The following is a 56,117-nucleotide window of genomic DNA, read 5'->3' on the forward strand; positions in this document are numbered from 1 at the left end:
GAGCTTCTCGGCCGATTCGCTTTTTGCTTTCGACGCGGCAACCCTCCGCCCCGAAGGTCGAAGCGCGCTCGACGGCTTCGTGGCACAACTGGGTGGCCTGCAGTTCGATGCGATCGCCATCGAAGGCCACACCGATCGACTCGGATCCGCCGCCTACAACCAGACGCTTTCGCTGCGTCGCGCCGAGGCGGTCAAGCACTATTTCGTGGCCCAGGGTCGCCTCGCGCCGGAGAAGTTGAGAGTCACAGGAAAGGGCGAGTCGGCACCCGTCACCCGCCCCGAGGATTGCCGAGGCAACACGCCGACCCCGGCACTGATCGCCTGCCTTCAGCCCGATCGTCGCGTCGTGGTCGAGGTCAACGGCCTGCGCTGAGGACTCACACGTCGGCGAGGACCTGAGCGAGCAGCTCGGCTACACGCCGGGCGTGCTCAACGTGGAGCGCCACATCTACGGCAGGTGTGGTTGCGCCAAGTGCAAGACCCTGGTGCAGGCATCCGTGCCGGCATAAGCGATCGGCAAGGGCATCCCGACCGCAGGCCTTCTGGCGCAAGCGGTGGTGCCCAAGTATGCCGACCACTGCCCCCCGTATCGGCATGGCGCTCTCGCGCTCCACGCTGGCCGAGTGGGTCGACGCATGCGGTGTGCAGCTGCAATGCAAGCGCGAGCTCAGCCCCTCTTGACCAGATCGCAACGATCAGATGTCGGAGACCTGCCGCAGCATTTGGAATGGCACTCCTCAGGAGTACCCGTTGCCGGCCTCGGCGGGGCGTTAGGTGATGCGCAAGATGAGGCCCACCTGAGTTTGGAGGCGAGCCAAGCCACAACGCAAAAAGAAGCCCCCACTCCGGAGCGCCAGGGGTTGGTGAGAAGCAGTGCGCGATCAGGGCTTCCACTTTGGCAATCGCTCAGCGCCGATCGAGGCGCGCCGACTCGCTCGGTGATCAGGGCGGCGATAGAACGGAAGTGGCGCTGGCGAAGCTAGTAGTTCGCAAGCATTAGGACTGCGAAAGCGAATAACGCAAAGATCTGCGGATAGGTCATCCGACCTCCTTGACCTCATGATATTCAATTGCGAAGCATTCGCACTTCTGAAGTCAATCTGTTGGCGTCCCTTTGTGACTTCCTTGGGAATTCGGGTATCTGCTTACGCCACATCGAACGAACAGCCGAAATGATGGCGTACGCAAGCGCTGAAAAATGCCGTGACAAAGGTCACGAATTTGGTTTTTTGCGAGCTAAGCGGCATCGAACACTGATCCACCCTAAGATGCCTTTTCCTACATGCGTGTACACCTAAGGATCTTGCTTAACTATGAACAAATTCAACGGAGGCCCAATGAACTTCGGAACACATAGCGAAGCGGAGTGGCACGCAGCCACCGACCGATACGCCGACGCTCTGCAACGGTGTGCCAATGGTGACTCCGGCGCGAGGGAGGCGCTCGCAGATGCTTATCAATCTCTCCGTGAACTGGGCAACCATGTTCCGGCTCCTCCGGCGAGCGAGTTTTCTCAGGCCCACGCAGAGGCAGTCGCAAGAGTTTTGCCAACGCCACCTTCGCGTCCGTGGACGCCGATCGTCTTGGCTTTAGGAGGATTCGCAACCCTCGTTTCGCTGATTACGATGCGCGTATGCCGCAGAAGAACCCTTACCTGACGTCGACCAGAAGGCTGCAGCTCTCGCTTGGCAGGCGGCGTGCGGGAAGCTAGACGGCTTTCTTCGTGCGCCGCCCGGATCTCCCAAGCTGAGCCCGGAAGAAATGGCATACCTATTGGACACAACGGAAAGCGCGCTGCTTGCACTCTCGAGGACCGCCTCCAGCGACGCCAACCTGGGCGCCCAAATAAGCCGCACAAGCGACGACAGCGTGCGTGCGGATAGAGCTCATCAGAAGTCGCCCGACTTTGACGCCATCTGTGCGGCGCTAACAGTGCGCGGCCGTTGCGCACAATGCCCAGCAGTAAGATTACCTCGCCGTCTCGCTGCTCGACCAGGTGTCGACCTTCCGAAAGTAGCTCTCGTCCTTCAGCAGCCACGTCCGCAAGTACTGCGGGTCGATCTGAGATCGCTGGCAGCCGTCGCCAGCCACAAGCGAAGAAGCGCGCCCCCGCCAAACGCCGCCTCAGCACTGATGCTCCTCGCCAAGGTGTCTAAGACAGAGCATTCAGGTCTGAGACAACCAGGTCCGCCGGGTAAGCTATGTCGCTGCTGCAAGCCTAGTTCGGTGGCTGCATTCGGCCACAAGCGGACACTGAGATTTAAATTATCCATGGAAACTTCATTAGTTCAGGCCAGTAAGCTTGTCATCGTCTCAGCCACCGGGCTATCAAAAGATGCGTTACACCTTTATGCTGGTCTTTCAGTATTTTTGATCGTGGCGGCAATCACGCGCAAGCAAATAGCGTCATGGCTTCCCTGGTCCATGGTTTTCGCTGTGGCTGTTACAGCAGAATTCCTCGACATGAGGGATGATGTTTTGAGTTTGGGTTATTGGCGTTGGGCAGCGAGCTTGCACGATCTCGTTAACACCATTTTTTGGCCCACAGTTTTTTTCCTTTTGGCGCGGAGCACAGGAATTCTGAGCAAAAGAAGCTGACATTCGCACGAGGTCGACGGGCTTTGGGCCCAGACATGCAGGCGATCCTGTGGCAGGATTCGGCCAGAAGTGGTCGTTGCACTCGTCAATATTGGGACAACAAGGGGTATCTCAATTGAAATACGTCGACTGTTTTCTTGTACCTGTGCTCCGGGCAAACAAAGCGGCTTACAAGAAGATGGCCGAGCTGTCCGCCGAGGTGGTGAAAGAACACGGCGCACTCCGCAGCGTGGAGTGTTGGTTGGATGAGGGGGGCCCTGAGGCATCCACTTATCATGGCGAGACGGCTCGTCGTGACGAATCGGCATACAGCAGCTTCTTCGTAGCAGCCGGTGCAACGGAGAACGAAACCGTAGTGATGTCGTGGGTCGAGTGGCCGGACAAGGCCGCAAGGGACGCGGGAATGGCGAAGGTGACGAGCGATCCGCGAATGCAGTTTGAAGGTCAGACGCCGGTATTTGATGGGGCACGCCTTATCGCCGGCGGCTTTCTACCTATTTTGTAGGACTGCACTCGGCCAACAGTGGACATCCGATGAAATCCTACAACCTCGAAATCTTCGCGGACTATTTCCAGTTCTATCTTCAGGATGAGGCGGCAGACGGAAACCTGGGCGATGCTTGGGACCAGATCGCGACGGAGCGCATGTTCGCGGTCGCTGATGGGACGGTCGGCATCGGCACCGTTCGCAACATGGACGTGCCTGTCACGCTTGAACTTCTTGAAGTAGCGCCTTCGCGAGACTTCACGACGTTCGACCATGTTGTTGAAGGCTCGGTGCTTGTTTCGACGGGGACTCTCGTCGTAGCAGGCTGTACCGCCTATTTCCCTGACGCCAGACGCTTTCCACTGGAGCCGGGCACCTACCGCGTCAGGCTGTCATCGTCTGGTCTGGGTACGCTTTCGACCGACGGCCTGGAAGGCAAAGATCACTACCTAGTCCAGCTATGGTTGGATTCTTTTGTTGAACCAACCGTGCTGAAGCAGCATTCGCCCTGAGCGAGTGCCGCGAACGGCCAGAACCGGACAGTCGCCCGTGCGGCAGAATTCGGCCAGAAGCAGACATTAAAGAATGAGCATTGCATGACCTACAGAGTTGAGCAGGATTCGTCGCTTCGTAAGTCTTTCGGCCGTTACGAATACTCCATATTCAAGGGCGATAGGTTGGTCGCTCGCTACTGGCATGACTACCGTGGTGATGAACACGAGGTTGAGCTTGTGGGTGGTAGTTCTCATTCTTGGCCAGTGGGACGTATGACCGACTTCCTTGAGGGCGGCGGTCCAGAGCCGCTGTCACTATCGGCGCGCGCAGTCACCTATCTCGACAACAATGTCGCCTAGATGCCGACCGGCTAACAGGCCGCAGCCGGCCAGAACCAGACGTTCCAGCAGCGCCCTCAATTTATGACCATCACCGTTGAGAGCTTGAACTGGCGGCTGCCCTGGAGGCAGTTGACCCCTTCGCTCGACCTTCCTGCACTTCAGCGTCAGTTAGAACGGGAGCTGGCCGACGGACACCCTTTGTGGGGCAGGCATGCCGAGGTCATGGCTCGTCGGGTGGACACGGATGATGTCCTCGTTAGCTGCCCTGATGGCACGCTGGCGACCGTTCACCTTGACTGGGCAAAGGTGCCGCATAGCCGACCGAACGAGTATCCGTCGATGCAAGAGCACCCGTCCGTTGTCGCGCTTCAGCAGGTCATCGACGCTGATGCTGCAGAGTACGGCGATGATTGAAGACTGCCGAAATCGGCGAAGAGCCGACTTCCCGCTTCCTAACTAAAACGCTTCGTCTGATGAAAGATTTACGGTTCACAAGCGCGATTACCGTTGAAGGTCGATTCGTTCGGCAACGAGGCGGTCGTCACCACTTCGGTGAAGTCGTCCTCACTATTGAAGCTTCCGATACGCCCAGCGCGACCTATTCGTGGGAAGTGCCTGAATCGCAGATTCCATCGATGTTTCAACAAGCGACGTTTAACGGAATTCAAGCTTGGTTTCGAGAAGGCTCGGCTCTCGACGGGTATGAGCTTCGTCACACGCATATTCGAGTGGTGGGTGGTTCGCACCATGAGATCGACTCCAACGAGTCGAGCTACACCTATGCGGCGACGAATGCGTTCGCACTGGCAATTAACACTGCCGGGCTACTGGCGAAGCCGCTGGTTAGTCCCTTTGAATCGTAGTTCTACCAACGTCTGCTTCCGGACTCGCCTAATGTCAACTTTGGGCCCGAAGCGGTCTTCCGACTTTGTCCAAAGCTGCCGGTCTTAGCGCCAAAGCTGAGAGACATCTCCTTCCACGCATTGTCTAGCCAGGCACGCTGAATAAAATTCAGCCATGTCCGCCGCTTTCGTCGCACGCCCCCAGTGCACCGCGTGCCTGCGCCCGCTCAGCGCCTGCATTTGCCGCTGGGTCGCGCTCACCGCCCACGCGGTGGAGGTAGTGGTGCTGCAGCACCCGCTGGAGGTACACCAGGCCAAAGGCAGTGCCCGCCTGCTGCATCTCAGCTTGGCGCACTGCCGCTTGGTGGTGGGTGAGGCATTTGCCGCGCCGGTTTGGCCGGTGGACGACAAGCACACGCTGCTGCTGTACCCGGACAGTCTGCAAGATACCGCCCCGGACCTGCGGGTCCCGGCCCCGCTACCGCCCGAGTGGCCACAAGCCCCGTCGCGCCTGCGCCTGGTCGTGCTGGACGGCACCTGGCGCAAAAGCCGAAAGATGCTCTACCAAAGCCCGCTACTGCAACAGTTGCCGCGCTTGGCCCTGCGCAACCTGCCGCCTTCGCACTACCGTATCCGCAAAGCCCATGGGCCTGACCAACTTTCCACGCTGGAGGCGACCTGCTACGCCTTGTGCCAATTGGAAGGCGGTGCGGCGCGGTTCCAGCCCTTGTTGGACGCCTTCGACGGGTTTGTAGAGTGCTTGGAGCAGGCTGGCGGGCAGCGAAACGCGCAAACTGACAACTCCCTGCTCTCGACCAAGGGTTGCGGGGTCATTTAGGTGAACAGCCAAATGGCTGATTTTGGCCGCCTGAAGCCCGTCACCGGAGAACCGCATCCCGCCGTTCTTCGGCAGATGCCTCCAGGGCCTCCTCAAGTATTTGGAACACGTCGCGTCCGGTGCTCGACACGAAGTAATTGCCAAGACTAGTGATATGCGGCGCGATGTTGTCGCCCCAGGGCGGTTTGGACTGGCGATTCTCGATGTCCCACACCACATCCGCAGGAGGCAAATTACTCAGGGTCGCTTTTGCCTGCTGCAGCTCCGCGAGCGCGAGCAACGCATTCCCATGAGCCAAGCGACCTTGGTAGAGCTCGTTCATCAGGTGGGGGAAGCGGAGGCCCCAGCCGGTCGGTTCGCAATGCGCGCTGATGGTTGAGAAGAACGAGTGCACAAACGACGGTGCGCCGAGCTCGTCCGTGATTGAACCCACCGTTACTCCGACTGCCATCCGCGCTCCTGGTGAACTGGCGTCGCTTCTTGCGTTGCCTTGTATGACTGCTATCGGGCGAATTCTGCCTTGAAACGGAACGGCTGGTTGTGGACGACTGTAGCCGGTGAACCGCTACGCAGAATCATCGGCGTAGCCGCCCGTGGACGGTGCCTGACGCAAGGACGCTCCGTAGTTCGCGACGACACCCTCGGCCTGCCTTAGGAAGCGTTCGGCCTTCACGGTTGGGCGGAACCTCGTGTACACATCGATGACCAGCGGACGGCCTTTGGCGTTTGGGTATGAAGCATAGATTTCACCGGACTCGATGAAGCCGAGGTACACGTTGATTTTTTCCTGCAGGAGACCGAGGTGTTCTGTGTCCCGAGGCAGGTGGTCGAAGATGCTCAACCGGACTTCGCCGGTCTCCTTGTCAGTGCCTACGGCGTCAACAATTGAGGTGTTTTCGACGGTCATTAGGAGGTTCGCTGGAAGGTCCGGTTCTGGCCGAATGCCGCTTCTTCAGTCAATCGCCGATTCTGAAATGGGGGTTCTTGCGTTGGTGCGACAGTTGATCATTGTTGCGATCGCTACGCATGAGACAGCTCGAATTCGGGTGTTCTGAGCACTTTCAACCCAGCAGAAAGTGCGGCTTGGTATGCCCCTTCAGCGTCGTCCCGTTTGATCAGAACGGCGAAGTAGGTGTCGCTGTCGACGTCAATGTGGAGCATCTCGAAACCCAGGGGCGCGGCCCAATTCGCAACATCGCGAAGGCCGCCAGGCACGGTTCGGGCCTTTTCATCGTCTACGCCCCAACTCCATCGTTCAGGAATGCCGAAACTAGTCGTAACCTCAGCGACCTGCCACTCCACTTCCTCGGACGCCTTCCAATCGCATTGGATAACAAACCATTGCCCGGAAGATTGACCATCTTTGCCCAGGGCAATTTCCTCAAACGCCTCCGATGAATTCCCATACCGGTCGAAGCTGGCAAGCATCAAATCCATGAGGCGACGCCTTTCACTGTCGCCCAAGTGCGCAGTAACCAGGCGCGTGAAATGCATCAAGTCTTCTCTTCGCATCGAGGCAGACTCGCCTTTATCGATACTTGCAACCTCATTCAACGCGGAAGGAGTCGAGGAAAGTTGATCAGGACTCGCTTCAGCATTGCGACGAAAAAGGTTGGCGAGATATTTAAGCATTGAGTTCTCTGTCTATTCGTCTAGTGAAGTCACAGCACCTATTTCGAGACGCGATCGTGGAGTTTCGCTTCCGCAATCTGCCAAGTCGATAGTCTGGTTGTGGCCGTCAGGAGCCCGTGGCGACAAAGTTCTCGCCTGCGAATTCAAACTGCTCCAAGAAGTCTGCCTCGTCAGCACCTTCAACGTCCACGGCCAGAGCGACCAATTCGAGGCCGGCATGATTGAAAGCACCGACGACTTGAACCGGCAAATACACGGACACACTCGTTCAGGTCTACGGACAGCGTCATGCCAGCGTGGATAGCACCTTCCAACACGGTACCCGTGAGAAAAAAACGCGACCCCTCTGGGTCGCGCACCGTACTGTGAACCTTGAATGTGGTTCGCGTTTCTAAAGAACCCCTTTCACTAGCGCATGCTCGTGAACGTCTGCTGTTGGCCGAATCCTGCCATAAGATCGCCGGCGAGTTTGGGCCCATAGCCGTCCTCCCATCAAAATGAGTTTCGGCGCGCAAACCAATCGTTCGTCAAGCTGCACGAATCGCACTCACAGCAGCGGCTCCTGCTCTTGCCGCCTGAGGATGAAGATGTGCGCTGCACTGCTCAGCGATGCGGAGCAAGTCCAGCCTCGGCCGCTTCTTGATCTCGATAGCTATCGCCTCTGCCAAGAAAAAGTTGTCCGACACGACGAGGCGCCCGAGAAACTCGGTGTCGTGGAGGTCAAGACTAGGGATCAATTGAACTGCAATGTCCTCGCCACCGTCGTCTTCACAGAGCCTCTCGATAAGGTTGACCAACCCACGCTGGTCTTCGCACAAAGGCGAGAGAACGGGATGCAGTTCACTCAGGAAGCACTCTTGCGCCACTGCTTGTTCTGCCGCATCGACGAACTCTAAAAGAGACCCAAAAACGACTCGCGTGTCGCCGTCGTGGGTGAGATAGAGCACTTGTCCGGCGATTGGCGATCTCGACGCGAAAACATGGAAATTGCTGGTCTCAGAATCGTCCAAGATGAAGCCGCCAAGCGCTTCAATTGTGGGATGTCCGCTCATCTGGTCGGTCGTTTTCTGGGCCTGGACCTGTTCGAGCAGGTTTACCTCATTGCTGAACTGGCCAGAGTATCGGCCACTCCCAACTCTTTCGAAGTACAAGTCCAGTTCTGCGGCCCGATCCATTGATAGCGCTCCGTGACGATTGCCCATCAGCATACCTGAGAGCAGACGATTGCGACCGACCGCTTCTGGCCGAATTCTGCCGCATAGGCGAACGTCCGGTTCTGGCCTACCAGCCGCATGTGGCACATCCTCGCCCGAGGCAGTTGCGGACGTTCGGTCGCAAAAGCCATCACGGAGCCTGGTCATCGCAAGGCGTAAGGGCCGACTCGGCTCAGTGTTGAAGTATGGCGACGCGCTCCAGTTCTCCCCTCGAATTGAAGTACACATGCAAGCCGTCGAAGTCGATGCGGAGGCCACTGCACATGCCAAGCACGTATTGGATTTCTCGCGAATTCTCCGAATCAGGCTGACCGAGAAGGCGAACAACGTCTTCCCGCTTGAGCCCAGGTCGAAGAATCTCATCTTTTATGTGCTTTGCCATGCCGCCTCGATAGCAGTAGGCATCGGACTCGTTCGTCTGTTGCGCGAACCAAGCGGTCGAATCGAATCTCGAGGTTGCAAAGACGCCGCCGTGAAAAAGCCAGTAGAACAACCCTGCATAGGCAACGAAAACCACAATCGCACCCAGCGCGAGCCACTTGATGGCACGAAGAATGGCTCTTATTGGCATGGCTTTTCCGCACAGGGTGGTCGTTGATTCAGGATTCGGCATGCCACAGGCTCGTCTCAACCGTCGATAGAACTGTGCTCGCGAATGTCCGGAGTTGGCCGCCTCCTGCCAGAGGGCGAACTCTATCGAAGACGGGAGCCGCCTGGGTTCTCTGCTTCTTCGTCGCGCCTGGTCGGATAGAACGGCTTTTTCTGTTCGAGTTGGTAGAAAAGCTGGCCATGAATTCCCATCGCCTGGGCTTTGATCACTCGGCGCGTCCATATCGCCTCAAACGCGCTGTTGAGAGGTGCTTCGTCGACCCCGCGCCCGTAGACCTCATCGATAAACGCGATGTCATGGCCATTCTGAAAGATGAGCGCGAACTCCTCATCAGTTGCTGCAAAGATGTCGTAGACGCAGTTCACTGCGCCGTCGATGACCTGAATGTTCTTCATGGAAAGCTTGTGGTGGGAGTCGTCATCGGAGGTCTGCTTTTGGCCGAGTCCAGCCATCGTAGCTAAGGTGGCCCCGGGCCCTTTGCGGTCGTAGCGGGCTCGGAAAAGCGGACGGTCATCTGCGGAACTGCACCTTCTACGCCGATACCCCGTTGCGCTATGGCTCCAAGAAGCAACGGGGCCGCAGTCGCCTTGCGGCCCCGGTACGGGAAGCGGAGCAACGCACCAAAAAGACAGCGCGACCCAGAAAATGGAGTGCAAATCAAAGAGATACAGCACTCGACCACCGGCCGAGGTATCGGTCATCGCCTCGCTGGAGCTGCGCGGGACAGCCAGGCCCAAAGCCGCGGTCCTGTCCTCAACCGCGCACCGAGGACCGACTAGGCCAACGCGTGCGCGCGGGCGGCATCATTGCCCAGCGCCTTCTCGGCGGATTTGGGTGGGCCGCCTGATGCTCGCCATCCTGCGGGCTATGTCCGCGTGAACAGCTGCGCTCGGGTGTCCCATGTTGGTGACCCAGTCGTACAGCACACGGTCTCCCGTCTCATCAAGTCGCGCGCCGATGAGCAGAGCATCGTAGCCGTAGCGCAAGCCCCTGGCTCGGGACAGGTCGTATCCATCGAAGTCCCCGATGAACGCCCAGGAGCCAGACTTCGGATGCTGCACGTCGCCGACGGTCCAGTTCCACCGGACCTTATCGGGCGTAGGGCACTCGCCGGTGTCGCAGGTGAGGCTGCCGGCGCAGACTCCCCGCCCTCGAAATGCTTCCAGGGAATCTTCCAGGCGCCACGAATGGTCACTGGCAGCCTTCGCCTGTTTGGCTCGAAGAGGCTCTACAAAGGATGCGCGCAGCGAGAGCAAATTCTTCTGGGATATCCCGTACCAGGCACCGTCATGTCTTGCGAGCCATACCTTCTTGCCGAGTTCATCCGAAATCATCTTTTGGATGACGCGGTTTGCGTCCCTGGTCCTCAGCTTGCAAGCCTTGAGCTCAGTTTCGCGCTCCGCCCCCGTATATTCGCTGAGGTCAGGGTCAGGATACTGCATTAGCCGAACGACCTGGTCGACTTCCTTGAGAAACGGAGAAAGGCCTTCATTCAACAGCGCGTAAGTTGCTGGAAGTGCCTCGATGAATGGAGCTGCCTCGGCAGGTGAAACTGGCTTCATCTCCTTGGTCAGCTCCTCTTGCACCTTTGCCCAGAGTTCCTGCCATTTCCCCGCAAGCAAGGGATGGAACACCCACTTCACAATGCCGGAGAACTTGACGTCATTGCCACCAAAGAGAACAAGCACTTCGTCGGGAATCCGAGGGTTCTTGCACCCGTAGCGTTCTATGACGGCATCGTCCTTGAGTCCGTAATCCTTCAGATAGAGTCCCCGTAGAGTGGAACTCACGGCCACCTTTTCGGGGGGGGTGCCCGTTCCTCCTGGGCAAAGCAGTTCTGCCATGGCTTTTTGCTGAGATTTGAGGAGATAAGTGGGGGCCTTGCTAGTGAGAGAAAATTTCATGTGCCCCGGCGGGTTTTTCTGGGGCAGCAAGAAGCCATCAAGGACCTGTGCTCCGGAACATGCGAATGAAGCAAACTGCACCACGGTGTCCTTGTGCAAAAGTGCCTCGCGCAAGCTGTAGAGGGCAGGCCACGAAAGAAGTGACCGGTGGCACGCGGTGTCGAGCCACTGAGCGGGCTGCATCCGAAGTCGTTTGCTCGCGTCATCCGGCGTGAAGACCCAGTCGTATCGCGGCGGCGTCTTCATGCTACGGCTGAGGTCAGCCGGATAGTCCGGATTGCCTTCCCCGGATGCAAATGAGTCCCCGAGAGCGACGACCAAGTGGCTTTTAGGCTGCACAGAGGCGGTCGTTAGGTCCTTGGCTCCATCGCCCAATCGAGTCACGCTAATCTGATAGCGCTTGTTTAGCGTTGCGGGAAGCGCAGGGCTCCTGGCGCAGTCTTCGTCGGGCCATTCTTGCGGAGCGCTCCCATCCTCTTGCAGCGACCACGTGCAACCGCTCCCGGTCAGCTGGGAGCTGGCAAGGAGCTTCACCTTGTCCGAAAGTAGTTCTGCCGTGTATTCCTCTGTGTCTGCGTTCCACCTGGACGGGGTCGCCGGGTCCAAGTGCATCACCTCGGTTCTCAGTGCCAAGCGCGTGATGCGCGCTTCGACGTTTGTGCCGTCGCTTCCGATATGCTGCGCGATTCGCTGAAACGCCTTCTCGTGCAGCAGCGGGAACCTGTTTTCTACCTCCCAGGTGATTTCAGCTATTGCGGGTGAGGTAGTGAAGAGAAACGCAAACAAAAGCCGATACATCATCTGCTCTCCTTTGGCTGGCAAATCGTACGGTCAAGCCAGGGCGGTTGCAATAGCGGTTGCGCTGAAATCGCTGCTCAGAAAAAAAAGAGCCGGCTTTCGACGCTTCGAGCGAAGGTCAAGTTGGGCGCTGCCGACCTCAGGCGCATCAACCCCTCACTTGCTCGCGTGTCTCGCACGGCCGCAGCACAGTTTGCAACAATCAACGCCACGCCGATTTTCTGGCTGGGCCTGATCCAGGTCGTATCGAGTGTCCGGGCCGCTGAGCGCCTAGTGCCGGCGTTAACAATCATCAAGCCAGCCACGGCCAAGAAGACTTAGACTGCATGGTCATATTGCTGCCTGCCCCCATAGTACCGGAGGGAAGATGAATCGCGTTTGGCACGAGGCCCATCCCATGCCCCGGTCTGCAACGACTGACCAACGAATTTCGTGGCACGTTGCCCATGCAACAAACTGTGGTTGCCGGCCGATTCCCGTGGGAGTTCTCGCCCTGATGGAGGAGCGGGACATGCCCCTCCGAACCGAGCCTCTATCCGCCAATTCCCATGACCGGAGTTCGTAGGCATCTCTCGGCCGGCCTGCCGAGAAGTCACCGACTCGCCGTCGGCGGGAGACGCCTTCGCTTGGTTGAGGTGCCAGATCGCGGCGCCTGCGCTCAGTAGCGAGTTGCACGCGGCCGCAGTGCCTTCAACGCGAACTGAGACTCATCGACTCGTTCAGTCATCTGCGCGGCCAGCGTCCGTGCTTGGCGGCGTTGAAGCCAGCAGTGTGCAAGAACCAGAACCGCGAGAGCGACAATCGCAAAAATCTGTGGATAAGTCATTAACCTCCTTGAACTGAATGCTAGCCAATTGCGAAGCATTCCCATTTCTTGGAGGCAATCTGATGTCATACTTTTATGACTTCCTTGTGAATTCGGGTATCTGCTTACGCCACATCGAACGAACAGCCGAAATGATGGCGTACGCAAGCGCTGAAAACTGCCGTGACAAAGGTCACGAATTTGGTTTTTTACGAGCTAAGCGGCATCGAACACTGATCCACCCTAAGATGCCTTTTCCTACATGCGTGTACACCTAAGGATCTTGCTTAACTATGAACAAATTCAACGGAGGCCCAATGAACTTCGGAACACATAGCGAAGCGGAGTGGCACGCAGCCACCGATCGATACGCCGACGCTCTGCAACGGTGTGCCAATGGTGACTCCGGCGCGAGGGAGGCGCTCGCAGATGCTTATCAATCTCTCCGTGAACTGGGCAACCATGTTCCTGCTCAACCGAGCGACTTTCCTCAAGCCCACGCAGAGGCGGTCGCAAAAGTTTTGCCAACGCCACCGTCGCGTCCGTGGACGCCGATCATCTTGGCTTTAGGAGGATTCGCAACCCTCGTTTCGCTGATTACGATGCGCGTATGCCGCAGAAGAACCCTTACCTGACGTTCGACCAGAAGGCTGCAGCTCTCGCTTGGCAGGCGGCGTGCGAGAAGCTGGACCGCTTTCTTAGTGCGCCGCCCGGATCTCCCGAGCTGAGCCCGGAAGAAATGGCATACATGTTGGACACATCGGAAAGCGCGCTGCTTGAACTGCGGCGCACGCTCGAAAGATCTATGCCTTGATTGCAAAACCAAGCGCGCGTCGCCTGCTTCCGGAAAAGTTTAGGACAGAGGTCTAACCTCCGCCAATCGAAGTTCGCGGCTGACCTCCCCATTGCGACTGACATTCGCCGCGCTCACGGCGCTGACGACGTGGACGCCTCGACTTTTTCAAGTGCAACACCCGTTTATGGGATGCACAGTGATGCTAGGGAGAAGCAAAATCCTCGCCAAGTTGGCAACGGAAGGAACGCGTGAACGTAGTAATTGGTGAGGAGTTGAAAGTTGAGATCGAGCGCGCAGCCCAACTCGCAGGTCTATCGGCGCAGAACTATGTGCTTTCGGCAATCCTAGCGCAACTGGCACATGACGCCGCAAACGCGACGGAAGACGAGATGAACAATGCGGTGCGATCTGCGGTCCAGCTTGTGGAAGCTCTTACGCCCGGTGAACAATTTACGCTCGAGCAGCTCGCCCAGAACGTGGTCTGGTGGGACGAGATGCGCGCGGACAGTCACAACGCTGTCGGCACCGAGTTCAAGAAGGCCATTATTGCCGTAGGTACTGCTGAGTTCCTAGGCACAAATACCGCTAACGCCGCCGTCTACCGGCGAATCGAGAATGACGGCCGTCCCCGTTACAACCAGCCACGGCGGAATCTAGGACCAAGAAACTGACATTCCCAGACGGGTGAATTCGAAGAAGGGTCACGCATAGGCTCAAGGCCTTTCGGTGTCGTAGTCGCTCGGCAGGAGCAGGCAACTGTTTTCGAATCGGACCGATGTGCGTTGCAGACTGTTTCGTCGCTACCCTCTTTCCATCATGCTGGCCGTCTACAGCTCGTCGTCTTGCCACTCAGGTGGAAGCAGTGTGCGCACACAATCGGACATTGGATAGTGCCCGACTTTCTGATCGCTGTCGAAAATCTTCGCTAGATCAGCAGCGTCAATGGATGGTTGAGCTGGATCGCCCCCCGCAAAGGCGCAGATGCTCTCCATTGAATCCCAGATCGACATGACGACAACGATCGTTGTCCCATCGTTACGCTCACGAAAAAGCGCTGCAGCTCGAAGATTTCCCGCCGCGCCTCTCATTTCTTGCAGCTTCGTCGCTTCAAGATGTTCTTCGCACTCGACGCGCAAATCGGAACGAATCCAGAACGTCCAAGTACGTAAAATTTTATCCATGAAAAACGAGATTATTTTTCACGGCGTATGACGGATGGATGACTCGACCTCTCGCTATGAACAAAGTTGCTTGGAGTGGAATTTTGTGCTCTGCCATCCTCCTGAGATAGGAACTTTCTCACAGCGCGCGTTTTGTATGACAAACGTTTTTCACAACTCCCATCTATGTGCCAACAACCTCACGGAACCTTCCGATCAGATGACATGCACGCTTCGCAATTTATTGATGTATACAAAAGTACTCTTTTTTAAAGGGAATGGCGTCCAACATGTATTCGTCAGTGATCGAGTGTCAACGAGCTCTGCAAGGATGAAGTGAAGCTGGCAGAGGATTGGTCGATCGCCGACGAAGGCGAAGAAGGCCGGCTTTCGCGCCGTGGGCAATGCCGACGAGGCGTACTTCGAAGTGCGGTTTGGGGGGCAAGGTGACGCGATGGCATCGCCTGCCTCGAGGCCGCGCTTGCTTTTGAACAGAAGGTCGCGATTCCTCGAGAGATCAAATGGCCTTTCAGTCCCTGCTACGGTGTCCGCTGTCGTTCGAGGACGGGTTCACCCAGCATTGCGGCCCGTCCTTGCAGCATAAGGTACGCCGGGCAGGGCGTGTAGAGGAGCAGGAATGCCGTTCGTCAGATCTCAGTGCGCATGCACACCAGTGTTAGTTGACCGTATCAGGCGCAGTCTTTGGATGCATCTGCTGCCCACAAAGAGAGCCTACCGCTGCCAAAGCTGCGGGGCGAGGTTCTTAGCATCAAAGAGACTAATTGATCAAATCACTGTTGCACAGCGGCAAGAGGCATTCGCGAACCGTAGCCAGTCTCTCGGCACTTAACGGTGATCCTCAGCGCAGCCATGCGATAACTAGGCCCGCCTTTCTTCTGCGTTCGCTGCCTGGCCATTTAGTCGAGCCTGCAATGGCGATCATCACAAAGCGGTCCCCGATGGACGCAGCGGCGCAGGCGGCCCTTGCGATGCCATTTCGATCGGGCCGCGTCGCACCTTTCGACAACGATCCGGGGTTCGGCCTGGTCTTGATGAGCGAGGTCGCAGCTCGTGCGCTCTCTTCTACCGTGACGACCCGGCACTCCGCTCGTCGTGATGGCCACCGCTGGCAAGGTGTTCAGGCACTGGACTACGGCCTTGGCGAAGTGCGGCGAAGACACGCCACCGCCATGAACGCCACAATCGCACGCTGGTGAACCACGTTGCTTGCTGCGGCGGCGCCCCATTTTTGTCGGCTGAGCTCAAGCCACGACTCCAGCGTATGCATCCAATTTCTGGGCGCTCCGCTTGTCCGTTCGGGCGTCGGCGTCGCCCGTTTGCCCGTGTCTCTCGTGACAGGAGACCTGGCCGCTGGAACCTTGCTCTGTTGGGGCGAAGTTGAAGGGCCGGAGACCGCACTTTGGGCGTTGTACTCGTCTCGCAGGCTCCTGAGCAGCCGCGTATCGATGTTTCTCGACTTCTTAAAAGAGTCGTTTCCGTCTGGCTCTGCCGGTGAGCTAGCAGCCTTCATCGATTAGTCCAAGTCCATAGCTCCACGACCGGGTCGTTGCTCTCGGCCCTGCAGCGAGGAGGCGCTGAGAACTTAAGGGCACGGTTTTGGCCCGCCGCAGGTTGTCCGTCTCCGCTTCGAATGAAGCCATGAAGGCCGCGCTCGCTTTAGAGCAGCCTCCGCCCTTACCCAGCTCATTGAGGCAACGCCTCCAGCCGCCTCTGTGCGCGGACGAGCCGGTCGGTTGTCATTTCCGGTTGCCGGCACGAAAAGCAAACTACCACGCACGATCGGAAAGGGGAATGACCCAGTAAGGCAGGCGCCCTCACTTCGGCAACGTCGAGACCCCGACGATGAGATCGTTCGCCGCTGGAAGACCGGCCTACCGCGCCTGCGTCGCACCTTGTCGTGGCAGAAGCCGCGCTCGCCGAGGTCGGCCGCGCCGGGTGGGAGGTCCGAATGCGGCAGACGGCGGACCATTTCGTCTGGACGGTATTCAAGGGCGAGCGCATTGCCCTGTCGCGGGCGCAGGACACGCGCGCCGCAGGTATAGTCGACGCATCGACACAGATCGCCGACGAGTTTCGGCACCAGCATTGACACTTTCGATTGCCACGGCATAATCCGCGCCGACGACCGAGCACTGGCACAAGAGTCGCCTATCCATGACGAAGGCGAAGGTGGCGGTAAAGCTCGCAAAACGAGCCCTCTGCAATGGGGGGCTTTTCTTTTGTTGCCACCGACAAGTGGCTAGGCGCGGATCTCATGACGTTTCTCGATGCCATCGCCTACCTTGAGTCGCTTCAAGCGGCCACTGAAAAGTTTGCATCCTTCCGGAGCGCGTTCCCCGAACGGCACATTGCGCTGAGCATCTACTCACGCGCACTGTTGAAATTCGATTACCTTTCTCTCCACGAAGCGTATCGACGGCTTCGTTTGGAGATGGCAGCACCTGTCCTGACCGTCACCCAAGCGGTCACCGATGACCTGGCCGCGATTCTTGGGGTGTCGCCTCAACTGAAGTTGAAGCATCAAGCCGAGGCTTTGTTCGGCAAGGTCTGGCCCTGACCTTCGCCGGACCCGTTTTACGCGGAGGGCTCACAGGGTTGCATCACGACGGATCCGGAACAAAACGACGAAATTTGACGGTGTTTGTGGTGAGGTTCACATCTGTGCACGCAGACGTGGAATTGTGCATACCGTCGCGCTGAGGAGGCCCGCAGAATTGCCACATGACCGCTCCAGGCGACCTCCCCGACCTCGAACTGATGACTCGTGCACACCGTTTGCGACACCAGGCAATGATGGGTGTTCGGTGCGCGAGAGAGTTGGCGCGATGCCACGAGGTCGAAGTTTGGCGCCGCTTTGATCACAGCCTGTCCACGCGGAGCGAGAGCAAGCCTGCGCGCAGTAAGCCGTGGTGGAAGCTCTGCTGAGGCGGCTTTTTCGTTGTCGCCGGGCAAGCATCTTCGACATCATCAACTGATGGATAAAACAGATGACCTCGTTGATGTCGAGCTTGACCGTTGGGTCATCCGTGGAATCCCTCGCTCGGGCAGTCCTGCGCTGAGAGAGTTGCATCAGACATTCGTACGTGGCCAGTTTCCTTTCACGCCATCGCGTAGAGAGTCGTATGCGTCAGGGCTGATAGAGCGAACCGAATCACGGTCGAGGAGTTGATGAGAGGGAGCGCTGGGCCAGTGCCCCTTGCCTTCAGGCGGGCGGGTGCAGTCTTCTGGCCCGACGCATTCGCTCGCCGCGTTGAGAGCGTTTGTGAAGGCTCAGTTCGGTGAGGGGTTGCCTGCCGAGCCTTTGTTTTTAGTGAAACCAGTTACTGCAGCCGCCCAGGTTCACACCCCCGGCGGCTTTTTCATTCGACCCCAGTTGTCCATCGGTGATGAAATGACGCCGATAGCCCTGGGCGTGGCGCGGTTAGCCCGCATTGGGCGGCGAGATCTAGTGCACCTACAGCCCGCGGATCCAAGCCGCGCCGTAGAGCACGCTTACAGCAAAGATCCCTCCACTGCTCCGCGTTCCAGCTGGCATAGAAACAGAACGGGTATCCGACGATTCCGAAGATGCAAGCCTAGCGACGCCAAGATTCGCGGCGCTCTTGCGAGCACCAAGCAGCGAGCGCGCCGAGGATGGGGATGGCGATTTGATCGAGGGACGTAGGCGATTTCGCCAGCGTGTGCTCCATCTGGCCGGCACAATCTCGCGCATGACGGAGACAGAAAAGCTACCCGACGAAGAACTGGGCCGCCGAGCCGCCGAATGGCGAAAGCGAGCACTTCACGGCGACCTGCACGCACGAGGCATGGCGCACGAGCTGGAAACCGAGTTGCGGCGCCGAAACGGCGCACCGTTCCCGGCCTACGACACGCTCGACATGCGTTCGCTCGAAAGCAAGCAGAAGCGGCCTTCGCGGTGGGCGTTCTGGCGGCGAGGCCAAGAAAACCGTCCTTAGCCCAACCGGCGTGAGGAAGCCGCAGTCATACTCGACAGGGTTCTAAGACATTGGAGGATGTACGCAATTGTAGGAAAATGCGTACAGATGATAGAAATCCGCCTGCACTGGAAGCCCGAGATCCTTCACGTCCGTGAAGAAATCCTCAGTCTGCTCGAATGGCAAGAGCGGTCGAACGTTAGCGTTTTACTGCTCGAGTCGATGGTCAAGGCCGGTAATGCCATCCACGGCCCCGGCACACACTGGATCGAGTCGAGGGTGCGTCCGAAGATTTGAGGGATTGCGGACAACCCGAATCCGCCTTTCTCACGGCTGCGCCCGTACGCGAACTTCACGCCGCCCGGCTGGGTCTGCGGTCATTCCCCTACACGTGCGCGTTCAGTACCGCATCACAGTCGGGCAATGTCCAATCGGCTCAAGATCATTGCCCTGATTCAGGCACTGTCTGCCGAAGAAGGCACGCGGCAACCTACGGCTGGAGACTGGTTGAAGGAGCAGGATCGTAAGCAGCGACTGCTAGGTCGATCAGCAATGAAGAATCGGATGCGGCTGCCTGAATTGTCTCGGCGGTTTCCCATGGTGGACTGATCGCCTGTGCGCTGCGGGGGATTTCCCTGCTGGTGTGAGCAAAGAGCGCACCTTGTAGCAGTCATCGGCGCGCTCAGGCGGGTTCTCTGGGTGTTCCTCACACCGCCCTCCGCAATAGTTCTGTCGAGACTTCCTAACGACGGGGCATGGAGCCTTGGTGCGCGGCACCCGGTATGGGGATATATCCGTCGTCCTCTTCGCCCGCCTCAACCATGCATGCCACGGCCGTCCGAGCGTCGCCCATCGCTTGCGCATAGGTTAAAAAAGTGCGGCTGCTGACGGCGAGCAACTCGCCGTCGACTCCATGAAGCAGCCAGCACCATCGATTTTTGTACTGAGGAAAGACCAAGATTTCCATATTTGCCTCGCAAACGACCGACGACGGGCTCGGTTCTTCTCACGAGTGGTGCACGATAAAAGCGAGCCCAATAGCCCCCACTTCGAGTGTTCGGGGCGAGATCGTAGATGCCGGTTGCAGCTTGCGCGCGAATCACGTCGGGCGCAAGGAGGCCCCGATCTGGTGGAAAAGCAGTCCGCATCCCGGGGGCCGTCACCTCGCGGGCGTAGACTTCCGCGATGGCCTACACCGTCACCCTGTTGCACTTCCCTGCTGCGCCGCCGGACGTGATTCATGCGGCAGAGGCCCGGTTCCGGGCTGCCTTGGACAAGGCACTGGCCGACCGGGTAGCGCCGACGCTCAGGGCTTTCCAGAGCGCCAGTGAGTCGAGCGCCAACGAACTGACCAAGGACGAAGTGAAGCTGGTTGGCAACTGGGCAACAGCCTATGCCAAGGCGATGTCGGCCGGATTTCGCGGTCTGGGCGATGCCGACGCGGCATACTTCGAGGTCCGCCTAGCCTGACTCTGCTCGCAGGTCCGGACAGCTAAGATTTCTAGATGCCACAGAACAACCATCGCCTGACACCAGACCAGAAGATTGCGGCCCTCGCTTGGAAGGCGGCGTGCGAGAAGCTGGACCACTTTCTTCGTGCGACGCCCGGATACCCCGAGCTGAGCCCGGAAGAAATGGCACACATGATGGACACAACGGAAAGCGCGTTGCTCGATCTACGACGCACGTTCGAGGAACAGGCCGCGATCAAACCCGTCCTGAGCCCCTAGGCGAGCCGGCCCGAGTCAAAAAGACCCCTCAGCACTGAAGCGCAGGGGGCAGTGATGAGTTGAAGGATTATTGGGGGCAGGCCTCGATCAGCCCCGCACTCTTCCCTCGCTCGCACCCGTAGGCACCAACCCACTCGGCTGAAAAAATGGTCGGGTTAGCTGCCGAAACCGAACCTCAGCAGGGATCGAATCCCACCCCTGTGATCCGAGCGCATTCACCTTCGAGAGGGCCCCATGACTACGCCGGTCCGGCCGTTAGTCCCGCACCGCTCCCATACGATGTGTAGCAGCCTTAAGTTCTCAGGGTGGAGTCATACCGCACGGAATCAAGGCTAGGGGCAGAGGGCGCTCGACGCCTCGCTCGCTTTGTCGTGCGCCGGAAAGACCCTATGATCCCCATCGAAGATTTGAGCGCAGCCTGCGCTCGGTGGCATATCGTTTCCGATGCCTACGCCACACAGTTGACCGTGCTGCAGCGTGGGAAACCGGGTGCCATCGTTGAGTTGCGCCAGCTCCGTATACAGCTCGAAGAATGTTGGCACGCCGTTGAAGCACTGACCGTGAAGTGATCTCCCAACGCTGAAGCGCCACGGGTCAATGGGAGAGCTGTAGGCGCTCAGCGATTCCATTTCGGCAAATCGCTCAGCGCCGATTGAGACGCGTCGACTCGCTCGGTGATCTGCGCGGCGATCGACCGAAAGTGGCGCCGACGAAGCCAGTAGTTCGCAAGCACCAGCACTGCGAGAGTGAATAACGCAAAGATCTGCGGATAGGTCATCTGAACCTCCTTGACCTCATGCTATTCAATTGGGAGGCATTCGCATTTTTCAGAAACGCTTGAAAGCTGCCTCTTTGTGACTTCCTAGTGAAATCGGGGTATGCACCTACTGTGCGTGTGCTATCGCCTCAGACGGGTAGCGCGACTTTGGGCTCCTGGGGCACTATCAGCGCGTGACCAAGTTCACAAAACTTGCGAATACACAACCTCGGCGGCGAAGATCGTTGATCTACCCTGAGTACTTTTCCGTACAAGAGCGTACACCTTAGGTTCTTACCTACCGATGAACAGATCGAACGGAATTTCAATGAACTTCGGTACACATGGCGAAGCTGAGTGGCACACCGCCACCGATCAGTACGCGGACGCGCTGCGAAGAATGTCTGCCGGCGATCATGGTGCGCGGGAAGCACTTCTTGAGGCGTACAAGCGTCTTCAAACTGTGGGTCTACCGGTCGCTCCACCAGCCGCGTACCCGTACCGAGAAACCGCTCTTGGAAATGCGAGGCGCTGGTAGTGAGTCGACTACTTTCCCCGGACCACCTCGCCGTCTCGCTGCGTTACTAAGCGTCGACTCAAAAGTTGAACGTCGCGACAAAACACACCGTCCGTCGGGTTGGTCGCGGCACCGCTGCTGTTGGCCACGCGGATGCACGCCGTGTCGGCTGCGGTGGTGACGGCCGTGGCTGTTAGGTCTGTGGGGAAGCCTGCCGGCGGCGTGACCCCGCCGATGCTCCGGTTGCGGCACGGTAGATGGTCCCGCTCAGATCCTGCGTCCCGCCAATGGTCGCGGTGCTCAGAGTCAAAGTTCGGCGCGATGTTCAAGCTGCGCAAACAGGGGCGAGGGCATGCAGACGCCGTAACCCTGTGCGTAGTCGACGCCAAGCGCCCGCAGTTCTTCGATGATCTCGGCGTTTTCGGCATACTCAGCGATCGTCTTGATCCCCATGATGTGCCCGATGCGGTTGATCGTCTCGGTCATCGCCTTGTCGACCGCATCACTTTCCATGTTCTTGACGAAGCTGCCGTCGATCTTGAGGTAGTCGACTGGCAAATTCTTGAGGTAGGCAAATGAACTGGTCCCGGTGCCGAAATCGTCAAGCGCGAAAAGAAAACCCAGGGCTCGGCATTCGGCCATGAACGCGGCGGCCTTAGTGAGGTTGTTGATGGCCGCGCTTTCCGTGATCTCGAAACAGATCGAATGCCTGGGCAACGCGTGGGCATGGGCCTGCTGGCGCACGAACTCAACAAATCCTTCGTCATTGAGCGACGTGCCGGACAGATTGATTGCACAAGTCAACGGCTGCTCGCCTCGCTGCTCCACCAGGGATCGATAGCCGGAAAATACCGCACCAATGACCCAGCGGTCGATCGCCGGCATCAGGTTGTAGCGCTCGGCCGCCGGTAGAAAGTTTCCTGGCTGGATCAGATTGCCGCCCTCATCGATCATCCGGATCAGCACTTCCAGATGGCAGCTGGCAGCATGCGGATTGGTTAACTGAAGGTAAGTTTGGTGGTACAGAACGAATCGGTCTTCCGCCAAGGCTGCATTGATCCGGGCAATCCAGTTCATCTCCCGTCGGCGGACCGCCATCTCGCTTTCACCGGCACGATAGACGCTCACTCTGTTTCGACCTTGCTCCTTGGCCCAGTAGCAGGCGGTGTCCGCCATGCCCAGCACCTCTGCGCTGCTGATGCAGTCCGCAGTGACGGGGGCAAGCCCAATGCTCACCCCCACGGTAAACACCTTGGTGTCCCGAGTGAGCCGGTAGCGACCGACCGTCGCGAGCAGATCGGCGGCAATGATCTGTGCATTTTCAAGCGAGCACTCCCATAGCAACAGTCCGAACTCGTCGCCTCCCAGGCGTGCCAGCGTGTCGAACTTGCGCAGTTGCGAGCGCAGCAGTTGCCCGACTTCCTTCAGAAGATCATCGCCCGCGGCGTGGCCACATGTGTCATTGACCACCTTGAACTGATCCAGGTCCATGTAGCAAACGACATGCTCCAGCCCGTCCGCTCTGGTGCTCGCCAATGAAGCCGCCAGTAGCGATTCAAACTCTCTCCGGTTGACCAAGCCCGTCAGCGTGTCGTGCGAGGCTTCCCAGGAACGTTGCTGCGCGATGCCGCGGGCGACGCTGACGTCACGCAGGGTCAGCACACCGCCGGTGACCTCACCCTCGGAGTCGCAAATCGGAGCCGCGTTGTTGTCGATGCTCAAACTGCTCCCGTCGCGTCTGACGAGGGTGAGATCGCCTTGCGCTACAACGATGCGGTTTTCGGCGAGGGCTTGACCCAGCGGATCGACCACGGGGGCACCAGAGGCGGCGTCGAACAGTTGGAGAATTTCGGCAAGAGGCTTGTATCTGGCCTCGTCGAAGGTCCAGCCGCAAAGCGTCTGTGCCACAGGGTTCATGAACTCGACGCGGGTCTGCGCATCCGTCGTGATGACCCCATCGCCGATGGATCGGAGCGTCACCTCTGCCCGTTGCTTCTGGTCGAACAGGTCCCTTGTCACGCGCCGAAGGGCCCGCAGCGGTAAGGTGCGCAGGGCGAGGAATACCAGGCCTCCGAGCAGAAGCCCGGCCAGTGCCGCACCCACCACGCCATAGATGATCCCGCGCGCGGAATCGCGCACTTCGACCCGCCCGGCTGCCCGCGAAGCGTCATAAATCATGTGCGAGCGCCGCACCAACGGCGGCATGGGTGCAGTTCCCGCCTCCGCCACAAGTTCTCCGCGCGCATCGAAAACCTGAACCGCTTCTGATTCAAGCCGCACCGGCTCGCGCTCAAGCAAGCCCTGAAGCCGGTTCTCAGCGAACATCCACATTTCCGGCGTGGTTGCAACCAGTCTTTCGATGGCCGTCGCCTTGACCTTCGCCTTGAAGTCCAACCCAGCACTGAAACTCTCGTACGCCACGCCGGCGTAGCCCAACGGCAGGGCGACAGCAACGACCGAGGCAACCAAGATCGCAAAGCGGCTGACGACGGATGTGATCTTGTTGTCGATCGACTTCATCTGGTGCGGTTCATCAAGGCACCCAGTGCCCGGTGCGCATCAGCACTTCGCGTCCCGCAGACGACTCCAGAAAGGACAGGAACAGTCTTGCCTCCACTGACGGTTCTCGACCGGTGATGACGAAGCACCGTTTCACATGAGGGTATTTGCCGGATGTGGCATTGGCGACTGTCGCATCGACACCATCCAAGGTCAGCGCCCGCAGGTCGCGGCCTTCAGACAGGATCAACGACAGGGTCATCACTCCGATGGCGCCTGGAATGCTTTCAGCATGGTCTGCGGCTTCCTGATCCGTCGTCGCAAAGGGCAACCCCGGACGTTGCTCGGCGATGGCTAAGCCGGCGTCCATCTCCTTGGACATCGACCTCAGCTGCCGTGTGGTGTCATCTCCAGCTTGGCGCAGTATGGGACGGGTCTTTGCGCCTCCGGTCCACTCTGGCATCCTCCCCGAATAGATGTCCGCCATCTGGGCGAGCGTAAGCGCCTTGATCGGCGATTTGGGCGACACTGCAAAGACCAGGGGCGTGCGTGCGTACTCGACCGAGACGGCCCCCTGCTTGGTTTCATCATCGCTGAGCGGCCGAGCGCTCAATCCCACGTCCAGTTGGCCCTTCGGCACGGCTTTGATCGCGCCGCTGGTGCCCAGACTGGGAAGCACGACCACCCTGATGTCGGGATGCTGCTTGTTGAAGGCTTCGCCTACCATCCGCATGGCGCCGAGCGCACTACCCGTTCCGCCGATCTTGATCTCAGCCGCCGCGACAGCATTGCCTACGGAGGCTAGTGAAAAGCTGAGAATCGCGACTGCGAGCAAGCGGCGGCCCCAAGGCTGCGCCTCTGTTTGGTTCTTGGTGTGCAAAGCTTGTGTTTCCTTACATCGCCTGAACTCAGGGCCGATGCCGTGTGGGGTAAGTGAATGCCCCATCGTCACGGGGGGTCATGGTCAGGAAGCTCTTGGGTAGCGCAGCTTTCGTAGGCAATTGTTACCCTCCCGGCGCAGCTGAACCGTAGGTGAGAGGCCCGAAGGACTGCTCTGCGTGTAACGCTTGCCCCGATCCGAGGAGAAAGTCCTAGGCAGGGGGCGACGCGCGGCCCATAACCTAGCGCAAAAACTCCACACCGCATTCCTGCGGCGACATGGTTCAGACGGCGATCCCAACGGCCAGGGGACCGCAAGGTCTCGGGCCGCCCGGCCGCCGAGCGACTCGCGGTTGCGGCGGACAAACTCTCTTCAGTCGCCGTCCTGAACGGGTGATCTCTTTCACGACAGCGCTCTCGCTTGTCCAGCCCATCGGCGTTCGCACCGGCGCGGCTACCTCGGCGACAACATGACCGACCAATGCCAGGATTTGCACGGCATCAACCCATTTGCCCTGTTAGCCGCGTGTCGCCGGGCCCGCCGTCACCCCGCCCACGCTGGATCGACCATGCGGGCAACGGAGCGGGAGCCGTAGCCACACTGCATTGAGCCGCTGCCTGCATCCATGGCGCGATGGGAGCGGTCAATCGATGGCGAACTTCCAACCAGCCCCACGGATGAGCGCTCGCACCAGCGGCGCCGAGGTGCTCGGATCGCTCGCGTAGAGGCTCAGATTCTTGCCGGGTGAGAAGCTACGAAAAATGTTTCTTGTGTGGTCGTCCCACTCAAGGAGTGCCATCGCCCAATCGGAGAATGCGCGCTTCGGCACCGCTCGCCTTTCAAGAAGGGTCACGTCGTGGTGCCGAGCGTCTGTGCGGATGCTCGCGAAAAGGGCATCGAGCGCGGCCTCCTCGCCTTCTAGGTACTGCATATAGACGCCGTCGAGGAAACAAAGGACTCCGGTTATCCCTAGTTCGGTATTGACCCGCCGCGACCAAGCAAGAACGCCGGGGATGTCATCTTCAGCATTGGTACGAGCATGACTCGCATAGACGATACGTGTAAGCATGGGCGAGCCTAAAGCCAAACGGCGCGCTCTCCCCGGCACTAGTACACGCTTTGCTCCGATGTACCTCTTGCTTCTTCTGAATGCTACACCGCAGCCGGGAGCTCGACGAGCCTTGAAGCCATGACGTAAGGCTCAGACGCGCAGCGAGAAGATTCAGGATTTCGTCAGGCGTGTCCGCGCTGGCGACTTCCCTGTAAAGGAAGAAGCGCGCACTTGCACGAGATGCCACAGCTTTTTCATCTGCGGCGACCTCAACTGCGGCGGCTGGTGGTGACTGCGATAGATCAGTGTCGCCCTATGCGGCATCCGTCGGCCCGATAACACAAACATGCTTCAACTGACTGCCTTGGACCACGATCGATCAAGTTGCTCATCACGGCTGAGCAGCCGTCTCAGCAGAACTTCCACCACGGCTTCCTGCGCGCAGGCTTGCTCTCGCTCCGCATGGTCAGGCGGTGATCGAAGCGGCGCCAAACTTCGACCTCATGGCATCGCGCCAACTCTCTCGCGCACGGGGCGCCCATCATCGCCTGGTGTCGCAGACGGTGGGCACGAGTCATCAGTTCGAGATCGGAAAGGGCGCCTGGAGCAGTCATGCCGCGATTGTGTGTGGCCCCGTAGCGCAGCGATATGCACAACGCCACGGTTGCCGCCCGGGATGTAGAGCGCACCCTCGCCGCAGGCGAATTTCGTCGATTTGTTCCGGATCAACCTTGATGCGTCGCTCTAAGCGAGACGCGTAGAACTGGTTTCGGCGCCGAGGCGGCCACTCCAATCAGGGCCAGACCTTGCCAAGCGTAGCCTCCGCTTGATGTTTCAACGCTAACTGAGGCGAGACCCCAAGGATAGCGGCCAGGTCTTCGGTGACTGTTTTGGTGACGGTCAGAACAGGAGCTGACATCTCCAAACGAAGCCTTCGACACGCTTCGTGGAGGGTAAGGTAATCGAATTTGAACACTGCGCGTGAATAGATGCTCAGCGCAACGTGCCGCTCGGGGAACGCACTCCTGAAAGATCCAAACTTGGCAGTGGCCGCTTCAAGCGATTCCAGGTACGCGATGGCTTCGAGAAACGTCACATGAGATCCGCGGCTAGCCACTTATCAGTAGCACCAAAAGAAAGCCCTCCATTGCAGAGGGCTCGTTTTGCGAGCTCTACCGACACCTTCGCCTCCGTCATGGATGGGCGACCGTTGTGCCGATGCTCAGTCGTTGAGCGCGGATTATGCCGTTGCGATCGATAGTGTCAATGCTGGTGCCGAAACTCGTCGGCGATTTGGGCCAATGTGTCGACGATCGCTGCGGCGCGCATGTCCTGCACCTTTGACCGACGATGCGCTCGCCTTGAACACCGTGCAGATGAAGTGGTCCGCCGTCTGCCGCATCCTGACCTCCCACCCAGCGCGGCCGACCTCGGCGAGCGCGGCCTCGGCTACGACGAGGTGCAACGCAGGCCGCGATAGGCCGGTCTTCCAGCGGCGAGCGATATCGGCGTCGCTGATGGCTTCGTCTTCGTCTTCGTCTTCGTCTTCGTCTTCGTCTTCGTCTTCGTCTTCGTAGCCCAGCATCATGTCCTTACCTGAGCACCGTCGATCGTAGCGCGGCCCTGCACGATGCAGCCCTAGCAGGCTGTTGAATTTCTCCCCCGTGTAAACGGGGCTCAAGCAGCCATCGTTGTAGATGCCGTGTTCGTGCTCATGAAGGAGTGAAGACGATGCGTGGCTCAGATGGGATGCAGGAAGCATTGTTCACGGTGGCCAAGCTCGAGGACTTCGTGCCCTCGGACCATCCGCTGAGGGCGATCCGAGGTGTGGTCAACGAGGCCCTGAGCCGCTTGAACGGCCTGTTCAATCTCATCTACGCGGACACGGGTCGAGCCTCGATCGCGCCGGAGAAGCTGCTGCGAGCCATGCTCATCCAGGTGTTCTTCTCGGTGCGCAGCGAGCGCCAGTTGGTCGAGCAGATCCGCTACAACCTGCTGTACCGCTGGTTCATCGGACTGGCCATCGACGATGAGGTCTGGGACCACTCGAGCTTCTCCAAGAACCGCGATCGCTTGCTCGAGCACGCGGTGGTGGAGAGCTTCTTCACCGAAGTGATGGCCTTGGCCGAGCAGCGCAAGCTGCTCAGCCAAGGCCATCACTTCTCCGTGGACGGCACGCTGATCCAGGCCTGGGCCAGCCACAAGAGCTTCAAGCCCAAGGACGCGAACGATGACGGCCCGAACAGCGGTGGTGCCGGGCGCAATGCGCAGACCAACTGGCACGGCAAGCCGCGCAGCAACGCCACCCACGCCAGCACCACCGATCCCGACGCACGGCTGTTCAGGAAGGGCCAGAACACGGCGGCCCTCCTGGCTTACCAGGGGCATGTGTTGATGGAACACCGCTCAGGTCTGGTGGTGGGCGCGGTGGTCACGCATGCCGATGGCTACGGCGAGCGGGCTGCGGCGTTGGCAATGCTGGACACACAGCCAGGCAAGCATCCCCGAACGCTTGCAGCGGACAAGGCCTACGACACACGAGACTTCGTGCAGGCGTGCCGCGAGCGGCGGGTCACGCCGCACGTGGCCAGCCACGAGACGCGCTGGGGCGGCAGTGCCATCGACGCGAGAACGACCCGCCACCCCGGCTACGCAGTGAGCCAGACGAAGCGCAAGCGCATCGCGGAGCACTTCTGCTGGGGCAAGACCGTGGGGCGCATCCGTCAGACGGTCTACCGAGGGATCCGGCTTGTGGACCAGCAGTTCAAGTTGACGATGACTGCGAGCAACATCGTGCGAATGGCGCGAATCTTCAGTTCGATGCCGCAAGCGATGGCCCGATGAGGTGACGCGCAGGCGCCGAAGGCGCATCTGCACCGCCTCGAGCGCCGAACATTCCGCCACGCAACCGCTAAAGAACTCTGCAAACCTCTCGAGGAGGTCACTCGTCAACCTCAAGCGGCGAAATTCAACAGCCTGCTAGTGTCCTGATCGAGAAGTTCGTTGAACTATCGCGAGTGAGCTGAGTCCGTCGTGTACCCCAGCACACGATGAGGCTGGAATGCGCGGAAGACCCAAAGCGGAACTGGTACTGACACAGGCCGAGCATCACGATCTGCAGGCGCTGGCGCGGCGTCGCAAGACAGCGAAGGCAGCGGCGCTGCGTGCGCGCATCGTGCTTGCCTGCGCCGAAGGCATCGAGAATAACGCCGTGGCCGAGCGGCTGCAGGTGACCAAGCAGACCGTGTCCAAGTGGCGTGGGCGTTTCGTGCGCGAACGGCCGGACGGCTTGCTGGATGCACCTCGCACTGGCGCACCAGGTCGATGGCCCGTGAGACGGGCATGACGCAGAACGCCGTGCTGCGCATCTGGCATGCCTCCGGGCTGCAGCCGCATCGGCAGGAGACGTTCAAGCTGTCCACCGACCCGATGCTCATCGACAAGGTGCGTGACATCGTCGCTCTGTACCTGAACCCGCCGCTTAAGGCCATCGTGTTGTGCGTGGACGAGAAGAGCCAGATTCAGGCGTTGGACCGCACACAGCCGATGCTGCCGCTGGCCCCGGGGCCGCCCGAGCGACGTACGCACGACTACGTACGTCAAGACACGACCACGCTGTTCGCGGCGCTGGACGTGGCCACCGGCAAGGTCATTGGACAGACGCAGCGGCGCCATCGCAGTGCTGAGTTCTTGAAGTTTCTGCGCACCGTGGAGGCCAACGTCCCTGCAACGCTGGACATCCACTTGGTCATGGACAATAACGGCACGCACAAGGCCGACGCCATCAAACGCTGGCTGCTTGCACGGCCTCGCTTTCATTTCCACTTCACGCCCATATCGGCGTCCTGGCTCAATCAGGTCGAGCGCTGCATCCGCCGCGGCACGCATCGCTCCACGCAGGCGCTGGAGAAGTCCATCCGCGCTTATGTCGATCTGAACAACCAAGAACCTCGACCATTCTCCTGGACCAAGACCGCTGACGAGATCCTCGCCAGCATCGAGCGGTTTTGTCTTCGAACTCTCGACAAGGACACTAGTGTCGTGAGTTAGAAGTTCATTGAACTAATGTTGCCCATTGCGGTCAGTCGTGTCCTGTTCGAACATGACGAGGTGGCAATGAGAGGCAAACCTAAAAGCGAACTGGTGCTCAGCGATGCGGAGCGCCAACAACTCACCGCGTTGACCTTGCGGGGCCAAGACCGCGCAGCCGCAGCCCGAATTTAGCGATTCACCCACGCCGATCAAAATGGCCTCAGCGCCATGTTCATCATCTTGCCGACGCTACTCTGACGATGTTTCGACCGTCTTGTTTAGCTCGATAGAGAGCCTCGTCAGCAGCTTTCAGGAGCTCGACCGGGGTGCTCTCGTGCGTCGGCTTCCAAGCGGCAACGCCGAGACTGACCGAAACAGTGCCGAGGCTGGTTGCACCATGGGGAATTTGAAGGTTCTGCACCGCAACGCGTGCCCGCTCGGCCACCTCATTTGCACTCCGGGCATCCGTGTCCGGAAACAGCAGAACCATTTCCTCACCCCCGTAGCGGGCAACAAAATCACCCGAACGCAGCGCCGAACGCAGCGCGTGAGCTACCTGCCGCAAGCATGCGTCGCCCGCCAGGTGGCCGTAGAGATCGTTGTACTTCTTGAACTCGTCGACGTCGACCATCACGATCGCCAATGAGTTCTGATTGTCCTGTGCATGCTGAAAGGCTTGGACGAGGCGCGTGTCGAAGTAGCGGCGGTTGGGTAAACCGGTTAGACCATCCTCCTGCGCGAGACGCGCGAGTCGTTCATTGGCTGACGTCAGCGCGTCGCGCGTGCTGCGCAGGCGCTGCTCGACCAGCAAACGGCGACGCATCGACTGAATCAGGTAGGTGCCCGAGGCGCCCACGATCATGCACAAGAGGACAACCCAAATCGTCTGGTAGATCGAGGCGGTCTGCCAATCCTGCAGTGCCTCGTCCTTGCCTACCGCCACGGTGACAAGCACCGGATAGTCCACTAGATGCTCGAAGCTGATGATCCGATTCACACCGTCGATGGAGGAGATCCCCTCGATGGTGCCAGCCCGTTGGGCTTCGAACAGCTTGCGCAGCGGCGATGGGGTATTGCGCCGTCCCATGTCCTCTTCCCTGTACGGCCTTCGGACCAAGAGTTGGTTGGTGTGGAACGCGGCGATCGCCCCCTGCTCCCCGATTTGGAATTGATCGAGTACCGCACGCAGGTGTTTCACACTGAGCGTCGCGAGCACGACACCGGCAAACTTGCCATCGGGATCGTTGATGCGCCGTGACACGGGGATCACCCATTCGCCAGACGAACGACTAATGATAGGTCCGCCGATCAGCGTGCGGACGCTCTGGTTTTCCCGGTGGTGGATGAAATAATCCCGGTCTGAATTGTTACGGGTCGGGCCGACTAGCGCTTCTGAATGAACCAGCCAGCGACCATGCTCATCGTAGACAAAAAGACCGTTGATACTTGGGATTTCGGATACTTGAGTGACCAGTACAGGCTGAAGGCGCTGCAAGGTGTTGGGCGTGATGTCCGAGCGTTCCAGTTCGAAGACGATGCCCGAGACAATGTGCTCGGCCAGTGCGAGAGCCCCTTCAAATTGTTGGCCGACCGAATGCACCAAATTCCTGTTCTCTCGTGTGATCTGGCTCACTTCCGTCGCATGGGCGCGGACGATGAGCCAGGTATTCATCGCGAGCAGGGTCAAGCAGATGGCAACCACGAAGAGTGTCGTCGTTCTGACGACACGGCTGCGGCGACGCTGAATTTTCCGCGCGCTTAGACGGGCCATGCGGAGTCGGCAAGCGCCGGAGATAAAATCGGAGAAGCAGTTTTTTTCATCGGGATTGACCGGAACCCAAAAGAGACTCTGGTGCAGGTAAATACCGGGGGCATGTGAACCGTGTCACTTTGCATGATGTGCAGCGCCGCATTCGTCTTTCAGCAGCATCAAAACATCGATTAAATCTCGGGAACGACGATTTTCTGCGAAAAAACCCTAGGCAGACGGGTCAGACGCCGTTTTCGTAGGTAAAAAGGCGGTGTCATCGTTGCACCTAGGAACGATTAATGGCTGTCCCAACTGAACTCCCTGAAAACCACTATGACTCCGTGGGCCACACGCAAAGAGATCTCGATTTTACTAATGTGCGTTGTGATTGTCGTTCTCACTGGCCTGCTTTTCTCGCTGGATAGTCGAAACGCCTCGGACGAGGCGCAGCCAGACTCAAGCGTTGTCAAAAGTTCCGATTTAGAGCGTTGACGCGCGCTGCGCAGCAGCTTCGCTCAGGCTTGTGCTTAGCACTTCGACGCAATAGGGCTTGCTGAGGACGACGGCGCCGCGGCTGTCCTGCTGGCTCGTGTAACCCGTAGAACAACTGCCGGCAGTTCCGGGCGGTTCGCCGCCCGACACCCAGCCACCAGGTCAAGCCCTGTCATCTTGCAGGCATGAACACACGGTGACCCTTCAGAATCGACGGTGATCAGGGCGGAAGGCAATGATCAGTCCGTGGCCTCTCAGTCGAGAACGGCGGAGAGATCCCTCCGACGAGATCGAGTTGCTGTTCGAACCCTTGTTCCAGCGCAGCACGCCATCGGTGTACAAGGCCGGATGCACCTCGGACTTCCCGGCATGGCTGGCTACGAGATTTCAGAGCGGATACGTCAAAGCATCTCCGACCAGCGCCGAAAGTGCTTTTGGTTGCGCTCACTGGCTACGACTCGCCGGCCGACCGCGCCAAGACGCATGCGCACAGTTCGATCACCACGTGGCTAAGCCGGCAGACATCGATACGATCCTGACGTTGATGGCCAGCCACCTCTATAGCGTTGCTGCGATGGGCTGGTTTCGCTCGACCTCATCATGATACCTAGCCTGCCGCCTATCGTAGAGCCCTGTCGTACGCGCGCTCTCATGGTTGGCCATCTGCTGGGTGACCTCGAGCTTCCGTAAGCGGTCAATTAACCACGCTCTTCATAGGGGCGCATTGATCACTGCCTCGATTCGGAAGCCTTCAGGGTCGATCACGAACGCTGCGTAGTAATTCCGGCCGTAGTGTTCTCTCAAACCCGGTGCGCCGTTGTCAGTTCCGCCGTTCGCCAGTGCCGCAGCATGGAACTGGTCGACGGCTTCGCGGGAGCTGGCACTGAACGCAAGATGGGATCCGGATCCTGGAGCATGCACGCCCTCGTCTGTGAGGTTGAGTAGGAACTGGTCTCCCTGCCCAGGAAGTCCATATCCCACTGACTGAGGGCCGTCCCACACGCGAACTTGCCCAAGGGGAGCAAGAGCTGCGTCATAGAACGTCGCCATCGCTTGTAGATCAGAGACACCAAAGGAGATGTGGTGCAGCAAGGGAAGCGTCATTCGAGGAACCCGAGAGAGTTGTGTTGTCACCCAAGCTTAGCCTCACAGCTCATCGCTCCCTGAACAAGGGCATGGTTGATTGACCGCTTACGGCCTATGCGCGCGGTGCCTCCGATCCGGTGCCGGGAGTGGTCTACGACTTCGGCCTTGGGCGAGGGGCGCAGTGCCCCTCGCGTCCTTACAGCGGCAGACAATGGTCCCAACGGTGGCTGAGCTTGGAGCGGCACGTTGGTGCGAGACGAGTACAGGGCAATATGAGCAGGTGATGGCAGCCAAGCCCGTTCGCATCGCAGCGGGATGTCTGGCCCACGCGAGGAGGAAGTTTGACGAACTGCTGCGCGACAACGGCAAGAGCGCCGTTGCCACCGAAGCGCTGCAACGCATTGCCCGGAACTACCGCATTGAGCGGGAACTGGTCACGCTGACGAGCCAGGAACGCCTGGCCAGCAGGAACATTGTCACGCAGTCGCCATGGGAAGAGCTACACACATGGCCGCAACTGGAACGTGCCCGCGTGCACGACGCAGTGCCACGGCTAGCCGCTTACTGCGCCTTTGAGGACGAGTTCGCACGGTTGCTGTCGACGTCGCCCGATTGAGATCCAACTTGCTTTCCACCAGCGTAGTGCGATGTGCATCAGGCGTGATCAGACGACTCGGGGCTAAGAGTACTCGTCCGTTTTTATTGCTTTCCTCATCGAAAAGGAGCGGCGCAACACAAGGCTAGGACGGAGTGAGAGTAAGCTCGGCTCTTCTTGAATTAGAGGTAGAGCCCAATGGCACAAACTTACGCAAAGCTGCAGAAGCAGATCGAAGTGCTTCAGCGCCAAGCAGAGGCGATTCGCCTTAGCGAAATCCAAGGGGTCATCGATCGCGTTAAAGTGGCGATTGCACACTATGACTTGACACCAGAGCATCTCTTTGGAAAGGTGAGCACAAGTACCCACCAGAAGAAGAAATCGAAGGGCAAGGCAGACAAAGTCGGCAAAGAACCGAAGTATGCGGATGGTACCGGCAACACTTGGGGCGGCCGCGGCCCACGTCCACGCTGGCTACGCGACGCCATCGGCAGCGGTGCAAGCCTTGAAGACTTTCGGGCAGAGATTGGAAAAGTTGCAGCAGGTAGGTCGGGAGCGGAAAAAAATGAGCTTTCGGTGCAGAACTCAAAACCCGCAAAGGCGTCCAAGCGCGCCCAGTCTGCTGTTCGGTATACAGACGAAGCGGGCAATACATGGACGGGCCGCGGGCCGAAGCCCGGTTGGCTCAAGATGGCCATTGCCGCAGGCAAGGAACTGAGCGACTTTTCGAAGTAACAAAAGGGTTGCTACGGTGCGGGGCTTTTGTGGTCGAGAGCGAGCAATAGAAGCCGTCACCTGTCCGCACTACCGAGAGTTTTTGCTCGGCCCCTGCACGTCCTCCAGCCGCAGCGCATCCGATTGCGGGAGAGCGCATGGACTATCCGCTGAAGTGTGGGAGCAACCTGCCGGGCCACAGCTGTCCTTAGCAGACAATGGCTGAAGCGCGTGCGGGGCCTGCGGTGAGGTTCCAGTTCTCGGCCTTGATGTCGTGAATCACGGCAGAACCGGTCCAGGGCAGCAGCGTGATCAGGCGCGCCTGCGCAGCACGACCCGCCTCTCCTTGTGATAACCAAGGAACTGCGGCAGCATCGCGGCGATGACCGTTGAAACGAAGCTGGAAGATCCGTCAACCCTCGATGCCGATGCCGTGGCCCGGGCACTGGGCACCAACCTCGAAAACGGACTCGATGCGGACCAGGCGGCTGCCCGACTCGCAAGCGCTGGCCCCAACGAACTTCGTGCTGCGCCGCGCGAGCCCACTTGGCGCCGCCTCTTGCGCCAGTTCCAGGATCCGCTGATCTACCTGTTGCTGGCTGCCGTGGCTGTTGCCCTTGCGGCGTGGTTGATCGAAGGACGGCACGGCTGGCCGGTGGATGCGGTCGTGATCGCGTTGGTCATCGTCTTGAACGCTGGGCTCGGCTATGCGCAGGAAGCCAAAGCCGAGAACGCGGTAGGCGCGCTCGCCAGCATGACCGCCGCGACATGCTCAGTTTTGCGCAACGGCGCGCGGCTTCGTATCCCGAGCGCAGAACTCGTGCTCGGCGACGTACTGGTGCTCGACGAAGGCGACCTCGTCGGCGCCGATGCACGGTTGGTTCGGGCCGCCGCGCTGCGTATCCAGGAGGCCTCGCTCACCGGCGAGAGCGAGGCGGTACTGAAAGACCCAGCCACCTTGCCAGCGCCGACGCCACTTGGCGACCGGGTGTGCATGGTCTTCAAAGGCACAGCGGTGGCACAGGGCACCGGCCGTGCCATCGTGACCGCAACCGGCATGGCGACCGAGATGGGCGCGATCGCCAGCATGCTCGATGCCACGGCAGAAGAGCCGACGCCATTGCAGAAGGAAGTTGGCCGCATCGGCCGCATGCTCGGCGTCGCCGTCGTGATCATTGCGGTCGTCGTGGTCGCAACCGTCCTTCTGATGTCGGACATCCGTGGCGCATCCGACTTGATAACCGTGCTGCTGCTCGGCGTGTCGTTGGCCGTGGCTGCGGTGCCGGAGGGGCTGCCGGCCATCCTCTCCGTGGTCCTTGCAATGGGCGTGCAACGCATGGCCAAGCGCCAGGCCATTGTGAAGAAACTGTCGTCGGTGGAAACCTTGGGCTCCGCTTCTGTGATCTGCTCTGACAAGACCGGCACGCTGACACGATCAGAAATGACGATCCAGCGCGTCGCGACGGCATCCGGCGACACGCTTGTCACCGGCGTGGGCTACGCTCCCGAGGGAAAGGTGGAATACGACGGCGCAGAGATCGAACCCGGCGCGCTGTTGAACGAGCAGATCGTGGTTCTCAGCGGCGGCAGCTTGGCGGGCAACGCAGACTTGCGCCAGGGTGACGATGGACGATGGGAAATCCAGGGCGACCCCACCGAAGCGGCCTTCCTGGTCGCCGAGTGCAAGCTCGGCGCGACCGAGCGACGTCAGCGACGCTTCGAACGCATTGGTGAGATTCCGTTCACGTCAGACCGCAAGATGATGTCGACCATCGAACGCGACAGCGAGCATGGGGGTGAGATCGTCGTCATCACGAAGGGGGCCCCCGACGTCCTGCTCGAACACTGCACGCGTGCACGCGTCGGCATGGACGTCGTGAATCTCGACGACGAACTTCGATCGCGTGCCCTCGCTGCCGTGACGCGGCTCACCGACGAGGCCCTGCGCACGCTCGCCGTCGCCTACCGGCCGCTGGAGGCAGGCGAGCGTGACGAGGCTTCACCCGGCCTGGAGCGCGACCTGATCTTCGTCGGCACGGTCGGCATCATCGACCCGCCGCGCCCCGAGGCTGCGGTGGCGATCCGCGAAGCGCACCGGGCCGGGATCCGCGTGATCATGATCACCGGCGACCACCCGCGCACCGCGGCACGTATCGCCGCCGACCTCGGCATCGTCGATCCGGGGGCGAAGGCGCTGACCGGCGCAGAACTCGATGAACTCGACGATGCCGGCCTCGCCGCGGCGGTGCGCGCGACATCGGTCTACGCCCGCGTGGCGCCGGTCCACAAGCTGCGCATCGTGGATGCGCTGCAGGCCGACGGCAACATCGTCGCGATGACAGGGGACGGCGTCAACGATGCGCCAGCGCTGAAGTCCGCCGACATCGGGGTGGCGATGGGCGTCACCGGCACCGAGGTGACCAAGCAGGCCGCAAAGATGATCCTCGTGGACGACAACTTCGCGACCATCGTCGAGGCGGTGCGCGAAGGCCGCGGCATTTTCGACAACATCCGCAAGTTCCTGCGCTACCTGCTGTCGTCCAACATGGGCGAAGTGCTGACCGTCTTCCTCGGCGTCGTGGGCGCCAGTGTGATCGGCCTCGCAGGCGGTGGTGAGGCCGTGGTGCTGCCCTTGCTGGCAACGCAGATCCTGTGGATCAACCTCATCACCGACTCCGGCCCAGCACTGGCGATGGGCATCGACCCTGAGACCGAAGACGTCATGGCCGGCAAGCCGCGGAAACCCACTGAGGGCGCGATCGACGCCCGCATGTGGTGGGGTGTGATCTGGATCGGTCTGGTGATGGCGGTGGCTAGCCTGTTGACCATCGACCTCTACCTTCCTGGCGGGCTGCTCGAAGGGTCGCAAAGCCTAGCCAATGCGCGCACCGCAGGCTTTACCGTGCTCGTGTTCGCGCAGCTGTTCAACTGCTTCAATGCACGCTCCGAAACCACCAGCGCTTTCCACCGTATTTTCGTCAACCCGTGGCTTTGGGGCGCGATCGCGCTGTCTGTCGTTCTGCAGGTGGCGGTGGTCCACGTGGGCCTGCTCAACGTCGCGTTCGGCACCGTGCCCCTCGCGCCCGCTCAATGGGCCGTCTGCCTGGGCATGGGTAGTACCGTGCTGTGGTTCGGTGAGTTGCGTAAGCTGGCCCTACGTGCATGGAGCGCCGCCGTGGAGAGGCGGGAGAGCCGGTGAGGCACGCGCTTGTTCAATGATATGTCTCTACCGCGGACGAGCGCCCCCTTGATCGGGACGCCTCATGCACCTCAAAGCACCCCAGCCCCTCTAACGCGGGGCCGTGCGCCCCTTCGACTCATCCAGTCGCGCGGTCGAGCGTGTGGCCATGGCAGAACACAACGCAAACTCGGAAAGATTGCTTTCCTTTCCATGAAGATCAATCACCGTTAAGGATCTTGCCCATGCGAAGCACAACTTTCCCATGTCGTTAGTTTGTCATCATCGCAAAAATCTGCTGGAGTCAACGGCGGGATTGCCGGCGACCGTGAACTCAAGCCTGCGCTTGCGCTTGTGAAAAGCGGAATTCTCGCCCACCCGATTGAGCGGCGATGCGCCGGTTGACTTCCGAACCGGCGCGGAAACCACGTTTGTCTCGGAATTGATTGCTGACCAACCAGCGCGCGTGCGCCGACCTGTTGGAGTGAGAACTCAGGAGTTGCGCGACACCAGTCAGTTGCGGGTCCGCAACGACGCGGCGCATGGCGTGGCTCGCATCGGCGCCGGTTGCGCCAGTGCGTCGGCCGTGGCGCAGGACCGGCATGCGGAACTGATCGGCATCAACCGCAGCGCCGTATGACTCGTTACAGTGACGTGGAGCCGCCAGCCCCGAACTCACCCTGAGCCCGGAGCCCGGTCGTATTCACCCCAAGGACGCCCATGAAAACTGCTGTCTTCAGCGCCCGCCCCTACGACCGACGCTTTCTCGACGAGGCCAACCAGGCCACGTCGACGAAGCCTGCGTTCGACTGTGTCTACTTCGATGTCGCGCTGAATGCCGACACGGCAGCACTGGCACAGGGCTGCCAGGCGGTCTGCGTGTTCGTGAACGATCGGCTGGACGCACCCACGCTCGAGGCGCTGCATGGATTCGGCGTCGGCGCCGTGCTGCTGCGCTGTGCGGGCTTCAACAACGTCGACCTGGCCGCGGCGGCCCGGCTCGGCCTGTTCGTCGCGCGCGTCCCGGCCTACTCGCCCGAAGCGGTGGCGGAGCACACGCTGGCGCTGATCATGACGCTCAACCGCCAGACGCACCGCGCCTACAACCGGGTGCGCGAAGGCAACTTCATGCTCGAGGGCCTGCTCGGCAGCACGCTGCACGGCAAGACCGTGGGCATCGTCGGCACGGGCCGGATCGGCCTGGCGACCGCCCGCATCCTGCACGGCATCGGCTGCGTCGTGCTGGGCTGCGACCCCTTTCCGTCGCCGCAGTTCGACGGGCTAGGACAGATAGTGGCGCTGGACGAACTGCTGGCGCGCTCGGACATCGTGTCGCTGCACTGCCCGCTCACCGAGGCCTCGCGTCACATGATCGACGCCGCCTCGCTGTCGCGCATGAAGGCCGGTGCCATGCTGGTCAACACATCCCGCGGCGCGCTGATCGACACCGGCGCAGTGATCCAGGCGCTCAAGTCCCGCCAACTCGGCCACCTCGCGATCGACGTGTATGAGCAGGAAGGCGCGCTGTTCTTCAAGGACCATTCCGGTGAAATCATCGATGACGAGGTGTTCCAGCGCCTCATGACCTTTCCCAACGTGCTGGTGACCGGACACCAAGGCTTTTTCACGGTCGAGGCGCTGCGCGAAATCTCCGCCACCACCCTCGATAACCTGCGCCACTTCGCCGAACACACGCCCTGCCCCAACCTGGTCGCCGCATCTTGAACGCCGCGCCCGCGCTCATCTGGCAGCAGATCTATGACCCGATGGGCAACCCCAACTTGTCGGCGCTGCTGGCCGCCCTGCCGGTGCTGTTCTTCCTGCTGGCCCTCACCGTCCTCAAGCTCAAGGGCCTGACCGCAGCCCTGCTGGCGATGGCGGTTTCGGCAGCGGTTTCCTTCTTCGTCTTCGGTATGCCGTTCGAGAACATCGTGGGCGCTGCGCTTCTGGGCGTCGCCAACGGCGTCTTCCCGATCGGCTTCATCGTGCTGATGGCGGTGTGGCTCTACAAACTGGCGATCAGGAGCGGCAAGTTCGAAGTGATCCGCGGCAGCATCGCGACCATCTCCGAAGATCAGCGCGTCCAGGTGCTGCTGATCGCCTTCTGTTTCGGCGGCTTTCTCGAAGGCGCCGCCGGCTTCGGCGTGCCGATCGCCATCTGCGCCGCGCTGCTGGTCGAACTCGGCTTCCGGCCGCTCAAGGCCGCCATGCTCTGCCTGCTGGCCAACGCCGCCGCCGGCGCTTACGGAGCCATCGGCATCCCGGTGCTGGTCGGCGCCCAGCAGGGCGGCGTCGATCTGGGGCAGATGTCGCTCATGCTGATCGCCATCGTGCAGATCTGCACCGTGTTCGTGCCCACCGCGCTGGTGTGGGTGCTCGACGGCTGGCGCGGCGTGCGCGAGACCTGGCCAATACTGCTGGTCGTCGGGCTGGTGTTCAGCGGCGTGCAGACGCTCACGCTCTACTTCCTGGGCCCCGAGCTGGTCGACATCCTTGCGCCGCTCGTGAGCATGGCCGGCTTGGCCGGCTTCATGCAGGTCTGGCGGCCGAAGCGCATCTACCGCGAAGCCAACGCGCAGCCCGCGACGGCGCGCAGCGGATCGCTCAAGGACGTGTTGCTGGCCTGGTCGCCCTTCTACATCCTGACCGGCGTGATTCTGGTGTGGAGCCTGCCAGCCTTCAAGGCCTTGTTCGCGACCGGCGGCATGCTGGTCGGCACGGTCATGCGATTGCCGATCGGGCTGCTGCACCAGCGCGTGCAAGAACTGCCGCCGCTGGTGGCGAGCGCCCACACGCTGCCGGCGGTCTGGAGCGTCGGTCTGCTCAACGCCTCGGGCATGGCGATCCTGATTGCGGCGCTGCTCACCACACTGTTCTCGAAGAGGCTGAGCTTCGCCGCGGCGGCGGGAGAGCTGGGCCAGGCGGTGCGCGACATGTGGAAGCCGCTGGCGACCGTCTCGTTGGTGATGGCCGTGGCCTACGTCACCAACTTCTCGGGCGCCTCGTCGACCATCGGCTTCGCGCTGGCGCAGACCGGTGGCCTGTTTCCGCTGCTGTCGCCGGTCATCGGCTGGATCGGCGTGTTCATGACCGGTTCGGTGGTCAACAGCAACACCCTGTTCGCGCACCTGCAGGCCGTGACGGCGACGCAGATTGGCAGCACCGGTGCGCTGCTGGTGGCGGCCAACACGGCGGGCGGCGTGATGGCCAAGCTGGTGTCGCCGCAGTCGATCGCGATCGCGGCGGCAGCCGTCAAGCTGGTGGGGCAGGAGTCCGCCATCATGCGCAGCACGCTGAGCTTCAGCCTCGGCTTGCTCGTGTACGTGTGCCTCTGCACCCTGCTGCTGTCGGCCGTGCTTTGATGACCATCGACATGACAGAGGTCCACGTGCCGGGCAGCATCATCGCCGGCCAACGAAACTAGGATTTCCAGTGTTCACTCGCATCAAGGCAATCTTTCGCTATTTCAACGACGCGGTGCCCTTCCGCCTCGGCCCTGCACTCGTGACCACCGCGGTGCTGATCGCTCTGCTGCTGATCCCCTGCCCCGAGGGGCTCACGCCCAAAGCCTGGCGCCTGGTGGCGATCTTCCTGACCACCATCGTGGCGATCATCCTCAAGGTCATGCCGATCGGTGTGATGGCGATGATGGCGATCGTGATCGTATCGCTGACGCAGGTCACCTCGACCTCGTCCAAGGGCGCGATCACCGATGCGCTCAGCAGTTTCGCCAACCCGCTGATCTGGCTGATAGTGGTAGCAATCCTGATTTCGCGCGGCCTGAAGAAGACCGGCCTGGGTAGCCGCGTCGGCCTGATTTTCATCTCGCTGCTGGGAAAGCGCACGATCGGCATCGGCTACGGCCTCGCGGTCTGCGAGTTGGTGCTGGCGCCGTTCACGCCCAGCAACACCGCACGCGGCGGCGGCATCGTGCATCCGATCATGAAGTCGATCGCCAATGCCTTCGACTCGGATCCGTCGAAGGGCACGCAGGGCAAGGTCGGCACCTACCTGGCGCTGGTCAACTACCACGCCAACCCGATCACTTCGGCGATGTTCGTGACCGCCACGGCGCCCAACCCGCTGGTGGTGGACTACGTCGCCCGGGCGACCAACCAGAGCTTCCATCTGACCTGGACCACCTGGGCACTGTGCATGCTGCTGCCGGGGCTGGTGTGCCTGCTGGTGATGCCGCTGGTGATCTACCTGCTTTCGCCGCCTGAACTCAAGGCCACACCCGACGCGGTGGCCTACGCCCGCAGCGAGCTCGCGAACATGGGGCCGCTGGCGCCCAAGGAGAAGGTGATGATGGGCACCTTCGGCCTGCTGCTGGTACTGTGGGCGAACGTGCCGGCGATGCTGTTGGGGCCGGCCTTCACGCTGGACCCGACGGTGGTCGCCTTCGTCGGGCTTTTCGTGCTGATCATTACCGGCACCATCGACTGGGACGACGTCTTGTCAGAGAAGAGTGCCTGGGACACACTGGTGTGGTTCGGCGCCCTGGTAATGCTGGCCGAGCAGCTCAACAAGGTCGGCGTCATCGCCTGGTTCTCGAACGGCATGAAGGGCGCCATCGTCGCCAGCGGCATGGGCTGGCCACCGATCGCCGCGATTCTGGTGCTGGCCTTCGTGTTCTCGCACTACCTCTTCGCCAGCACCACGGCCCACATCAGCGCGATGCTGCTGGCCTTTCTCGGTGTCGGTGCGCAGCTGATTCCGCCCGCGTATGTGGTGCCGTTCATGCTGATGATGACCGCCGGCTCGGCGATCATGATGACGCTGACCCACTACGCCACCGGCACCTCGCCGATCATTTTCGGCAGCGGCTACGTCACGATGGGCAACTGGTGGCGCGTGGGCTTCGTGATGTGCGTAGTCGAGCTGCTGATCTTCGCAGTCGTCGGTGGTGCGTGGTGGAGGGTGCTCGGGTACTGGTGAGCGCGCAGCACGTTGAGGTCTCATAAAGGTTAACTGGATCGGTCTGGAGCATTGGCAACGCCGCAGTTCCTCGCTCAGTTTCGTTTCGCAGCTACGTCCCCATTTTCCTGCTTTAGACCGGACAGCGAGATGTCTGCACCATCTCGGCGACGTAGCCGGCGGTATCGCGCGGGTCGGGGCGTGTTTCGACGTTTGCCTGCGCCCGCGTACTGGATCCCAGCGCTTGAAGTCTCTGGCTCTTAACGCATTCCCATTTCCCGTAGCTTGCGGTACAACGTGTTGCGGCTGATGCCCAGGCGACGGGCGGCTTCGGACACGTTGCCGGCGCCGGCCTGCATGGCCTGCTCTATGGTGTGTAGCGCCCGGCTGCGCAGGTCGGTGGCCTCATTCACATCGAGGCGCGGCCGGCCGGCGAACCGCAAATCTTCGGCCAGATCGTCTGGAAGATGGCCCCACTCGATCTGCACGTCCGCATCGTCCAGCATGGCGCATGCTGTTTGCAGCGCGTTGTGCAGCTGGCGCAGGTTGCCCGGCCAGTGATAGCCCGACATGGCGAGCGCCAATTTGGGAGCGATTTGCAGGTCCCGGCCGGGCAGCAAGCTGCTGAGCATCCGGGCGGTCAGGTGGGCCTTGTCCTGGCGCTCGCGTAGCGGCGGCAATAGCAACGTGAGACCGTTGAGCCGATAGTACAAGTCCTCGCGAAAGCGCCCTTTGCCCATCTCGTCGCGCAGGTCGCGGTGGGTTGCGCACACCAGGCGGAAGTCCACCGCCACCGGCTTGCCGCCGCCCAGCGGCTGCACCTGCCGGTCTTGCAGCACGCGCAACAGCCGGGCTTGCAGCGCCGGCGGCATGTCGCCGATCTCGTCCAGGAACAGTGTGCCGCCGTGCGCCTCGCGGATTCGGCCGGGCGCGCCGTCGCGGGCCGCGCCGGTGAAGGCGCCCGGCCGGTAGCCGAAGAGTTCCGCCTCGATCAGTGCCTCGGGCAGCGCGGCGCAGTTCACGGCAACGAACGGTCCCTCTCGGCGCATGCCACTGGCATGCATCGCCTGGGCGAACACTTCCTTGCCGACACCCGACTCGCCTTGCAGCAGCACTGCGATCGGCTTGTCCAGCACGCGCCGAGCACGGCTAATGGCCGCCCGCATGGCCGTATCGCCGGTGTCCAGCTCGGCCAGCGGGTCCACCGGCGTTTCCAATGGAAAGCGCGGCGCGGTCCGGCCGGTCTGCGCGGCCACGACATGGCGGCCCGGCTCCACCCGCGCCCACAGTACGCTGCCGTCGTGGCGGCGCACCGGCCGCGGCGCACCGGCGGGATGCCGGCTCCAGGCCTGCAAGGTGGGCAGGTCTAACTGAAGCAGGCGCTCGACGGTACTTTCACCGACGTCCCCGCGTGCGATGCCCAGCATCGCCAGTGCAGCCGCATTGACGCCGATGAGCCAGCCGTCGTCGGAAAGGGCCAGCAGGCCTTCGCTTACGCTGCCGATGCCTTCCGGCTGGGCATGCAGACGCAGTCGCAGGCTGCCGGCATGGCGGGCGTCGAACAGCTTCTGCTCGACCGTGCGCGCCGCCAGCCGCACCAGCGCCAGGGTGTGCCGGTGGTAGCCGCGGTGGTCGCCCGAAATGTCCAGCACGCCCAACATGCGGCCGGCCGAGTCGGTGACCGGCGCGGCCGTGCAGGTGAGAAAGCCGTTGCGCTCTAGATAGTGCTCGCCGCCGTGCACCACCACCGATTCGCCCTCGGCCAGTACGGTGCCGATGGCATTGGTGCCGCGCCACTGCTCGTGCCAGTTGGCGCCGGGGCGCAACGCCACGCGTTCGGCACGTTGCGCAAAACCAGCATCGCCCAATGCCTGCAGGAGCGTGCCCTGGGCATCGGCCAGGATGACCATGCTGCCGGTGTCACGCGTCTGATCGAACAGGAACTCCATCACCGGCTGCGCGTGGGCGACCAGTTCACGCTGCCGGTCCAGCGCACGTGCCAGCTGGGCCGACGATGCATGGGGTGAGCCTGGCGCGCGGCCGGTGGGCACCAGGCCGAACTGGCGGCTGCGCTCCCAGCTGCGGCACAGGGCCGGCGCGATCAGGCCTTGGCCAACTTCGCCTGCCTGGCACAACTGGCGGCGGGCTTCACGGATGTCCGTGCCGGGCGTGCGGCTCGCAATTGATGAGAGCATCAGTGTTTGTCTCCGTGTGGTTTCAGCGGAAATGCGGGATCGAGGTGTCCCGTTTCGTGACAGGTGTTCAGCGCCGAGACACCGTTGCCACAGTCTCACGCACGAAACTGACCTTGTTCTTGCGGCAGATCATGTGAAAGACGTTGAACCCGTGCTGGCACGCTGCGTGCGATGGGAATTCTCCGGCAACGCGCGCTGTCTGGTTGGCGCGGCCCCATTCCAAAACCCTTCCGGACGGAGACATACCACCATGCTTTACGCGAGTCCCAACACTTCGGGCGCCAAGGTCGCCTTCAAACCCGCCTACGACAACTTCATCGGAGGCAAGTTCGTGCCACCGGTCAAGGGCCAGTACTTCGACGTGATCACCCCGATCACCGGCAAGCCCTTCACCAAGGCGGCTCGCTCCGGCCCCGAGGACATTGAGCTGGCGCTCGATGCGGCCCATGCGGCCGCGGGCGCATGGGGCCGCACCTCGCCGGCCGAGCGCGCTAACGTGCTGCTGAAGATCGCCGACCGCCTGGAGCAGAACCTCGAACTGCTTGCCTATGCGGAGACGGTGGACAACGGCAAGCCGATCCGCGAAACGCTGAATGCCGATATCCCGCTCACGGTCGACCACTTCCGCTACTTTGCCGGTTGCCTGCGGGCGCAGGAAGGTGCATTGAGCGAGATCGACGAGAACACCATTGCGTACCACTTCCATGAGCCGCTGGGCGTCGTGGGCCTGATCATCCCGTGGAACTTCCCGATCCTGATGGCGGCCTGGAAGCTTGCGCCGGCCATCGCCGCGGGCAACTGCGTGGTGCTCAAGCCGGCCGAATCGACGCCCGTCAGCATCATGGTGATGGCCGAGCTGATCGCCGACCTGCTGCCGCCCGGCGTGCTCAACATCGTCAATGGCTACGGCCGCGAAGCGGGCATGGCGCTGGCCGGCAGCAAGCGCATCGCCAAGATCGCATTCACCGGCTCGACCGCCACCGGGCGCGTGATTGCCCAAGCCGCGGCCGGCAACCTCATTCCGGCCACGCTGGAGCTCGGCGGCAAGAGTCCCAACATCTTCTTCGAAGACATCGCCGATGCGGACGACGACTTCTTCGACAAGGCCATCGAAGGTCTGGTCCTGTTCGCGTTCAATCAGGGCGAGGTCTGCACCTGCCCGTCGCGCGCGCTGATCCAGGAGTCGATCTACGACAAGTTCATGGAGCGTGCGCTCGAGCGCATCAAGGCCATCAAGCAGGGCAGCCCGCTGGACACCGAAACGATGATGGGCGCGCAGGCGTCGGCCATGCAGATGGACAAGATCATGACCTACCTCGAACTCGGCAAGCAGGAAGGCGCGCAATGCCTGATCGGCGGCGGGCGGGCCGAACTCGGCGCCGAACTGGCCGGTGGCTACTACATCCAGCCGACGCTGTTCAAGGGCCACAACAAGATGCGGATCTTCCAGGAGGAGATCTTCGGCCCCGTGCTGGCGGTTGCCACCTTCAAGACCGAGGCAGAAGCGCTGGAGATCGCCAACGACACGCCCTACGGCCTGGGCGCCGGCGTGTGGACGCGCGACGGCAGCACGGCCTACCGCATGGGCCGGGCCATCAAGGCGGGCCGCGTGTGGACCAACTGCTATCACGCCTACCCGGCGCATGCCACCTTCGGCGGCTATAAGGAGTCGGGCATCGGCCGCGAAACCCACAAGATGATGCTGGACCACTACCAGCAGACCAAGAACCTTCTGGTGAGCTACTCGCCCAAGAAGCTCGGGTTTTTCTGACACCTGCCAACCCTGGGGTGGGCGCCTTCGAACTTTGATTGGCGGCTGCCGCAGGCGCGGCGAGCGTGCTCACGTAGCGCTTCGTCGCGACCCGCGTACATCCGGGCGAAGAACCTGATGCTGATTCCCCTGTCACATTGGCTTCCGTCCCTTCACGCGCCGCATGCGCGGGACCTGGTGATGCCATCCTGGCAGAGCCAAACTAAGGCAGCTTCTTGATCCCAAGCCGGCGCGCAAGCTTGTGCAGGTTGCTGGCGTCCAGCTCCAACTGGCGCGCCGCTGCCGCCCAATTGTTCTGATGCCGCGCCAACGCCTGCCGGATCGCGTGCCGCTGGCAGTTCTCCACAACCTCGTGCATTGACGCGGGACAAGCCGCGGCAGAGATTTCGGATGCGTCATGAGGTGGAATTGTCCGGTTGCTGGATGGCATCTCTACAGCATCGAGGTCGAGCATGTCCGGCTCCAATGTCACGATAGCCTTGCGATCCGCACCCCGGCTCACTGCCTTCAACGCCGCGCGGCTGATGACGTGCTCCAGCTCGCGCACATTGCCGGGCCAGCGATAGCGCCTGAGCGCGTCTTCCGCTTCGTTGGACAAGCGCAGGCTGCGCAAGCCCAGCCTCGCGCGGTTGAGCTCCAGGAAGCGCCCCGCCAACAGCAACACGTCGTTGCCACGCTCTCGCAAGGGAGGGATCGGTATCGGATAAACCGACAGCCGGTGGTAGAGGTCGGCTCGGAACGATCCGTCGCGCACATGGTCGCGCAGACTGCGATTGGTCGCGGCGATCACCCGCACGTTCACACGGTGCGGTCGGTCTGCACCCAGACGTTGGATCTCGCCGTTCTGCAAGGTACGCAGCAGCTTGGCCTGAATCGACAGCGGCAACTCGCCCACCTCGTCTAGGAACAGCGTACCGCCTTCCGCGGACTCGAACCGCCCTGGTCGATCGCTCACTGCACCGGAGAACGCGCCGCGCGCATGGCCAAACAATTCGCTTTCTGCCAATGATTCCGGCAAGGCTGTGCAGTTGACATGCACCAGGGGCTTGCTGGCGCGCCGCGACAGCCGATGGAGCCGGTGCGCGAACAGTTCCTTGCCCACACCAGTTTCGCCAAGCAGAAGCACAGGGAGCTCGGAGTCTGCGACCACCTGCAATTCGTGCAGCAGGTGTGTGATGGCTTCGCTCTGCCCCAGGATTTCGACGTCCGTGCGCTGCGCCAGCGCGCCGGCCGGCAAAGCGCCACCGGACAAACGCAAACCCCGAATGTCCGCCTCGAGCCGGGTGACGCGCACCGCCGCCTCGACAGCGCAGGCGAGCTGCGCCAAGTCTCCCTGCGCCTGCACATCGAAGGTACCGACCTCAAGCGCGTCCAACGTGATCACACCCCAACGCTCGCCCTCCACGTCCAGCGCCATCCCCATGCAGTCGTGCACCGCCATTGGCTCGCCCGCACGTTCAGCGATCAAGCCGTCATAGGGATCAGGCAACACGCTGTCGTGATGGAAGCAAGTGACCCCGCGCCGCTGCAGGATGGCGGCCAGGCGTGGATGGTCCTTGACGGCAAAGCGTCGCCCGAGCGCATCGCTCACCAAGCCCTCCACCGCCACAGGACGCAGATGCTCAGCCTCTAACTTCAGCACCGCCACCGCCCCGCATCCAAAGTGCACGCGCAGGCTGCACACCAGCCGCTGCAGACGTACGGCCACCGGCAGATCTGCGACCAGATCCGCGAGCAGGAGAAGATGGATATCGGAGATGGTCATAAACACCGGTCATGGTATCTGAAACCTTAATTTTGGTGGTTATAAATACCATTGATTTGGTAAATCATTGATTAAGAACAAGTTTTTCCTGGCACGGCGTTCGCATAGTCGGTACTGCCCCATCGGCAGAGAAGACCAAGGAACCCACCATGCAACGCAACTTCAGCTTCGGCGTCATTGCCGCCGCCATCTGTACCCTGACCGCGGCCTTCGCCGTGCATTCCCAGCCAGCCGCCCATTCAACGCACCTGGCTGCATCGGGCAGCGCCGCAACTTCGGCAGTGCAGTCTGCAGCTACCAAGCGCTACGAGCTGCACACCAACATCGTCGATGGCAAGATGGTGTTCGTCGACGACAAGGGCCAGGTGAACCCCACGCTCGCGGCCAATGCGGGCGACACGGTCGAGATCGCGCTCCAAAGCGGCGAAGGCGCTGAGCACGACTTGGTGATTCCCGAGCTGAACGTCGCGTCAGCGAAATTCAGCGCTGGTACCGGCAAGACCACGCTGCGCTTCAAGGTGCCGCGCTCGGGCACCTTCACCTACTACTGCTCGATCCCAGGCCATCGGCAGATTGGCATGGAGGGAAAACTCCAAGTGAGCGGACCAGCGGTCGCCGAAGCGGGCACGCCCCCCGCTGCGAAATCCGATTCGAGCCAGGCCGCGCTCGCGCTCTACACTCCTGCGCCGGTGCCCCAGCGCGCGGCCGACCCGTCTGCCGTCAGCGTCGCCGCCAATCCCTCGGCGGTGCCCGCCGCCATCGGCAGCCGTGCGCCGAAAACGCTCAAGTACCGCATGGAGACGGTCGAGCTGCCAGGCAAGCTCGATGACGGCACCAGCTTCACCTACTGGACTTTCGATCGCCAAGTACCCGGCCCCATGCTGCGCGCGCGCGTGGGCGACACGGTCGAGTTGACGCTGGCCAATGCCCGCGACAGCAAGATGATCCATTCGATCGACCTGCACTCCGTCACGGGTGGTCATGGCGGCGGCGAGCACACACAGGTGGCGCCCGGCCAGGAAAAGACCATTGCCTTCAAGGCGCTCAACCCTGGCCTGTACGTCTACCACTGCGCCACGCCGCTGGTGCCGCAGCACATCGCGGCCGGCATGTACGGAATGATCCTGGTCGAGCCCGAAGGTGGCCTCACCAAAGTGGACCGCGAGTACTACGTGATGCAGGGCGAGATGTACACCGGCCGGCCGCACGGTGCCAAGGTGCATCAGGAGGCCGACCTCGAGAAGATGGCCAATGAGCTTCCCGACTATTACGTCTTCAACGGCGCAGTCGGCGCGTTGAGCAAGACCCATAAGCTCCAGGCGAAGGTGGGCGAGACCGTGCGCATCTTCTTCGGCGTCGGCGGCCCCAACAAGATCTCGTCGTTCCACGTCATCGGGGAAATCTTCGACACCGTGTACAGCGAAGGCTCATTTTCGGGCCTCAAGCACGACGTGCAGACCACGCTGGTGGCGCCCGGCGGCGCGACCATCGTCGAGATCAAAGTGCAGCACCCCGGCAGCTACCTCCTAGTGGACCACGCACTGTCGCGCGCCGGCAAGGGCGCGGTTGGCGTGCTCGAAGTCACTGGCGAGTCCGTACCAGGCGTCTACAAGTCCGGCGCCCTGTAACCCATCTCTTCACCAAGAAAGGATCACACGATGGAACTCATCGACCAATCCCTGGGCCAGCTCGCGCGGCGCATCTCGGGCGCCACGCGCGTCTTCGACGCCCACCATTTCGACTTCTGCTGCGGCGGCAACCAGTCGCTACGCTCGGCCGCTGCGGCTGCCGGCGTGGACGCTGCGCCGATCGTCGAGGAACTGCAGGCGCTGGAAATACGCGTTGCTGCCGACGGCGAGCCCGACTGGAGCCGAGCCACACCCACCGCGCTGGTGGATCACATCCTGGCGCGGTACCACGCCGTCCATCGCGAGCAATTGCCCGAGCTGATCCGCTTGGCACGCAAGGTCGAACAGGTGCATTCAGAGCGCGCCGATTGCCCGCGAGGGCTGGCCGATCACCTCTCGGCCATGGCGCAAGAACTGGAGAGCCACATGCGCAAGGAAGAAGACGTGCTCTTTCCGATGATCGTGCGCGGCCATGGCGTGATGGCTGGTGCGCCGATCACCGTGATGCGCATGGAACACGACGATCATGGCATTGCCCTCCACCGCCTTGAAGTGCTGACCGATGGCATCACCCCGCCGCGCGCGGCCTGCACCACCTGGCGCGCGCTCTATTCCGGCCTGCGGACCTTCCGCCAGGACCTGATGGCGCACATCCATACAGAAAACAACATCCTGTTCGAGCGCTTCGCGCCGGCAGCGGTGCATTGACCAAGGAGAATCCCATGGGTTCCTACAAGAAACTCTGGTTCACGCTGATCGGCGTGTTGATCGTCACCTTCTCGCTGCTGGGCTACTACGGCGCAGAGGTGTACCGCCAAGCACCCCCTATTCCGGCGCAAGTCACCACCCAGGATGGCAAGGTGCTGTTCGACCGTGAGGGCATCCTCGACGGCCAGACAGCTTGGCAATCGGTGGGCGGCATGCAACTCGGCTCCATCTGGGGCCATGGTGCCTACCAGGCGCCCGACTGGACGGCCGACTGGTTGCACCGCGAGCTCACCGCCTGGCTCGACCTGGCCGCGCAGCAACTGCATGGCAAGCCGTACGCCGTGCTGGACGGCCCCACGCAAGCCGCACTGCGCGAGCAACTCAAGGCCGAGTACCGCGGTAACCGTGTCGATCAGGCCGACGTACTGAAACTGTCTGAGCGGCGTGCCCGGGCCATCGCCCAGACCGCTGCCTATTACGACCAGTTGTTCTCCGACGCGCCCGCGCTGCAAAAGAGCCGAGAGCACTTCGCGATGAAGGAGAACACGCTGCCCAGTGCCGAGCGGCGCCAGCAGATGACGCAGTTCTTTTTCTGGACTGCCTGGGCCGCGGCTACCGAACGGCCAGGCCAGAACGTCACCTATACCAACAACTGGCCGCACGAGCCCTTGATTGGCAATCAGCCCAGCGCTGAAAACATCGTCTGGTCCATCGCCAGCATCGTGGTGCTGCTCGCCGGCGTCGGCTTTCTCGTCTGGGCCTGGGCATTCCTGGGCAAGCACGACGAGCCGTTGCCGGCCCCTGCTGCGCGCGATCCGCTGACCACGTTCGCGCTCACGCCGTCGCAACGCGGCCTGGGCAAGTATCTGTTCTTGGTAGTGGCACTGTTCCTCTTCCAGGTGTTCATTGGCGGGCTCACGGCGCACTACACCGTCGAGGGCCAGCAGTTCTACGGCATCGAGATCTCGCGCTGGCTGCCGTACTCGCTGACACGCACCTGGCACATCCAGGCCGCGCTGTTCTGGATTGCCACCGGCTTCCTTGCCGCAGGCCTCTTCCTCGCGCCGCTGATCAATGGCGGCAAAGATCCGAAGTTCCAGAGGATTGGCGTGGACGTGCTGTTCTGGGCGCTGGTCGCCGTCGTGGTCGGCTCCTTCATCGGTAACTACCTGGCCATTGCGCAGGTGATGCCGCCCGAATGGAACTTCTGGCTCGGCCACCAGGGCTATGAATACGTGGACCTGGGGCGCCTGTGGCAGATCGGCAAGTACGTCGGCATCCTGCTGTGGCTGGTGCTGATGCTTCGCGGTGTGCTGCCCGCGCTATTCAAGCGCGACGGTGCCGACAAGAACCTGCTGGCCCTGCTCACGGCCTCGGTCGGTGCCATCGGCCTGTTCTACGGCGCAGGGCTCTTCTATGGCGAGCGCACGCACCTCTCGGTGATGGAGTACTGGCGCTGGTGGGTCGTGCACCTCTGGGTGGAGGGCTTCTTCGAGGTCTTCGCCACCACGGCGCTGGCCTTCATCTTCTCCACGCTGGGCCTGGTGTCGGTGCGCATGGCCACGGTCGCAAGCCTCGCGTCGGCGTCATTGTTCATGCTCGGCGGCATTCCGGGAACCTTCCACCACATGTATTTCGCCGGCACCACCACGCCCGTTATGGCCGTCGGTGCTAGCTTCAGTGCGCTGGAGGTGGTCCCGCTCATCGTGCTGGGCCACGAGGCTTGGGAGAACTGGCGCCTGAAGGCCCGCGCGCCCTGGATGGAGAACCTGCGCTGGCCGCTGATGTGCTTCGTCGCCGTCGCGTTCTGGAACATGCTGGGCGCCGGTGTCTTCGGCTTCATGATCAACCCGCCTATATCTCTGTACTACATCCAGGGCTTGAACACCACGCCGGTGCATGCCCATGCCGCGCTGTTCGGGGTCTACGGCTTCCTCGCGCTGGGCTTCACGCTGCTGGTGCTGCGCTATCTGCGGCCGCACTACCAGTTCAGCACGCCGCTGATGAAGACCGCGTTCTGGGGTCTCAATGCAGGCCTGGTGCTGATGATCTTCACGAGCCTGCTGCCCATCGGGATCATCCAGTTCCACGCCAGCGTGAGCCAGGGCCTGTGGTATGCGCGCAGCGAGGAGTTCATGCAGCAGCCGCTGCTGCAGAACCTGCGCTGGGTGCGCACCTTCGGCGACGTGGTGTTCATCGGCGGGGCTATTGCGATGGCACTGCAGGTGGTGCTCGGCCTGCTGGGCAAAGAATCCACGCAGTCCCAGTCCGGGCAGCGCCTGGTGGAGGCGCCGGTCTAAGTGAACGGGCTCTGGCGCATCGGTGCCGGAGCCTGGCAAAGAGTTCGTTTTAACCATTGGAAAGACAACATGAATACGACAAACACCGCGGCCATATTGTTCACCGCGCTACTCGCCGGCCCCGCGCTAGCCGCCAATTGCGATGTGGAGATTGAAGGCAACGATGCCATGCAGTTCAACAAGACCAGCATCGCCGTGCCTGCCAGTTGCAAGCAGTTCACCGTCAAGCTCAAACACGTGGGCAAGCTGCCCAAGGTTGCCATGGGTCACAACTGGGTGCTGAGCAAGGCAACCGACGCCCAGGGCGTGGCCACAGACGGCATTCCCGCCGGGCTGGACAAGGCCTACGTGAAGCCTGGGGACGCCCGCGTCGTCGCGCACACCAAGGTCATCGGCGGTGGTGAAACAGACGCCGTCAGCTTCGACGTGGCCAAGCTCAAGGCCGGGGAAAGCTACGCTTGGTTCTGCTCGTTCCCGGGCCACGCGTCCATCATGAAGGGCACGCTGGCGCTAGCCAAGTAGAAGGCCTGCGAGCCAACGATCCGCAGAAGTCCCGCGGATTTCCCAACCTGCGTGCCGTGCAGACGACTGGCGGAGTCCTGGGGCTGGTGTTCACCTCTATGGAAAACGAACGCGATGCTCCAGAAGAAGCCAGCCGGCCTGTCGCCCTGGCAGGTGTTCACGCGCGCCTTGGGCGTCGAGATGAAGCGGCGTGATGCGCGCTGCCTCAAGGCCGCGGGTGCCCCCACCGGTAGCGAAGACGAGCATCATCGTCAATGCAAGTCGAACATGGCCCTGGCCAGCAGCACGATGATCAGGAGGTGGGGAACACGCTCAGGTGCAGCCGACGCCAGCGCCGACCCAGCACGCCACGGCGCTGGCAGAGCAGGCCAAGGCCTGTCGGATCGCCTTGCGCTAACTGGGTCCCGCAGACGCTACAAGCCAACGATCCGCAGGAAGCCCAGTGGGTCGTGGGTTCGGGCGATAGCGACCATCATCACGAAACACGTCAGAGCCGCAGCGAAAGCCAGCGCCTTGCCCGCCCAGGTCGACGCCCGCCGCAGCGCCAGCGTGCCGAAAACGATGTAGGCCACCAGCAGCATGAGCTTGGCCAGCAGCCACGGGGTGGCGAAGGGGTTGAGCTGCAAGGTCGCCAGCAGGAGCAAAGCGGCTGCGAGCAAGGAGGTATCTATCACCTGGCTCAGTCGACGCATCGGTGTTGACATAGGCATCGTTGCACCCATCAGCACGCCCACGCCCCGTCCAGCAAACAGCCCGCCGCTTAGCATCGCCAGCCCGACGTGCGAGGCCTTGATCAGTGGATAGAAGTCGGCCAGTGCCATCGCTTCACCACTGCACGTAGAACATGGCCTTGGCCAGCAGCACGATGGCCAGCACATGGCTGAATACGCTCAGGTGCAGCCGGCGCGAGCGACGCCCGCCCAGCACACCGCGCCGCCGCCAAACCATGGCGGTGGCGAAATGTCCGAACACGCTGAGCGCCAGTGCGATCTTGAGCATCAACAGCAGCCCGAAGCTGCTGGCCAGCGGCTGTGCCAGCGCGGCGCGGTGCTGCCAGGCCAGACCGATGCCGGCGGCGTAGAGCGTCAGCAGTACCCAGGGCATCACGGCAGTGGCTTGGTTGCCGATCGCGCGCTCCACCGCGCGCATGGTCTCTTGCGGCAGGCGCTTTCGCACGTCTTCCAGCATCACCACCTCGAAGAACACCGTGCCCACGAAGGCGATGGCGGCCAGCAGGTGGAGGATCAGCAGGAGACCATAGCTCACGGGGAATTCCTCATGCCACCCGCCTGCGCTCCAGCTTCATGCGCTGGCCCGGTTTCAGCGGCAGGTCGGTGCCGGGCAACAGGTCGGCCAGCGAGAAGCCGTCCAGGTGGGCCATGAACGCCTGCAGGGCGCCACCGAGCACGTTGGCCAGGCGGCACTGTCCCGTGAGGACGCACTGGTTGCCGGTCGAGAAGCATTCGACCAATGCAAAGTCCGGCTCGATGCCGCGCACCACGTCGCCCAGGTTGATGTCGCGCGGCGCATGGGCCAGGCGCATGCCGCCGCCCTTGCCGCGCACGGTCTCGATCCAACCCTGCAGGCCGAGTTGGTGGGTCACCTTCATCAAATGCGCTTCCGATATCTCGTAGGCCTGCGCCACCTCCGAGATGGTGCACAGGCGCTCGGGCTGCTGCGCCACATACATCAGCAGGCGCAGCGCGTAGTCGGTCATCGTGGTCAAACGCATGGGAGGGCACCAGTCATTGCGGCGGGCGCAGTCGCACCGCGATCTGTTCCGGCTGGAGAACCGGCGCGGTCGGCGCGTCGATACGCGGGCGGATCAGCATCGGGAAGAATCGCCACAGGTACAGCGCGAAGGCCAGCACCCAGGCGCCAGCCGAAGCGTGCAGCGCTCCCAACGCCAAGGCGGTGGGCAGCAGCGCCAGCAGGCGCAGCGCCGCGGCCGCGATCACCAGCCCGTAACAGCACACGATAAGGCGATCCGGGCGCAGCGGCCGCCCCAGGTGACCCAGGGCCGTGCGTGTCACCATGCCGATGATCAGAACCGAGAATCCAGCCACGCCGATCACATGCGCCGGCCATGCGGCGCGCAGCACAGCACCTGCAGCGTGGGCGGCGGCCACCAGCAGCCCCACGCCTATCGCGGCGTACCCGACATACAGGATCCACAACAACGGCACGCGCCGCACCGCAACGGGCTTCCAGGCCAGGACCTGCACAAGCGCGATCACGCCAGCCAAGCTCAGAAACAGGGCCGACACCTCTGCCCAGCCCATCAGTCCGCAGCCGATGGCCAGGCCGCCCGCCGCCAGTTGCCAATGGCCGCTGCGCGTGTGCAACGGAATGCTCAAACCCGGCACCGCACGCATCGCGAAAAACGGAATGACCCGGCGTGCCACCAAGAGCGCGATCACCGCCATGCACAACAGCCCGGTGTTGAAGTGCTGCATGAGCCGCCCATAGTCGCCCTGCCAGTTCGCGAGCAGGAACAAAGCATCAGCCCCGCCCAACGCGAACACCAGCAGCGGCACGCCGTAGTTGCGCTGGC

The 56,117-nt window shown here is 61.4% G+C and carries 56 protein-coding genes and 4 pseudogenes (1 of these 60 running past the window's edge); 35 read left to right on the top strand and 25 right to left on the bottom strand.

Annotation, left to right across the window (positions count from 1 at the left end):
- From ACSFBC_RS05215 to ACSFBC_RS05255, 9 genes and pseudogenes are all read left to right on the top strand, one after another.
- A partial coding sequence (locus ACSFBC_RS05215; protein ID WP_435509273.1) for an OmpA family protein occupies positions 1–373 on the top strand: 373 nt, incomplete at its 5' end.
- 10 nt (positions 374–383) lie between these two features.
- A pseudogene (locus ACSFBC_RS05220) lies at positions 384–654 on the top strand (IS66 family transposase); the annotation flags it as partial.
- Between the two features lie 1,617 nt (positions 655–2,271).
- Positions 2,272–2,598, top strand: a complete 327-nt coding sequence (locus tag ACSFBC_RS05225; RefSeq protein ID WP_435509274.1) for a hypothetical protein — start codon at positions 2,272–2,274, stop codon at positions 2,596–2,598.
- A gap of 115 nt (positions 2,599–2,713) precedes the next feature.
- Positions 2,714–3,103, top strand: coding sequence for a DUF1428 domain-containing protein (locus ACSFBC_RS05230; RefSeq protein WP_435509275.1), 390 nt, complete (start codon positions 2,714–2,716; stop codon positions 3,101–3,103).
- A 29-nt stretch (positions 3,104–3,132) separates the two neighbouring features.
- Positions 3,133–3,597, top strand: coding sequence for a hypothetical protein (locus ACSFBC_RS05235; RefSeq protein WP_435509276.1), 465 nt, complete (start codon positions 3,133–3,135; stop codon positions 3,595–3,597).
- Between the two features lie 84 nt (positions 3,598–3,681).
- Entirely contained in the window at positions 3,682–3,939 is a 258-nt protein-coding gene (locus ACSFBC_RS05240) for a hypothetical protein (RefSeq protein WP_435509277.1), read from the top strand.
- Between the two features lie 63 nt (positions 3,940–4,002).
- Positions 4,003–4,335 (top strand): hypothetical protein, encoded by a 333-nt coding sequence (locus ACSFBC_RS05245; protein ID WP_435509278.1) that lies wholly within the window; start codon positions 4,003–4,005, stop codon positions 4,333–4,335.
- Complete coding sequence (locus tag ACSFBC_RS05250) at positions 4,332–4,784, top strand: hypothetical protein (RefSeq protein ID WP_435509279.1); 453 nt, start codon at positions 4,332–4,334, stop codon at positions 4,782–4,784. The genes ACSFBC_RS05245 and ACSFBC_RS05250 overlap by 4 nt, the downstream gene beginning before the upstream one ends.
- A 154-nt stretch (positions 4,785–4,938) precedes the next feature.
- Positions 4,939–5,601: a tRNA-uridine aminocarboxypropyltransferase gene (locus ACSFBC_RS05255; protein WP_435509280.1), complete on the top strand. Its 663-nt coding sequence runs from the start codon at positions 4,939–4,941 to the stop codon at positions 5,599–5,601.
- Between the two features lie 40 nt (positions 5,602–5,641).
- Here ACSFBC_RS05255 and ACSFBC_RS05260 read toward each other — a convergent pair whose 3' ends face one another.
- The 8 genes from ACSFBC_RS05260 to ACSFBC_RS05295 all read right to left on the bottom strand — a co-directional run bounded on the left by ACSFBC_RS05260 (position 5,642) and on the right by ACSFBC_RS05295 (position 11,762).
- Positions 5,642–6,052: an Imm70 family immunity protein gene (locus ACSFBC_RS05260; RefSeq protein WP_435509281.1), complete on the bottom strand. Its 411-nt coding sequence runs from the start codon at positions 6,050–6,052 to the stop codon at positions 5,642–5,644.
- Positions 6,053–6,166: 114 nt separating this feature from the next.
- Positions 6,167–6,508: a DUF6572 domain-containing protein gene (locus ACSFBC_RS05265; protein ID WP_435509282.1), complete on the bottom strand. Its 342-nt coding sequence runs from the start codon at positions 6,506–6,508 to the stop codon at positions 6,167–6,169.
- A 113-nt stretch (positions 6,509–6,621) separates the two neighbouring features.
- Positions 6,622–7,233 carry a DUF6630 family protein gene (locus tag ACSFBC_RS05270; RefSeq protein ID WP_435509283.1) on the bottom strand — a complete coding sequence of 204 codons (612 nt, stop codon included), beginning with the start codon at positions 7,231–7,233 and terminating at the stop codon, positions 6,622–6,624.
- 106 nt (positions 7,234–7,339) lie between these two features.
- Positions 7,340–7,489: a hypothetical protein gene (locus ACSFBC_RS05275; RefSeq protein ID WP_435509284.1), complete on the bottom strand. Its 150-nt coding sequence runs from the start codon at positions 7,487–7,489 to the stop codon at positions 7,340–7,342.
- A gap of 271 nt (positions 7,490–7,760) precedes the next feature.
- Positions 7,761–8,408, bottom strand: coding sequence for a hypothetical protein (locus ACSFBC_RS05280; protein WP_435509285.1), 648 nt, complete (start codon positions 8,406–8,408; stop codon positions 7,761–7,763).
- Positions 8,409–8,619: 211 nt separating this feature from the next.
- Positions 8,620–9,060, bottom strand: coding sequence for a hypothetical protein (locus ACSFBC_RS05285; protein ID WP_435509286.1), 441 nt, complete (start codon positions 9,058–9,060; stop codon positions 8,620–8,622).
- Positions 9,061–9,140: 80 nt separating this feature from the next.
- Positions 9,141–9,452 carry a hypothetical protein gene (locus ACSFBC_RS05290; RefSeq protein ID WP_435509287.1) on the bottom strand — a complete coding sequence of 104 codons (312 nt, stop codon included), beginning with the start codon at positions 9,450–9,452 and terminating at the stop codon, positions 9,141–9,143.
- A gap of 408 nt (positions 9,453–9,860) precedes the next feature.
- Positions 9,861–11,762: an SGNH/GDSL hydrolase family protein gene (locus ACSFBC_RS05295; RefSeq protein ID WP_435509288.1), complete on the bottom strand. Its 1,902-nt coding sequence runs from the start codon at positions 11,760–11,762 to the stop codon at positions 9,861–9,863.
- A gap of 1,346 nt (positions 11,763–13,108) precedes the next feature.
- Between ACSFBC_RS05295 and ACSFBC_RS05300 the strand changes: the two genes are divergently transcribed.
- Complete coding sequence (locus ACSFBC_RS05300; protein ID WP_435509289.1) at positions 13,109–13,378, top strand: hypothetical protein; 270 nt, start codon at positions 13,109–13,111, stop codon at positions 13,376–13,378.
- A 230-nt stretch (positions 13,379–13,608) separates the two neighbouring features.
- Entirely contained in the window at positions 13,609–14,031 is a 423-nt protein-coding gene (locus tag ACSFBC_RS05305; RefSeq protein ID WP_435509290.1) for a hypothetical protein, read from the top strand.
- 156 nt (positions 14,032–14,187) lie between these two features.
- Here ACSFBC_RS05305 and ACSFBC_RS05310 read toward each other — a convergent pair whose 3' ends face one another.
- Positions 14,188–14,541: a hypothetical protein gene (locus ACSFBC_RS05310; RefSeq protein ID WP_435509291.1), complete on the bottom strand. Its 354-nt coding sequence runs from the start codon at positions 14,539–14,541 to the stop codon at positions 14,188–14,190.
- A gap of 911 nt (positions 14,542–15,452) precedes the next feature.
- Between ACSFBC_RS05310 and ACSFBC_RS05315 the strand changes: the two genes are divergently transcribed.
- From ACSFBC_RS05315 to ACSFBC_RS05355, 9 genes and pseudogenes are all read left to right on the top strand, one after another.
- Positions 15,453–15,737, top strand: coding sequence for a hypothetical protein (locus ACSFBC_RS05315; RefSeq protein ID WP_435509292.1), 285 nt, complete (start codon positions 15,453–15,455; stop codon positions 15,735–15,737).
- Positions 15,738–15,830: 93 nt separating this feature from the next.
- Positions 15,831–16,058 (top strand): annotated as a pseudogene (locus ACSFBC_RS05320) (LysR substrate-binding domain-containing protein); the annotation flags it as partial.
- 380 nt (positions 16,059–16,438) lie between these two features.
- Positions 16,439–16,630: a hypothetical protein gene (locus tag ACSFBC_RS05325; RefSeq protein WP_435509293.1), complete on the top strand. Its 192-nt coding sequence runs from the start codon at positions 16,439–16,441 to the stop codon at positions 16,628–16,630.
- 165 nt (positions 16,631–16,795) lie between these two features.
- Complete coding sequence (locus ACSFBC_RS05330) at positions 16,796–17,098, top strand: hypothetical protein (protein ID WP_435509294.1); 303 nt, start codon at positions 16,796–16,798, stop codon at positions 17,096–17,098.
- 1,153 nt (positions 17,099–18,251) lie between these two features.
- Complete coding sequence (locus tag ACSFBC_RS05335; protein ID WP_435509295.1) at positions 18,252–18,497, top strand: hypothetical protein; 246 nt, start codon at positions 18,252–18,254, stop codon at positions 18,495–18,497.
- A gap of 87 nt (positions 18,498–18,584) precedes the next feature.
- Complete coding sequence (locus ACSFBC_RS05340) at positions 18,585–18,773, top strand: hypothetical protein (protein ID WP_435509296.1); 189 nt, start codon at positions 18,585–18,587, stop codon at positions 18,771–18,773.
- A gap of 888 nt (positions 18,774–19,661) precedes the next feature.
- Positions 19,662–19,946, top strand: a complete 285-nt coding sequence (locus ACSFBC_RS05345) for a hypothetical protein (protein WP_435509297.1) — start codon at positions 19,662–19,664, stop codon at positions 19,944–19,946.
- Positions 19,947–19,981: 35 nt separating this feature from the next.
- On the top strand, positions 19,982–20,206 hold the full coding sequence (locus tag ACSFBC_RS05350) for a hypothetical protein (RefSeq protein WP_435509298.1): 225 nt from the start codon (positions 19,982–19,984) through the stop codon (positions 20,204–20,206).
- Between the two features lie 389 nt (positions 20,207–20,595).
- Complete coding sequence (locus ACSFBC_RS05355; RefSeq protein ID WP_435509299.1) at positions 20,596–20,775, top strand: hypothetical protein; 180 nt, start codon at positions 20,596–20,598, stop codon at positions 20,773–20,775.
- 47 nt (positions 20,776–20,822) lie between these two features.
- Here the strand turns inward: ACSFBC_RS05355 and ACSFBC_RS05360 are convergent, their stop codons facing one another.
- From ACSFBC_RS05360 to ACSFBC_RS05390, 7 genes are all read right to left on the bottom strand, one after another.
- Positions 20,823–20,984 (bottom strand): hypothetical protein, encoded by a 162-nt coding sequence (locus ACSFBC_RS05360; RefSeq protein ID WP_435509300.1) that lies wholly within the window; start codon positions 20,982–20,984, stop codon positions 20,823–20,825.
- A gap of 802 nt (positions 20,985–21,786) precedes the next feature.
- A complete protein-coding gene (locus ACSFBC_RS05365; protein WP_435509301.1) occupies positions 21,787–24,000 on the bottom strand; it encodes an EAL domain-containing protein in 2,214 nt (737 codons plus the stop codon).
- A 13-nt stretch (positions 24,001–24,013) separates the two neighbouring features.
- The gene (locus ACSFBC_RS05370; protein WP_435509302.1) at positions 24,014–24,859 is read right to left on the bottom strand and encodes a substrate-binding domain-containing protein; all 846 of its coding nucleotides are present in this window, start codon (positions 24,857–24,859) and stop codon (positions 24,014–24,016) included.
- A gap of 643 nt (positions 24,860–25,502) precedes the next feature.
- On the bottom strand, positions 25,503–25,928 hold the full coding sequence (locus ACSFBC_RS05375) for a BLUF domain-containing protein (RefSeq protein WP_435509303.1): 426 nt from the start codon (positions 25,926–25,928) through the stop codon (positions 25,503–25,505).
- Positions 25,882–26,157, bottom strand: a complete 276-nt coding sequence (locus ACSFBC_RS05380; protein WP_435509304.1) for a hypothetical protein — start codon at positions 26,155–26,157, stop codon at positions 25,882–25,884. The genes ACSFBC_RS05375 and ACSFBC_RS05380 overlap by 47 nt, the downstream gene beginning before the upstream one ends.
- Before the next feature lie 546 nt (positions 26,158–26,703).
- Positions 26,704–27,006, bottom strand: a complete 303-nt coding sequence (locus ACSFBC_RS05385) for a hypothetical protein (RefSeq protein ID WP_435509305.1) — start codon at positions 27,004–27,006, stop codon at positions 26,704–26,706.
- A gap of 144 nt (positions 27,007–27,150) precedes the next feature.
- On the bottom strand, positions 27,151–27,498 hold the full coding sequence (locus ACSFBC_RS05390; protein ID WP_435509306.1) for a hypothetical protein: 348 nt from the start codon (positions 27,496–27,498) through the stop codon (positions 27,151–27,153).
- A gap of 143 nt (positions 27,499–27,641) precedes the next feature.
- On the opposite strand from ACSFBC_RS05390, the gene ACSFBC_RS05395 reads away from it, so the two are divergent.
- Both ACSFBC_RS05395 and ACSFBC_RS05400 read left to right on the top strand, forming a co-directional pair.
- Positions 27,642–28,754: an IS5 family transposase gene (locus tag ACSFBC_RS05395; protein ID WP_435509307.1), complete on the top strand. Its 1,113-nt coding sequence runs from the start codon at positions 27,642–27,644 to the stop codon at positions 28,752–28,754.
- Between the two features lie 217 nt (positions 28,755–28,971).
- Positions 28,972–29,960, top strand: a pseudogene (locus tag ACSFBC_RS05400) (IS630 family transposase).
- A 217-nt stretch (positions 29,961–30,177) separates the two neighbouring features.
- Here ACSFBC_RS05400 and ACSFBC_RS05405 read toward each other — a convergent pair.
- Positions 30,178–31,614 carry a sensor domain-containing diguanylate cyclase gene (locus ACSFBC_RS05405; RefSeq protein WP_435509308.1) on the bottom strand — a complete coding sequence of 479 codons (1,437 nt, stop codon included), beginning with the start codon at positions 31,612–31,614 and terminating at the stop codon, positions 30,178–30,180.
- 865 nt (positions 31,615–32,479) lie between these two features.
- Here ACSFBC_RS05405 and ACSFBC_RS05410 point away from each other — a divergent pair.
- Positions 32,480–32,788, top strand: coding sequence for a hypothetical protein (locus ACSFBC_RS05410; RefSeq protein ID WP_435509309.1), 309 nt, complete (start codon positions 32,480–32,482; stop codon positions 32,786–32,788).
- A 107-nt stretch (positions 32,789–32,895) separates the two neighbouring features.
- On the opposite strand, the gene ACSFBC_RS05415 is transcribed toward ACSFBC_RS05410, so the two are convergent.
- Positions 32,896–33,288 carry a VOC family protein gene (locus tag ACSFBC_RS05415; RefSeq protein ID WP_435509310.1) on the bottom strand — a complete coding sequence of 131 codons (393 nt, stop codon included), beginning with the start codon at positions 33,286–33,288 and terminating at the stop codon, positions 32,896–32,898.
- Positions 33,289–33,553: 265 nt separating this feature from the next.
- Between ACSFBC_RS05415 and ACSFBC_RS05420 the strand changes: the two genes are divergently transcribed.
- Complete coding sequence (locus tag ACSFBC_RS05420) at positions 33,554–33,886, top strand: IS66 family transposase (protein WP_435509311.1); 333 nt, start codon at positions 33,554–33,556, stop codon at positions 33,884–33,886.
- A 177-nt stretch (positions 33,887–34,063) separates the two neighbouring features.
- Complete coding sequence (locus ACSFBC_RS05425) at positions 34,064–34,600, top strand: H-NS family nucleoid-associated regulatory protein (RefSeq protein WP_435509312.1); 537 nt, start codon at positions 34,064–34,066, stop codon at positions 34,598–34,600.
- Between the two features lie 188 nt (positions 34,601–34,788).
- On the opposite strand, the pseudogene ACSFBC_RS05430 reads toward ACSFBC_RS05425, so the two are convergent.
- Positions 34,789–34,892: pseudogene (locus ACSFBC_RS05430) on the bottom strand (type IV secretory system conjugative DNA transfer family protein); the annotation flags it as partial.
- Between the two features lie 69 nt (positions 34,893–34,961).
- Between ACSFBC_RS05430 and ACSFBC_RS05435 the strand changes: the two are divergent.
- From ACSFBC_RS05435 to ACSFBC_RS05455, 5 genes are all read left to right on the top strand, one after another.
- The gene (locus ACSFBC_RS05435; RefSeq protein WP_435509313.1) at positions 34,962–37,778 is read left to right on the top strand and encodes a cation-translocating P-type ATPase; all 2,817 of its coding nucleotides are present in this window, start codon (positions 34,962–34,964) and stop codon (positions 37,776–37,778) included.
- Positions 37,779–38,256: 478 nt separating this feature from the next.
- Positions 38,257–38,397: a hypothetical protein gene (locus tag ACSFBC_RS05440; RefSeq protein WP_435509314.1), complete on the top strand. Its 141-nt coding sequence runs from the start codon at positions 38,257–38,259 to the stop codon at positions 38,395–38,397.
- A gap of 80 nt (positions 38,398–38,477) precedes the next feature.
- Positions 38,478–39,482 (top strand): 2-hydroxyacid dehydrogenase, encoded by a 1,005-nt coding sequence (locus ACSFBC_RS05445; RefSeq protein ID WP_435509315.1) that lies wholly within the window; start codon positions 38,478–38,480, stop codon positions 39,480–39,482.
- A complete protein-coding gene (locus ACSFBC_RS05450) occupies positions 39,479–41,119 on the top strand; it encodes an L-lactate permease (protein WP_435509316.1) in 1,641 nt (546 codons plus the stop codon). Before ACSFBC_RS05445 ends, ACSFBC_RS05450 begins: the two co-directional genes overlap by 4 nt.
- A gap of 70 nt (positions 41,120–41,189) precedes the next feature.
- Positions 41,190–42,695, top strand: coding sequence for a DASS family sodium-coupled anion symporter (locus tag ACSFBC_RS05455; protein ID WP_435509317.1), 1,506 nt, complete (start codon positions 41,190–41,192; stop codon positions 42,693–42,695).
- A gap of 239 nt (positions 42,696–42,934) precedes the next feature.
- Here ACSFBC_RS05455 and ACSFBC_RS05460 read toward each other — a convergent pair whose 3' ends face one another.
- Positions 42,935–44,869: a sigma-54-dependent Fis family transcriptional regulator gene (locus tag ACSFBC_RS05460; RefSeq protein WP_435510022.1), complete on the bottom strand. Its 1,935-nt coding sequence runs from the start codon at positions 44,867–44,869 to the stop codon at positions 42,935–42,937.
- A 250-nt stretch (positions 44,870–45,119) separates the two neighbouring features.
- On the opposite strand from ACSFBC_RS05460, the gene adh reads away from it, so the two are divergent.
- A complete protein-coding gene (gene adh / locus ACSFBC_RS05465) occupies positions 45,120–46,640 on the top strand; it encodes an aldehyde dehydrogenase (protein ID WP_435509318.1) in 1,521 nt (506 codons plus the stop codon).
- Positions 46,641–46,842: 202 nt separating this feature from the next.
- Here adh and norR read toward each other — a convergent pair whose 3' ends face one another.
- Positions 46,843–48,405 (bottom strand): nitric oxide reductase transcriptional regulator NorR, encoded by a 1,563-nt coding sequence (gene norR, locus ACSFBC_RS05470; RefSeq protein WP_435509319.1) that lies wholly within the window; start codon positions 48,403–48,405, stop codon positions 46,843–46,845.
- 149 nt (positions 48,406–48,554) lie between these two features.
- Here norR and nirK point away from each other — a divergent pair, with 149 nt between their 5' ends.
- The 4 genes from nirK to azu all read left to right on the top strand — a co-directional run bounded on the left by nirK (position 48,555) and on the right by azu (position 53,563).
- Positions 48,555–50,033: a copper-containing nitrite reductase gene (nirK, locus tag ACSFBC_RS05475; RefSeq protein WP_435509320.1), complete on the top strand. Its 1,479-nt coding sequence runs from the start codon at positions 48,555–48,557 to the stop codon at positions 50,031–50,033.
- A gap of 30 nt (positions 50,034–50,063) precedes the next feature.
- Positions 50,064–50,741 carry an iron-sulfur cluster repair protein YtfE gene (gene ytfE / locus ACSFBC_RS05480; RefSeq protein ID WP_435509321.1) on the top strand — a complete coding sequence of 226 codons (678 nt, stop codon included), beginning with the start codon at positions 50,064–50,066 and terminating at the stop codon, positions 50,739–50,741.
- A gap of 14 nt (positions 50,742–50,755) precedes the next feature.
- Positions 50,756–53,041, top strand: a complete 2,286-nt coding sequence (locus ACSFBC_RS05485; protein WP_435509322.1) for a nitric-oxide reductase large subunit — start codon at positions 50,756–50,758, stop codon at positions 53,039–53,041.
- A 69-nt stretch (positions 53,042–53,110) separates the two neighbouring features.
- Positions 53,111–53,563 (top strand): azurin, encoded by a 453-nt coding sequence (azu, locus tag ACSFBC_RS05490; protein ID WP_435509323.1) that lies wholly within the window; start codon positions 53,111–53,113, stop codon positions 53,561–53,563.
- A gap of 413 nt (positions 53,564–53,976) precedes the next feature.
- On the opposite strand, the gene ACSFBC_RS05495 is transcribed toward azu, so the two are convergent.
- The 4 genes in view from ACSFBC_RS05495 to ACSFBC_RS05510 are tightly spaced (at most 13 nt apart) and all read right to left on the bottom strand, a layout consistent with a single transcriptional unit that may run on beyond the window.
- Positions 53,977–54,384 carry a SirB2 family protein gene (locus ACSFBC_RS05495; protein ID WP_435509324.1) on the bottom strand — a complete coding sequence of 136 codons (408 nt, stop codon included), beginning with the start codon at positions 54,382–54,384 and terminating at the stop codon, positions 53,977–53,979.
- Between the two features lie 4 nt (positions 54,385–54,388).
- Entirely contained in the window at positions 54,389–54,829 is a 441-nt protein-coding gene (locus ACSFBC_RS05500; RefSeq protein WP_435509325.1) for a CopD family copper resistance protein, read from the bottom strand.
- 10 nt (positions 54,830–54,839) lie between these two features.
- Positions 54,840–55,295, bottom strand: coding sequence for an RrF2 family transcriptional regulator (locus ACSFBC_RS05505; RefSeq protein WP_435509326.1), 456 nt, complete (start codon positions 55,293–55,295; stop codon positions 54,840–54,842).
- A gap of 13 nt (positions 55,296–55,308) precedes the next feature.
- Positions 55,309–56,117, bottom strand: partial view of an NnrS family protein gene (locus ACSFBC_RS05510; protein WP_435509327.1) — the 3' portion only. The gene runs 439 nt beyond the window's last position; 809 of the gene's 1,248 nt are visible here — the last part of the coding sequence; its start codon lies off the right edge, out of view; the stop codon is at positions 55,309–55,311.

The sequence above is a fragment of the Variovorax frigidus genome (assembly GCF_051216515.1).
Classification (GTDB): Bacteria; Pseudomonadota; Gammaproteobacteria; order Burkholderiales; family Burkholderiaceae_C; genus Variovorax.

Bases quoted from the DNA above. Each gene is read 5' to 3' on its own strand.
- ACSFBC_RS05335 (WP_435509295.1), top strand. From the start codon at position 18,252: ATGACGGAGACAGAAAAGCTACCCGACGAAGAACTGGGCCGCCGAGCC.
- ACSFBC_RS05235 (WP_435509276.1), top strand. From the start codon at position 3,133: ATGAAATCCTACAACCTCGAAATCTTCGCGGACTATTTCCAGTTCTAT.
- ACSFBC_RS05485 (WP_435509322.1), top strand. From the start codon at position 50,756: ATGGGTTCCTACAAGAAACTCTGGTTCACGCTGATCGGCGTGTTGATC.
- ACSFBC_RS05260 (WP_435509281.1), bottom strand. From the start codon at position 6,052: ATGGCAGTCGGAGTAACGGTGGGTTCAATCACGGACGAGCTCGGCGCA.
- adh (WP_435509318.1), top strand. From the start codon at position 45,120: ATGCTTTACGCGAGTCCCAACACTTCGGGCGCCAAGGTCGCCTTCAAA.
- ACSFBC_RS05310 (WP_435509291.1), bottom strand. From the start codon at position 14,541: ATGGATAAAATTTTACGTACTTGGACGTTCTGGATTCGTTCCGATTTG.
- ACSFBC_RS05395 (WP_435509307.1), top strand. From the start codon at position 27,642: ATGCGTGGCTCAGATGGGATGCAGGAAGCATTGTTCACGGTGGCCAAG.
- ACSFBC_RS05330 (WP_435509294.1), top strand. From the start codon at position 16,796: ATGACGTTTCTCGATGCCATCGCCTACCTTGAGTCGCTTCAAGCGGCC.
- ACSFBC_RS05245 (WP_435509278.1), top strand. From the start codon at position 4,003: ATGACCATCACCGTTGAGAGCTTGAACTGGCGGCTGCCCTGGAGGCAG.
- ACSFBC_RS05315 (WP_435509292.1), top strand. From the start codon at position 15,453: ATGGCGATCATCACAAAGCGGTCCCCGATGGACGCAGCGGCGCAGGCG.
- ACSFBC_RS05240 (WP_435509277.1), top strand. From the start codon at position 3,682: ATGACCTACAGAGTTGAGCAGGATTCGTCGCTTCGTAAGTCTTTCGGC.
- azu (WP_435509323.1), top strand. From the start codon at position 53,111: ATGAATACGACAAACACCGCGGCCATATTGTTCACCGCGCTACTCGCC.
- ACSFBC_RS05290 (WP_435509287.1), bottom strand. From the start codon at position 9,452: ATGAAGAACATTCAGGTCATCGACGGCGCAGTGAACTGCGTCTACGAC.
- ACSFBC_RS05425 (WP_435509312.1), top strand. From the start codon at position 34,064: ATGGCACAAACTTACGCAAAGCTGCAGAAGCAGATCGAAGTGCTTCAG.
- ACSFBC_RS05420 (WP_435509311.1), top strand. From the start codon at position 33,554: ATGGCAGCCAAGCCCGTTCGCATCGCAGCGGGATGTCTGGCCCACGCG.
- ACSFBC_RS05360 (WP_435509300.1), bottom strand. From the start codon at position 20,984: ATGACCTATCCGCAGATCTTTGCGTTATTCACTCTCGCAGTGCTGGTG.
- ACSFBC_RS05460 (WP_435510022.1), bottom strand. From the start codon at position 44,869: ATGCTCTCATCAATTGCGAGCCGCACGCCCGGCACGGACATCCGTGAA.
- ACSFBC_RS05375 (WP_435509303.1), bottom strand. From the start codon at position 25,928: ATGCTTACACGTATCGTCTATGCGAGTCATGCTCGTACCAATGCTGAA.
- ACSFBC_RS05280 (WP_435509285.1), bottom strand. From the start codon at position 8,408: ATGGATCGGGCCGCAGAACTGGACTTGTACTTCGAAAGAGTTGGGAGT.
- ACSFBC_RS05345 (WP_435509297.1), top strand. From the start codon at position 19,662: ATGGCCTACACCGTCACCCTGTTGCACTTCCCTGCTGCGCCGCCGGAC.
- ACSFBC_RS05255 (WP_435509280.1), top strand. From the start codon at position 4,939: ATGTCCGCCGCTTTCGTCGCACGCCCCCAGTGCACCGCGTGCCTGCGC.
- ACSFBC_RS05495 (WP_435509324.1), bottom strand. From the start codon at position 54,384: ATGGCACTGGCCGACTTCTATCCACTGATCAAGGCCTCGCACGTCGGG.
- ACSFBC_RS05265 (WP_435509282.1), bottom strand. From the start codon at position 6,508: ATGACCGTCGAAAACACCTCAATTGTTGACGCCGTAGGCACTGACAAG.
- ytfE (WP_435509321.1), top strand. From the start codon at position 50,064: ATGGAACTCATCGACCAATCCCTGGGCCAGCTCGCGCGGCGCATCTCG.
- ACSFBC_RS05390 (WP_435509306.1), bottom strand. From the start codon at position 27,498: ATGATGCTGGGCTACGAAGACGAAGACGAAGACGAAGACGAAGACGAA.
- norR (WP_435509319.1), bottom strand. From the start codon at position 48,405: ATGACCATCTCCGATATCCATCTTCTCCTGCTCGCGGATCTGGTCGCA.
- ACSFBC_RS05225 (WP_435509274.1), top strand. From the start codon at position 2,272: ATGGAAACTTCATTAGTTCAGGCCAGTAAGCTTGTCATCGTCTCAGCC.
- ACSFBC_RS05445 (WP_435509315.1), top strand. From the start codon at position 38,478: ATGAAAACTGCTGTCTTCAGCGCCCGCCCCTACGACCGACGCTTTCTC.
- ACSFBC_RS05355 (WP_435509299.1), top strand. From the start codon at position 20,596: ATGATCCCCATCGAAGATTTGAGCGCAGCCTGCGCTCGGTGGCATATC.
- ACSFBC_RS05350 (WP_435509298.1), top strand. From the start codon at position 19,982: ATGCCACAGAACAACCATCGCCTGACACCAGACCAGAAGATTGCGGCC.
- ACSFBC_RS05295 (WP_435509288.1), bottom strand. From the start codon at position 11,762: ATGATGTATCGGCTTTTGTTTGCGTTTCTCTTCACTACCTCACCCGCA.
- nirK (WP_435509320.1), top strand. From the start codon at position 48,555: ATGCAACGCAACTTCAGCTTCGGCGTCATTGCCGCCGCCATCTGTACC.
- ACSFBC_RS05415 (WP_435509310.1), bottom strand. From the start codon at position 33,288: ATGACGCTTCCCTTGCTGCACCACATCTCCTTTGGTGTCTCTGATCTA.
- ACSFBC_RS05405 (WP_435509308.1), bottom strand. From the start codon at position 31,614: ATGAATACCTGGCTCATCGTCCGCGCCCATGCGACGGAAGTGAGCCAG.
- ACSFBC_RS05285 (WP_435509286.1), bottom strand. From the start codon at position 9,060: ATGCCGAATCCTGAATCAACGACCACCCTGTGCGGAAAAGCCATGCCA.
- ACSFBC_RS05340 (WP_435509296.1), top strand. From the start codon at position 18,585: ATGATAGAAATCCGCCTGCACTGGAAGCCCGAGATCCTTCACGTCCGT.
- ACSFBC_RS05365 (WP_435509301.1), bottom strand. From the start codon at position 24,000: ATGAAGTCGATCGACAACAAGATCACATCCGTCGTCAGCCGCTTTGCG.
- ACSFBC_RS05505 (WP_435509326.1), bottom strand. From the start codon at position 55,295: ATGCGTTTGACCACGATGACCGACTACGCGCTGCGCCTGCTGATGTAT.
- ACSFBC_RS05435 (WP_435509313.1), top strand. From the start codon at position 34,962: ATGACCGTTGAAACGAAGCTGGAAGATCCGTCAACCCTCGATGCCGAT.
- ACSFBC_RS05270 (WP_435509283.1), bottom strand. From the start codon at position 7,233: ATGCTTAAATATCTCGCCAACCTTTTTCGTCGCAATGCTGAAGCGAGT.